At 32.8% G+C, this 52,255-nt stretch carries 54 protein-coding genes, 2 tRNA genes, 1 rRNA gene and 1 pseudogene (1 of these 58 cut by a window edge); 31 read left to right on the plus strand and 27 right to left on the minus strand.

Annotation, left to right across the window (positions count from 1 at the left end):
* A protein-coding gene (gene hmd / locus IJE64_RS04530) for a 5,10-methenyltetrahydromethanopterin hydrogenase (protein WP_292782804.1) crosses the window boundary here: on the minus strand, window positions 1-611 show its 5' portion. The gene continues 403 nt to the left of window position 1, outside the view; the window shows 611 of its 1,014 coding nt (coding positions 1-611); the start codon lies at window positions 609-611; its stop codon lies off the left edge, out of view.
* Window positions 612-1,048: 437 nt separating this feature from the next.
* Between hmd and hmdC the strand changes: the two genes are divergently transcribed.
* From hmdC to IJE64_RS04555, 5 genes are all read left to right on the plus strand, one after another.
* A complete protein-coding gene (gene hmdC / locus IJE64_RS04535) occupies window positions 1,049-2,545 on the plus strand; it encodes a 5,10-methenyltetrahydromethanopterin hydrogenase cofactor biosynthesis protein HmdC (protein ID WP_292782650.1) in 1,497 nt (498 codons plus the stop codon).
* Window positions 2,546-3,006: 461 nt separating this feature from the next.
* Complete coding sequence (locus tag IJE64_RS04540) at window positions 3,007-3,357, plus strand: pilus assembly protein (protein ID WP_292782653.1); 351 nt, start codon at window positions 3,007-3,009, stop codon at window positions 3,355-3,357.
* Window positions 3,358-3,374: 17 nt separating this feature from the next.
* Window positions 3,375-4,385, plus strand: a complete 1,011-nt coding sequence (locus IJE64_RS04545) for a molybdopterin-dependent oxidoreductase (RefSeq protein ID WP_292782656.1) — start codon at window positions 3,375-3,377, stop codon at window positions 4,383-4,385.
* Between the two features lie 4 nt (window positions 4,386-4,389).
* Window positions 4,390-5,529 (plus strand): Coenzyme F420 hydrogenase/dehydrogenase, beta subunit C-terminal domain, encoded by a 1,140-nt coding sequence (locus IJE64_RS04550; RefSeq protein ID WP_292782659.1) that lies wholly within the window; start codon window positions 4,390-4,392, stop codon window positions 5,527-5,529.
* Between the two features lie 9 nt (window positions 5,530-5,538).
* On the plus strand, window positions 5,539-5,943 hold the full coding sequence (locus tag IJE64_RS04555; protein ID WP_292782662.1) for a hydrogenase iron-sulfur subunit: 405 nt from the start codon (window positions 5,539-5,541) through the stop codon (window positions 5,941-5,943).
* A 1,206-nt stretch (window positions 5,944-7,149) separates the two neighbouring features.
* On the opposite strand, the gene IJE64_RS04560 is transcribed toward IJE64_RS04555, so the two are convergent.
* The gene (locus tag IJE64_RS04560; protein ID WP_292782665.1) at window positions 7,150-8,928 is read right to left on the minus strand and encodes a ribosome biogenesis/translation initiation ATPase RLI; all 1,779 of its coding nucleotides are present in this window, start codon (window positions 8,926-8,928) and stop codon (window positions 7,150-7,152) included.
* A gap of 109 nt (window positions 8,929-9,037) precedes the next feature.
* On the opposite strand from IJE64_RS04560, the gene pth2 reads away from it, so the two are divergent.
* From pth2 to IJE64_RS04585, 5 genes are all read left to right on the plus strand, one after another.
* Window positions 9,038-9,376 carry an aminoacyl-tRNA hydrolase gene (pth2, locus tag IJE64_RS04565; protein ID WP_292782668.1) on the plus strand — a complete coding sequence of 113 codons (339 nt, stop codon included), beginning with the start codon at window positions 9,038-9,040 and terminating at the stop codon, window positions 9,374-9,376.
* A gap of 45 nt (window positions 9,377-9,421) precedes the next feature.
* The gene (locus IJE64_RS04570; protein ID WP_342764991.1) at window positions 9,422-10,090 is read left to right on the plus strand and encodes a delta 1-pyrroline-5-carboxylate synthetase; all 669 of its coding nucleotides are present in this window, start codon (window positions 9,422-9,424) and stop codon (window positions 10,088-10,090) included.
* A 2-nt stretch (window positions 10,091-10,092) separates the two neighbouring features.
* Window positions 10,093-10,254 carry a zinc finger domain-containing protein gene (locus tag IJE64_RS04575; RefSeq protein ID WP_292782670.1) on the plus strand — a complete coding sequence of 54 codons (162 nt, stop codon included), beginning with the start codon at window positions 10,093-10,095 and terminating at the stop codon, window positions 10,252-10,254.
* 21 nt (window positions 10,255-10,275) lie between these two features.
* On the plus strand, window positions 10,276-10,548 hold the full coding sequence (locus IJE64_RS04580) for an elongation factor 1-beta (RefSeq protein ID WP_292782672.1): 273 nt from the start codon (window positions 10,276-10,278) through the stop codon (window positions 10,546-10,548).
* 602 nt (window positions 10,549-11,150) lie between these two features.
* Window positions 11,151-11,870, plus strand: a complete 720-nt coding sequence (locus tag IJE64_RS04585) for a DUF4012 domain-containing protein (RefSeq protein ID WP_292782675.1) — start codon at window positions 11,151-11,153, stop codon at window positions 11,868-11,870.
* Between the two features lie 18 nt (window positions 11,871-11,888).
* Here IJE64_RS04585 and IJE64_RS04590 read toward each other — a convergent pair whose 3' ends face one another.
* Window positions 11,889-12,809, minus strand: a complete 921-nt coding sequence (locus IJE64_RS04590; RefSeq protein WP_292782678.1) for a type II secretion system F family protein — start codon at window positions 12,807-12,809, stop codon at window positions 11,889-11,891.
* Window positions 12,806-13,867: pseudogene (locus IJE64_RS04595) on the minus strand (CpaF family protein); the annotation flags it as partial. The gene IJE64_RS04590 and the pseudogene IJE64_RS04595, both read right to left, overlap by 4 nt.
* Before the next feature lie 71 nt (window positions 13,868-13,938).
* On the opposite strand from IJE64_RS04595, the gene IJE64_RS04600 reads away from it, so the two are divergent.
* On the plus strand, window positions 13,939-15,705 hold the full coding sequence (locus IJE64_RS04600) for a hypothetical protein (RefSeq protein ID WP_292782681.1): 1,767 nt from the start codon (window positions 13,939-13,941) through the stop codon (window positions 15,703-15,705).
* 516 nt (window positions 15,706-16,221) lie between these two features.
* On the opposite strand, the gene IJE64_RS04605 is transcribed toward IJE64_RS04600, so the two are convergent.
* The 4 genes from IJE64_RS04605 to IJE64_RS04620 form a co-directional block, all read right to left on the minus strand.
* Window positions 16,222-18,135: a hypothetical protein gene (locus IJE64_RS04605; protein WP_292782683.1), complete on the minus strand. Its 1,914-nt coding sequence runs from the start codon at window positions 18,133-18,135 to the stop codon at window positions 16,222-16,224.
* Window positions 18,136-18,337: 202 nt separating this feature from the next.
* A complete protein-coding gene (locus IJE64_RS04610) occupies window positions 18,338-18,730 on the minus strand; it encodes a hypothetical protein (RefSeq protein ID WP_292782686.1) in 393 nt (130 codons plus the stop codon).
* Window positions 18,727-18,900, minus strand: coding sequence for a hypothetical protein (locus tag IJE64_RS04615; protein ID WP_292782688.1), 174 nt, complete (start codon window positions 18,898-18,900; stop codon window positions 18,727-18,729). Before IJE64_RS04615 ends, IJE64_RS04610 begins: the two co-directional genes overlap by 4 nt.
* Window positions 18,901-19,911: 1,011 nt before the next feature.
* The gene (locus IJE64_RS04620) at window positions 19,912-20,043 is read right to left on the minus strand and encodes a hypothetical protein (RefSeq protein ID WP_292782690.1); all 132 of its coding nucleotides are present in this window, start codon (window positions 20,041-20,043) and stop codon (window positions 19,912-19,914) included.
* Between the two features lie 63 nt (window positions 20,044-20,106).
* On the opposite strand from IJE64_RS04620, the gene IJE64_RS04625 reads away from it, so the two are divergent.
* The 3 genes from IJE64_RS04625 to IJE64_RS04635 all read left to right on the plus strand — a co-directional run bounded on the left by IJE64_RS04625 (window position 20,107) and on the right by IJE64_RS04635 (window position 23,535).
* On the plus strand, window positions 20,107-20,256 hold the full coding sequence (locus tag IJE64_RS04625) for a hypothetical protein (protein ID WP_292782692.1): 150 nt from the start codon (window positions 20,107-20,109) through the stop codon (window positions 20,254-20,256).
* A gap of 36 nt (window positions 20,257-20,292) precedes the next feature.
* Entirely contained in the window at window positions 20,293-23,244 is a 2,952-nt protein-coding gene (locus tag IJE64_RS04630) for an Eco57I restriction-modification methylase domain-containing protein (protein WP_292782695.1), read from the plus strand.
* A gap of 141 nt (window positions 23,245-23,385) precedes the next feature.
* On the plus strand, window positions 23,386-23,535 hold the full coding sequence (locus IJE64_RS04635) for a hypothetical protein (protein ID WP_292782697.1): 150 nt from the start codon (window positions 23,386-23,388) through the stop codon (window positions 23,533-23,535).
* Window positions 23,536-23,677: 142 nt separating this feature from the next.
* On the opposite strand, the gene IJE64_RS04640 is transcribed toward IJE64_RS04635, so the two are convergent.
* A complete protein-coding gene (locus IJE64_RS04640) occupies window positions 23,678-24,085 on the minus strand; it encodes a hypothetical protein (protein ID WP_292782699.1) in 408 nt (135 codons plus the stop codon).
* Window positions 24,086-24,222: 137 nt separating this feature from the next.
* Here IJE64_RS04640 and IJE64_RS04645 point away from each other — a divergent pair, with 137 nt between their 5' ends.
* On the plus strand, window positions 24,223-25,116 hold the full coding sequence (locus IJE64_RS04645; RefSeq protein ID WP_292782702.1) for a 50S ribosomal protein L11 methyltransferase: 894 nt from the start codon (window positions 24,223-24,225) through the stop codon (window positions 25,114-25,116).
* Window positions 25,117-25,151: 35 nt separating this feature from the next.
* Here the strand turns inward: IJE64_RS04645 and IJE64_RS04650 are convergent, their stop codons facing one another.
* Complete coding sequence (locus IJE64_RS04650) at window positions 25,152-26,405, minus strand: tripartite tricarboxylate transporter permease (protein WP_292782705.1); 1,254 nt, start codon at window positions 26,403-26,405, stop codon at window positions 25,152-25,154.
* Window positions 26,406-26,574: 169 nt separating this feature from the next.
* Here IJE64_RS04650 and IJE64_RS04655 point away from each other — a divergent pair, with 169 nt between their 5' ends.
* The 4 genes from IJE64_RS04655 (at window position 26,575) to IJE64_RS04670 (ending at window position 30,235) form a co-directional block, all read left to right on the plus strand.
* Window positions 26,575-27,069 (plus strand): hypothetical protein, encoded by a 495-nt coding sequence (locus IJE64_RS04655; protein ID WP_292782708.1) that lies wholly within the window; start codon window positions 26,575-26,577, stop codon window positions 27,067-27,069.
* 477 nt (window positions 27,070-27,546) lie between these two features.
* Complete coding sequence (gene feoB, locus IJE64_RS04660; RefSeq protein WP_292782711.1) at window positions 27,547-29,565, plus strand: ferrous iron transport protein B; 2,019 nt, start codon at window positions 27,547-27,549, stop codon at window positions 29,563-29,565.
* A gap of 188 nt (window positions 29,566-29,753) precedes the next feature.
* The gene (locus tag IJE64_RS04665) at window positions 29,754-29,984 is read left to right on the plus strand and encodes a FeoA family protein (protein WP_342764992.1); all 231 of its coding nucleotides are present in this window, start codon (window positions 29,754-29,756) and stop codon (window positions 29,982-29,984) included.
* 50 nt (window positions 29,985-30,034) lie between these two features.
* Entirely contained in the window at window positions 30,035-30,235 is a 201-nt protein-coding gene (locus IJE64_RS04670; protein WP_292782716.1) for a hypothetical protein, read from the plus strand.
* Here the strand turns inward: IJE64_RS04670 and IJE64_RS04675 are convergent.
* The 5 genes from IJE64_RS04675 to IJE64_RS04695 all read right to left on the minus strand — a co-directional run bounded on the left by IJE64_RS04675 (window position 30,232) and on the right by IJE64_RS04695 (window position 33,646).
* The gene (locus tag IJE64_RS04675) at window positions 30,232-31,071 is read right to left on the minus strand and encodes an ATP-binding cassette domain-containing protein (protein WP_292782718.1); all 840 of its coding nucleotides are present in this window, start codon (window positions 31,069-31,071) and stop codon (window positions 30,232-30,234) included. The two genes, IJE64_RS04670 and IJE64_RS04675, sit on opposite strands and share 4 nt — an antisense overlap.
* A gap of 8 nt (window positions 31,072-31,079) precedes the next feature.
* Complete coding sequence (gene cbiQ, locus IJE64_RS04680) at window positions 31,080-31,910, minus strand: cobalt ECF transporter T component CbiQ (RefSeq protein ID WP_292782721.1); 831 nt, start codon at window positions 31,908-31,910, stop codon at window positions 31,080-31,082.
* Between the two features lie 98 nt (window positions 31,911-32,008).
* Window positions 32,009-32,314 (minus strand): PDGLE domain-containing protein, encoded by a 306-nt coding sequence (locus tag IJE64_RS04685; protein WP_292782724.1) that lies wholly within the window; start codon window positions 32,312-32,314, stop codon window positions 32,009-32,011.
* 1 nt (window position 32,315) lies between these two features.
* Complete coding sequence (gene cbiM / locus IJE64_RS04690; protein WP_292782727.1) at window positions 32,316-32,954, minus strand: cobalt transporter CbiM; 639 nt, start codon at window positions 32,952-32,954, stop codon at window positions 32,316-32,318.
* A gap of 524 nt (window positions 32,955-33,478) precedes the next feature.
* On the minus strand, window positions 33,479-33,646 hold the full coding sequence (locus tag IJE64_RS04695; protein WP_292782730.1) for a 4Fe-4S binding protein: 168 nt from the start codon (window positions 33,644-33,646) through the stop codon (window positions 33,479-33,481).
* A 161-nt stretch (window positions 33,647-33,807) separates the two neighbouring features.
* Here IJE64_RS04695 and IJE64_RS04700 point away from each other — a divergent pair.
* From IJE64_RS04700 to IJE64_RS04715, 4 genes are all read left to right on the plus strand, one after another.
* Window positions 33,808-33,890 (plus strand) — tRNA-Leu (locus tag IJE64_RS04700).
* Between the two features lie 39 nt (window positions 33,891-33,929).
* Window positions 33,930-34,002: transfer RNA gene (locus IJE64_RS04705), tRNA-Thr, on the plus strand.
* Window positions 34,003-34,109: 107 nt separating this feature from the next.
* Entirely contained in the window at window positions 34,110-35,012 is a 903-nt protein-coding gene (locus IJE64_RS04710; protein ID WP_292782733.1) for a hypothetical protein, read from the plus strand.
* Window positions 35,013-35,020: 8 nt separating this feature from the next.
* Window positions 35,021-35,905: a phosphate uptake regulator PhoU gene (locus IJE64_RS04715; RefSeq protein WP_292782736.1), complete on the plus strand. Its 885-nt coding sequence runs from the start codon at window positions 35,021-35,023 to the stop codon at window positions 35,903-35,905.
* Here the strand turns inward: IJE64_RS04715 and IJE64_RS04720 are convergent, their stop codons facing one another.
* From IJE64_RS04720 to IJE64_RS04750, 7 genes are read right to left on the minus strand one after another with little or no spacing between them, the layout of a single operon-like run.
* The gene (locus IJE64_RS04720) at window positions 35,906-36,748 is read right to left on the minus strand and encodes a fumarate hydratase (RefSeq protein WP_292782739.1); all 843 of its coding nucleotides are present in this window, start codon (window positions 36,746-36,748) and stop codon (window positions 35,906-35,908) included. It abuts the gene before it with no gap.
* A 49-nt stretch (window positions 36,749-36,797) separates the two neighbouring features.
* Window positions 36,798-37,037 (minus strand): 4Fe-4S binding protein, encoded by a 240-nt coding sequence (locus IJE64_RS04725; RefSeq protein ID WP_292782742.1) that lies wholly within the window; start codon window positions 37,035-37,037, stop codon window positions 36,798-36,800.
* Window positions 37,038-37,046: 9 nt separating this feature from the next.
* Window positions 37,047-37,547 (minus strand): 4Fe-4S dicluster domain-containing protein, encoded by a 501-nt coding sequence (locus IJE64_RS04730; protein ID WP_292782745.1) that lies wholly within the window; start codon window positions 37,545-37,547, stop codon window positions 37,047-37,049.
* Window positions 37,548-37,557: 10 nt separating this feature from the next.
* Window positions 37,558-38,427 carry a pyruvate synthase subunit PorB gene (porB, locus tag IJE64_RS04735; RefSeq protein WP_292782748.1) on the minus strand — a complete coding sequence of 290 codons (870 nt, stop codon included), beginning with the start codon at window positions 38,425-38,427 and terminating at the stop codon, window positions 37,558-37,560.
* A gap of 2 nt (window positions 38,428-38,429) precedes the next feature.
* Window positions 38,430-39,575, minus strand: coding sequence for a pyruvate synthase subunit PorA (gene porA / locus IJE64_RS04740; RefSeq protein ID WP_292782750.1), 1,146 nt, complete (start codon window positions 39,573-39,575; stop codon window positions 38,430-38,432).
* Between the two features lie 13 nt (window positions 39,576-39,588).
* On the minus strand, window positions 39,589-39,831 hold the full coding sequence (porD, locus tag IJE64_RS04745; RefSeq protein ID WP_292782810.1) for a pyruvate synthase subunit PorD: 243 nt from the start codon (window positions 39,829-39,831) through the stop codon (window positions 39,589-39,591).
* Between the two features lie 12 nt (window positions 39,832-39,843).
* Window positions 39,844-40,365 carry a pyruvate ferredoxin oxidoreductase subunit gamma gene (locus tag IJE64_RS04750; protein WP_292782753.1) on the minus strand — a complete coding sequence of 174 codons (522 nt, stop codon included), beginning with the start codon at window positions 40,363-40,365 and terminating at the stop codon, window positions 39,844-39,846.
* 270 nt (window positions 40,366-40,635) lie between these two features.
* Here IJE64_RS04750 and IJE64_RS04755 point away from each other — a divergent pair, with 270 nt between their 5' ends.
* Window positions 40,636-42,237 carry a dihydropteroate synthase-like protein gene (locus IJE64_RS04755; RefSeq protein WP_292782756.1) on the plus strand — a complete coding sequence of 534 codons (1,602 nt, stop codon included), beginning with the start codon at window positions 40,636-40,638 and terminating at the stop codon, window positions 42,235-42,237.
* Between the two features lie 2 nt (window positions 42,238-42,239).
* Here the strand turns inward: IJE64_RS04755 and IJE64_RS04760 are convergent, their stop codons facing one another.
* Window positions 42,240-42,596: a hypothetical protein gene (locus IJE64_RS04760; protein ID WP_292782759.1), complete on the minus strand. Its 357-nt coding sequence runs from the start codon at window positions 42,594-42,596 to the stop codon at window positions 42,240-42,242.
* Between the two features lie 132 nt (window positions 42,597-42,728).
* Between IJE64_RS04760 and IJE64_RS04765 the strand changes: the two genes are divergently transcribed.
* The 6 genes from IJE64_RS04765 to IJE64_RS04790 are packed head-to-tail and all read left to right on the plus strand — an operon-like array spanning window position 42,729 to window position 47,482.
* The gene (locus tag IJE64_RS04765; RefSeq protein ID WP_292782763.1) at window positions 42,729-43,583 is read left to right on the plus strand and encodes a MoxR family ATPase; all 855 of its coding nucleotides are present in this window, start codon (window positions 42,729-42,731) and stop codon (window positions 43,581-43,583) included.
* Window position 43,584: 1 nt separating this feature from the next.
* A complete protein-coding gene (locus tag IJE64_RS04770) occupies window positions 43,585-44,739 on the plus strand; it encodes a VWA domain-containing protein (RefSeq protein WP_292782767.1) in 1,155 nt (384 codons plus the stop codon).
* 9 nt (window positions 44,740-44,748) lie between these two features.
* Complete coding sequence (locus IJE64_RS04775) at window positions 44,749-45,666, plus strand: TIGR00269 family protein (RefSeq protein WP_292782770.1); 918 nt, start codon at window positions 44,749-44,751, stop codon at window positions 45,664-45,666.
* Between the two features lie 4 nt (window positions 45,667-45,670).
* Window positions 45,671-45,874, plus strand: a complete 204-nt coding sequence (locus IJE64_RS04780; RefSeq protein WP_342764993.1) for a MoaD/ThiS family protein — start codon at window positions 45,671-45,673, stop codon at window positions 45,872-45,874.
* Entirely contained in the window at window positions 45,875-46,735 is an 861-nt protein-coding gene (locus IJE64_RS04785; RefSeq protein ID WP_292782776.1) for a DUF89 domain-containing protein, read from the plus strand. It abuts the gene before it with no gap.
* Between the two features lie 12 nt (window positions 46,736-46,747).
* Window positions 46,748-47,482, plus strand: a complete 735-nt coding sequence (locus IJE64_RS04790) for an NAD(P)-binding domain-containing protein (protein WP_292782780.1) — start codon at window positions 46,748-46,750, stop codon at window positions 47,480-47,482.
* Here IJE64_RS04790 and IJE64_RS04795 read toward each other — a convergent pair.
* From IJE64_RS04795 to mer, 4 genes are all read right to left on the minus strand, one after another.
* Complete coding sequence (locus IJE64_RS04795) at window positions 47,472-48,749, minus strand: adenylyltransferase/cytidyltransferase family protein (RefSeq protein ID WP_342764994.1); 1,278 nt, start codon at window positions 48,747-48,749, stop codon at window positions 47,472-47,474. The genes IJE64_RS04790 and IJE64_RS04795 overlap by 11 nt on opposite strands.
* Window positions 48,750-48,771: 22 nt before the next feature.
* The gene (locus IJE64_RS04800; protein WP_292782786.1) at window positions 48,772-49,254 is read right to left on the minus strand and encodes a DUF308 domain-containing protein; all 483 of its coding nucleotides are present in this window, start codon (window positions 49,252-49,254) and stop codon (window positions 48,772-48,774) included.
* A 37-nt stretch (window positions 49,255-49,291) separates the two neighbouring features.
* Window positions 49,292-50,374, minus strand: coding sequence for an archaeosine biosynthesis radical SAM protein RaSEA (locus IJE64_RS04805; RefSeq protein WP_292782789.1), 1,083 nt, complete (start codon window positions 50,372-50,374; stop codon window positions 49,292-49,294).
* A 137-nt stretch (window positions 50,375-50,511) separates the two neighbouring features.
* On the minus strand, window positions 50,512-51,468 hold the full coding sequence (mer, locus tag IJE64_RS04810) for a 5,10-methylenetetrahydromethanopterin reductase (RefSeq protein ID WP_292782792.1): 957 nt from the start codon (window positions 51,466-51,468) through the stop codon (window positions 50,512-50,514).
* A 647-nt stretch (window positions 51,469-52,115) separates the two neighbouring features.
* Between mer and IJE64_RS04815 the strand changes: the two genes are divergently transcribed.
* A 16S ribosomal RNA gene (locus tag IJE64_RS04815) occupies window positions 52,116-52,255 on the plus strand; the annotation flags it as partial.

Consider the following 52,255-nt stretch of genomic DNA (forward strand, 5'->3'; position numbering starts at 1 on the left):
ATTTCAGGTACAGCACCTGGGTGGTAGGAAGCTACGTTTACGTCTTTACCTAAATCTTCGAAGATTTTGTTTAATCCAGGAGTTGGAATAGTACATGCGTGGGTTACGATTGCACCGTCTTTAATGTCATCAGCGAAGTTTTTGATGATGTCAGGTTGCATTCCACCTTCAGGTAACCAGGTCATTACCCAGTCAGCGTCAGCTACAGCTTCAGAATCATCGGTAGTACATTTCATACCTAAGTCTTCTGGGTGAGTAAAGTGAATAGCACCTTTTGCTGGTTTTGGTACGGTTTCAGCTAATTCGTTAACTTTTGCTCTGATTGCAGGCATTACTTCTTCTGGGTTTCCTGCTTTGTGTGCTGCAATTACTTCTGCGTAATCGAAGTCATCTACTACAGTGAATTCTCCGTCAAATATTGGGTCGGATACAACAACTTCATCTACACCAGCTAATTCTAATAATTCTGCACCCATTTCAATAGTTGAGTGGGTCATAGAAATGTTTTCTTTTCCGGTTGCTTCTGCAACTTCACATGCTCTTGCGAAGTTGGTAATTCCACTTGCAGCGTGTGTTCTGTAACATCCTGCACCTAAAATTGCTACTTTCATTTTTTTGTCTCCTTTACTTTCCTGTTTTGCGAATCTTTCTTTTAATTTAGAAAGAACCATTTTTTGTCTCCTTAGTTTTATGAACTTTTTTTAAATTAGTGCATTTAAAAAAGTTTTACTACATGGTTTTTAAAGTATGTATTGCCTTTTTATTAAATAATTATGGTAGTTTATGCCATGTAGTAATATATTTTATTTAAAAAGTCGTACTATTTAAATCTTTACATTAAGCTTTGTTTAGTATTATTTTTCCTTTTATTTTCTTATTTTTAGTAATACTGGTATTACTATTTGTTTATTATATTTAAGTTAAGTAATACTTTTCGTTATATGATATATAATGTTTAAACTTGATTTAGGTTTGCCTAAATCGAAACTTATTTATTAAAGATTTCACTGAAAAATATATTAGTTAAGTATTATTTGGAGAATTTTTCATGTATGATTTAATAAAAAGTGCTGTTTATGATGATGAATCTGCAATAGAGATATCAAAAATGGACAAGGATGTAACATCTGTTGTTGATGCAATTTCAGATCTTTCATTAGATGAAACAATGAAATTGGGAATGCAATTTAAAAGATTTCCTTTAGGATGTGATTTAACAGAAGTAGTGGCTGGAACATGCGCTTCTGATTTGGAACTTATGGATTTGCTGGGTAATTGCAGATTGGCAGACATGATTGGAGCGCCGATTCACATCTGCGCATACGCTTTTTCAGATATAGCAGAAAAATTTGGAATGAGAGGTGTTGAAGTGATGAAAAGGGTTCACGAAATTGTGGATGTTCCTTTAGATTTGGATCACTTCGGTGAAAATGGCGCTATGAGACTTCCTAAAAACATTAGTGGATGTGGTGGGGAATGCTATAACAAGGGTCCGGCATTCACTGAATGTCCTAGAGGCAGAATTCATGAAAGATTGATAGACAAGGAACTATCTGAAAAAGATGACAAAGAGGAATGGATTAAACTATCATCTTCTGTTGCAGTTAATGTTACCTGTGAACAAACTGGTGATGGGCATGCTGCACCATTAAAGGAAGCTGAAGACATTGCACAGTTAGCTAAAAAATATGGCAGAGGTTTAGAATCCATCATGTTTGTTGGTGATGGTTATGATGAAGTAATAACTGGCTTTGAAAAATCTATCGAGATTGGCGCTGATGTTATTGTAGTTGAGGGAGGTCCTTTCAATAGGTGTGAAAACACTACAGAGTCATTTGCAAAAACAATTGCTGCCGCAAGAATATTGTCTCCAGGTAAAGTTGTTGCAACTAATGGGGCTTATGAACATGAAGTGAGGGCAGGATTGCGTTCCGGTTTGAACATGGTAATTACAGGTTTTCCAAAAAATCATCATGGATACATGTGTGGATATGAGCCTGGAACGGCTAGAAGAGGAAAATTCGGTCTTCCAAGAGTTATTCAAATTATTAATGAAGAATTCCCAAACAGAGGCCTTCCAGTTCAAAAACATGATTTGTTATCATTGGCAACTGCCGTTAAAATTGCAGGGCCGGATTATGTATATCCTAGGAAAATTGGTTCATATCATGTTGGCGATGCCCATTGGGCAACTTTAGTTAATTCCAGAATGTATCAGAATATCGAATTAAAGCATACCCTGGACGAGATTGTTGCTTTGGCTGATGGAAATACCATATCATTGCATGGGGGAAGATTTATATCATGGGTAATTGCCAATGAGTTGGACAGATATGTTGATGAAATCATAATTTCCGATGTTGATAAATGGGTGCTAAAAAATACTGTAGATAACTTGCAGGATACCTTGAATGCTACAATTATCGCTGAAAGCGATGATAAGGTTGCAGCTAATAATGCTGACTTTTCAATAGCTTCTTCAACAATGATTCCAGTTAAGGAAAATGTCTTGAAAAAAGTGCCTGATGCTTTGACTATAGTATAGTTAATACTTTTTTATAAAATAGTATGTTTTTAAGTAGTATTATTTTTATAAAAAGTATTACTTATTTTATTTTCATATTTTTAATCATTTTTTTCTTATTAATTCTTATTGTTTCTTTTATTTTTAGTTTTAATGTTGATAATTGCGGTAATTTAAGTTAAAACTTTATTATGACCATAATTTTTTGCTTTAAACAGATATGTTTGGTTTTTGCAATTATTATTTTTTTTAAAATATTCAATCTAAGTAATTGTTTTTAGTTTTAATCATCAATTTGTCATTTATTAACTTAAAAAATGAATATATGCTAATAGTTTTTTAATATAATCTTAATTTGAAGAGTAATACTTTAATAACATTTATATGGTTATTACATGTGATTAGTGTATAGGTTATTATAATTAATTTTGTTAATTATTAATAATTTGGAGATTATTTAATAAATAATTGGATTGGGTAGCATGGAACTCACTGTAGATAAAATAGCAATGTTTAGAGACAATTACAATCCTAAAAATACAAATTTAGATTTAAATATTGACTGGTCTGTCGAATTTACACATACCAATCAAAGTGTTATAAAATATGATATTATTTTAAGGTCTGAAGAATATTTGAATTTAAGTCTTAAAGTTGGAGGATTAATCAAATTGGAATATCTTGAAAAATTTGTTCAAGAGGAATATTCTCAAATTGTTTTTAATCATGCATGTGGTATTTTAATGAATATGATTTCGTTAACTAGGCAATCAAATTATGAGCTATTAAATGAGGATATTGATTCTACAGTTAATTTAAGTGCTACTTTTTAAAATATTGGTGATGTATTATGATTGAGATTAAACACACGTTATGCCCATCATGTAGTGTTGGTTGTGGTATTAATGTGATTTTAGATGGTGAAAAAATTGTTGGAACATTTCCATATAAGAGACACCCTATAAACGAGGGGAAAAATTGTTCAAATGGAAGATCTTCAATCGAAAATATTGAAGATGAATTTGCATTTGATTCAAAAGTGTTAGATGATGTTATTGGAAAATTAAAATCTAGTGACAATGAAAAAACCACTGTTGTTTTTTCTGGAAACAATTCTAATGAAGATTTGCAGGCTATTAAAGCTTTATGTGAATCTAATGGTTTTAATATTCTAGCATATGACAATAATTTGAAAAATTTCGAATCAGTGGTTTCATATGATGATGTTGAAAGTGCTTCAAATGTTTTTGTAATTGGAAATATTTTATATGAGAATCCATTAATCGGAAGGCGTATTGTCCATGCCAAAGAAAATGGTGCAAAAATATATGTTAATGATGATTTGGAGAATTCACCTACAGCAAATATAGCTGATGAGTTTACTTCTCTTCCGGTTAATGAATTTTTGGAAAACAATGATTTTGCTGAGGATGATGTGATATTGTTTAATAAAGTCGATTCATTTGAAGATTTGGATTTACTTGAAAGTGTGAATTCTAAATTATTACCTGTTTATAGCAAACCTAACTCAAAAGGAGCTTTAGAATTAGTAGATGCAATATCTAAAGAGGATGCATTAGATTTATTAAATAAAACTGAAGTTTTACTAATTTTCAATGATGATACAGTAAATGAATTTGATTTTGATTTTAAATCAATATCTCAAGTTATTGCAGTTTCCCCATATAAAAATGACACAACTGAAATTGCCGATTTTGTCATTCCAACTAAATCTTGGTTAGAGTGTGATGGTTCATTTACTAATGCTGAAGGATTAACCCAACAATTCAATTCAGTTTCTGAATCTGAGAATATGGGTGTTGTCGAGATTGTTGAAAAAATAAGTGGAGAATTGGAGTGATTTTATGAGTTATATTTTAGCTAGGTCTAGCGATAGTGCAATTCTTGAAGCTGGTGAATGTGGAGGTGCCGTTACAAGCATTTTCAAATATTTATTGGAGGAAAATATTGTTGATGGCGTTTTAGCATTACGTCCGGCAGATGACATATATGATGGAATTCCAACATTCATCACTGATTCTGAAGATTTAATTTCAACCGCCGGCTCTTATCATTGTGCCCCTACAATGGTGGGAGATATCATACAAAAATATTTATTTGATAAAAAAGTCGCTGTTGCCGTTAAACCATGTGATATAAGATCAATTGAAGAGCTGATTAAAAGACACAAAATCAATCCGGATAATATTTATACTGTTGGTCTAAATTGTGGAGGAACTGTTTCTCCAATCACTGGACGTAAAATGATTGAATTGTTTTATGACATCGACCCCGATGATGTTGTAAGTGAAGAAATTGATAAGGGACAATTCATTGTTGAACTTGCAGATGGTTCTGAGAAGGGTGTTAAAATCCATGATTTAGAACAACAAGGATATGGAAGACGTAATAACTGTCAAAGATGTGATGTAAAAATCCCTAGAAAAGCAAATATTGCTTGTGGTAACTGGGGATCAGAAGATGGATGGACATTCATCGAGATAAATGACGAAAAAGGCCAAGAGTTAATCGGTGGTGCAAAAAGCTTTGGAATTCTTGAAACCAAAAATGCATCTGAGAAATCCATAGAAGCAAGATCCAAAGTGGAGGGCATCATGATAAAAATGTCTAAGAAAGTTCAAAATGCTAAATTTGATGAGGCAGAGGATATGGATGCATGGAAAAGATGCATTGGATGTTATGCCTGTAGGGATATTTGTCCAATATGCTGGTGCTATGAAAACTGCGAGTTAAATAAACCATACTTTAAAGATGAACTTAACATTCCGCCTAGCCCAATTGCATTCCAGGGAGTCAGACTCTCACACATGAGTTTCAGTTGTTGTGACTGCGGTCAATGTGATGATGTTTGTCCGATGGATATTCCTGTTTCATTGATTTTTGATAAATTGCAGAAAAAATATTGTGATAGAACTGGTTATGTAGCTGGAGTTTCAGATGATATAAAGCCTCCATTATATAGTCCAGATAAAGTTGAATTATGAGGTGGTTTAATGTCTGATGATATAAAGATTGTAGGATTATTATGTAACTGGTGTTGTTATGGGGGCGCTGATACTGCAGGAACTGCACGTATGCAATACCCTCCCAATGTTAGAATCATTCGTGTGATGTGTTCTGGAAGAATTAATCCTTCCATGATTTTTAAAGCATTTGAAGATGGGGCTGATGGAGTATTTGTAGGAGGTTGCCATATTGGTGATTGTCATTATGATGCTGGAAACTACAAATGGTCTAGAAGGGCTAAAATTGTTCAGGACATCATTGAAGAATTTGGAATTGAAAAAGAAAGGTTCCGTTTTGAATGGATTTCCGCATCCGAAGGTGAAAAATTTCAAAGAACAATGGATGAGTTTCATAATACTCTCTCAAAATTAGGTCCATTAGAATTAGAATAGAGTTAAAGAATAGTCAAGCCATATGACATTGTAAATAGCTATTGATTTAGCTATTTACAATCACTTGTCGATTGTTTTTCTAATATTAGTGAGATGATCACTAATGTTAGAAAAATAGTTGAAATAGCGAATATTTTGATTATTTTTCAATTAATTATCTTTATGTTGATAATTCATCATTAGCCGAGCAGTATTGATTGTTGGCATAACCAGTTGATATTGCTTTTTTTCTCCATCAATGTAGGATAATTAATAAAATAAAAAGAGATTTGTATATTTATATATGGTTTCTTTCACTGTCTACAATAGCTATTAAAGCAATCTCCACTCCTCTCTTTAATAGCTATTAATTTTTATAATGTAATACTATTTAATAAAAAATTATTATATTAAGTAGTATTATTTTTATAAAAAGTATTACATTTTTAATTATTATTTTTTTAGAGTTTTTTTAATTAAATAAGGTATTTTAATTAATTTTTTTTAAAACACATAAAATTTAAGTTCTTGTCATGTTGTCTGATTAGTTTTATTCAATATTTGTTGATTTTACTTATTTTCAGCGGTTTTGCAAATTATTATCTTTTTTTAATTAAGAGCATACAAGTTTTATTTTAAAGTATAATTGGTTAATAATTATTTTTTTAATAATATTGGTTATATTGGATAGTTTATTTGGATTTTAACGTTCAATTCAAAGAGTAATACTTTAATAAGATTTATATGGTTATTACTATTTACTATTGTATAGATTATCATAATTAATTTGGTTGTGCTTACAAATGTTGTGATAATTAAAATATGTCAAGGCTCAATAGTAATTAGCCGTATAACTCAAGTAAATAGCTATTTAGCTATTTACTCTCTATCTTTCAGGTATCTTTCTAAGATTAGTAAGATGGTTGCTAATGTTAGAAAGATATTTAAAGATTTATATCTTTCATTGGTCATTTCGTATTTTGAATAGTAATTTAAATACATATCTATGAAGTTGTAAAATAAACACCTACAATTATTCATTGGTATGGTAAGGGATAATTAAATCTCTCTTTGATAGTTATTAAAGTTGCTCCTCTACTTTAATAACTATTTTTTTCGATTCACTTCTTTTAATATAACTTAAACTAGACAAGCCTAAGCTATTTTCCAATAAGAGGGTATTTTTGATTATTCTGGAATTTGGTGATGGATAGGTAAAGAGAATATTTAGTCGGATAAGTAATAATATTCTCCTTTTTCCTTTTGTTCACGGTCCTTGTAACTGTCGAGTTTGTTGACCCTTGGCCTTTTTGTTTCCTTATCTCTTCTGAATGTAATATTTAGATTTCCTAAAAATTCATTCATTGCATTTCTCAAATCGGTAGGTTTTGATGCATGGCCGTTCAAACCAGGGGTGCCGTCAAACACCATTGCCCTGTCGGAAATGTAATCGATGAAGACAATGTCGTGATCAACGATGAGTGAAGCGGCATTCCTGCTTTCAACTAGTTTTCGAATGACTCTTGCGGCAATCAGTCTCTGCTCAACATCTAAAAATGCAGTAGGCTCATCAAAAAGATAAATTTCAGCGTCTTTTGCAAGTGTTGCTGCAATGGCCAATCTTTGAAGTTCCCCTCCACTCAAACCTTTGACAGGTTTGTCCAGCATTTCGTTCAATGTTAGCGGATTCATTATTTCGCTTTCGAATATCTTGCTTCCGAAGCTTGGAGCATTCATATATAAAAAGTCGCTCACTGTTCCTTCAAAATTTGTCACGATGTACTGTGGCTTGTAGGCTATTTCAACTTCCTCGTCGACTTCGCCGGTTGTTGGCTCTTCTGCTCCTGCAAGCATTTTTGCAAATGTGGTCTTACCGATACCGTTTGAGCCGAATGCGGTCACGATTTCATCATAAAATATTTCGCCTTCATCTGCGCTCAGCTTGAATCCGTCGTAATCCTTGCTTAAATCGGAATAGCTTGCAAGCGAATCTCCTTCATCCTCTGGTGTTGGTGGTCTGATTGTAAATTCAATAGGATTTCTTCTAATTCTCACATTTTCTTCAGCTAAAAATCCTTTGATATAGGCATTAATACCTAATCTAACTCCTTTTCTACCGGACACTACACCATATCCTCCAGGGGTACCGTATAAAATGTGGATATTATCGGAGAGAGCATCCAAAGTGGCAAGGTCGTGTTCAATAACAAGCACGCTTTTTCCTTCTTCAGCAAGAGAACGGATTACCTTAACAGCATTCAATCTTTGTGAAACGTCTAACCAGGAGGTAGGTTCGTCAAAGTAGTAAAAGTCACCTTCCCTTAGAACAGTAGCGGCTATTGCAACCCGTTGTAGCTCACCACCACTTAGGTTTTCCATTTTCCTGTCCAATACATTTTCAAGTTGCAGCTCTTTTGTAACGTAATCGAGCTTGTCCCTTTCATTTACATTTGTTAGCAAATCTTTTACTTTGCCCTTTACAACTTTTGGAAGCTTGTCCACCATCTGTGGCTTTAGAATAGTTTTGATATTGCCTTCGGATAAGTCCTGGAAGTATTTTTGAAGAGCAGATCCTTTGTAATATTCAATTACATTGTCCCAATTTTCGGGAGCATTCTCAAAGTCTCCAAAATTAGGTATCAGATTGCCGGATAAGATGTTCATTATTGTGGATTTACCAATACCGTTCTGCCCCAGCAGACCTAAAACGGTCCCTTCCTCTAAGGATGGAAGTCCAAACAGTTCAAATTGGTTTTGTCCGAATCTATGGATTGGCTCACCTGCGGCTTCAGGCAAGTTAATAATTGTAATTGCATCAAATGGGCAGCGATTAGTACAGATTCCGCACCCTTCACATAATTCCTCTGATATCAACGGCTTTTTTGTATCTTCATCAATCACTATGGTGTCCTCATCCATTCTGACGCCCGGACAGTAATTGATGCAAAGATAATCACATTTTTTTGGTTGACATCTGTCCTTGTCTAAAATTGAAATACGAGTCATTATAATCTCCTTAAAAATATAATCATACATAATTCTGTCATTTCTATTTAATTAAATTATGTTTTCAAAAAACTTTTAAATTCCGAATTAGATATTAAATAATGATATTATGAAACAAGCAATGATTGTCAGAACAGATTTAAAAATGCGCAAGGGAAAAATTGCCGCTCAATGTTGCCATGGTTCAATTGGTTCATATAAGAAATCACCGGCTGATAAGATTAGAAAATGGGAAAATGAGGCTTATGCTAAAGTAGTTCTAAAAGTTCAAACCAAAGAGGAATTGATTGAGCTTAAAAAATTAGCCGATGAAAAGGGCATAGTCAATTATTTGGTAGTTGACGCTGGAAGGACCCAGATACCTACATCAAGCATTACAGTTTTGGCACTCGGTCCAGATGAAGATGAAATAATCGATGAAGTGACTGGGGATTTGAAACTTTTATAGTTGAAGTATTAATTTAATCATAGTTATTTTTAATTAAACAAGGTCGTGATTGTTATCATAAAACAGGTTGTTAAAATCGGAGGAAGTCTGTTTCCAGATCATGCAATAAAATTGGCAAATAATCTAAAGGGCACTGATTCATGCATAATTCTGGGAGGTGGCGAGTTTGCAAATCTTATCCGTAAATACGATGATGAGCAGGACTTTTCTGAAGAGGCTAATCACTGGACAGCCATCGATTGCATGGATATAATGGCTAAACTTGTCAATGATAAAGTTGATTCTGCAAGATTGGTCTATTCGATTGATGATGCCAATGAGATATCTGATGAGGGGTTAACTCCAATATTTATAGTTTCTAATTTTTTAAAGATTGAAGACCCATTTGAATGTTCTTGGGAGGTTACTTCAGATTCGATTGCAGCGTATGTTGCACACCTTCTTAATGCAAACCTTTTAATAGTAACAGATGTAAATGGTATATATACCCAAGAACCGAAAGAGCCTGGTTCAACATTCATAAGTAAAATCGATGCAACAAAATTACTAACTTTTCAAGAGTCATCGGTTGATGTAATGTTACCTCGCCTTTTATTAAAGTTCGGGGCTAATTGTTATGTTGTAAACGGAAAACATCCCGAAAGGGTTTTATCTCTTATAGATGATAATGTAAATGATTATGATTTCGATTACACACAAATAATAGGTGATTGAAAATGAAAACTGTAGAATGTATTTCATGCAAACAAGAAATTCCATTGACTGGACCTTTTGTCGAATTCGAATGTCCAGAATGTGGAGCAAAAATAGCAAGATGTGAAAAATGTCGTACCTTTGGTCACGCTTACAAATGCGAATGCGGATTTGAAGGACCATAAGTTTAAAATGGAGGAATCAGAATGGGTGAAGTATTAACAACTATGAAAATCATGCCGGACAGTCCGGATGTAGATTTGGAAGCTATCAAATCAACTATTGAAAGTTCAATGCCTGAAGGAGCAACCCTTCATGACATGCAAGAGGAACCAATCGCTTTTGGTTTAGTTGCAATCATCATTAATTTCATCACTGATGATGGTGAAGGCGGTTCTGAACCTGTTGAAGAAATGGTTTCAGCTATTGAAGGCGTAGCCAGCATTGAAATTACTGGTGTTGGAAGATTAATGGATTAAGTCCGAATCTTCTTTTTTAAATTTTAGAGTTATTCTATAACTCTTTTAACTATTTTTTTTATTGCATTCTGTATAATTAATTTTTTCATCGATATGCATATAATATTATTATAAATTTAGGTAAACCTAAAAAATTAGAAACATTTATATACTACCTTTGACTACTTAATAATAGTGATAAAAAATTAGGTTTACCTAAATATCTAATTTTAATTACTAAAGTTGTTTGGTTTAACCAAATTACTTAACTCCGATGTTTGCTGAATTAGATGAGATTTCATCTCTAGTTTAGTATGGCATATAACTACTCTCATGAAATTAAATATGAAATCCATATTTAATTTCACCTATCTTGAATTCATTTTTTTTTTTAAAATAATGGTGATTTGATGGCAAATGATGTTAAGAAATCAAAATGTTGTGAGGTCAAAGACCAGTCCAAGGAGAAAAAAAGCATTTTAAAAAAATTATGGTGTTTCTTTTTTGGATGTAATTGCCACTAGTTTTTTCTTTTTTCAGATGTAGTTCTATTTTAACAATATTTAAGTATTATTAATTAAAGATAAATATATACTTTAAATAAACTAAAGTGGGTAGGAATTATGAATAGGACAAGAAAGTTAATTATTATTGTCATAATTGTTGTTCTTATTGGGCTTGTAGCAATGATTGCTGGAGCACTGTTCCTCGGAAGCGATACTGAGCTTACTGAGGGCGGTAAAAATATTTTGGTATGTGCTATTGATGAAAGTGAAACAAGGCCTGGAATGGGTGCTTGTGATATGGCTTTCATAGTTCATTTGGAAAACGGCACTCTTAAGAATTACACAGCTATTTACCCTGGAGGAATGACTCATCCGAATGCTTCTGAGCCTTCTGAAGCACAATCTCAAGGTGCAGGGTCTAATTTATTGCTTCACGATGCATTCTGGGAAGCGGATAACTCCCATTCAATGCAACTTGCAAAGGAAATTGTAGAATATAACACCAACACCAGCATAGATTCTGTTGTGGCCATTAACACTGAGGCGTTAGATGATGTGCTTGCGGCTGCAGGACCATTGGAAGTGAATGGCTCTACTATGCAGGCTAGCGGTATTGATTTCATACGTGAGGAGGATTGGAGTAATGGTGTTTCCAGAGGTGATGCAGTGCTTGAAATAGTTAAAGCTGCAGCCAATGCTGCAAAAGACCCTGAAAAAAAATCAGCAATGATTAATGCTGCAATTAATCAATACTCTAAAGGAAATATTGTTATGGATGAGCAAGGCGCCTTCGTTAAATTGTTGGCATCAAAAGGAATTGAAACCTTTTTCGGTTAATTCCTTTCTTTTTTTATTTTAAATTGAGGGTTCCAATTTTTTTATAAATATTCCCATGAACATGACAATCATTGGGAAAAACAATGAATAGATTACCAATAATAAATTAGATGATATCACATCTCCCATCACTGTCGATCCGGCCATTAACATTATCAGACTAATGACTGGTGCCAAAATAGCTATGAATGTGTATATTAATATAAAAGAATTTAGTCTTTGAGAATATTCCTTCAGCTTAATCTGCATCTCGAAAGACATGTCCTTTGCAATTATTTCCAGACTGTTTGCCAGGCTTCCTCCAACTCTTAGAGTTCCTACAATCTGTTGTATTGCTCGTGTAAGTCCTTCCGATTTTATTCTTTTTGACATTTCAAGCAGTGAATCTTCAGTCGATTTTCCGAATTTCACTTCTTCTAAAACCCGTGTTATCTCATTCGAAAAGCTCCCATAGTTCGCATCCCTGATTGTGATTAGCGCATCATGAAGTCCTTTTCCGGATTTTAGCTCGATTCCCATATGTCTTAAAGCATAGGGCAGTTCTTGATTTAAATCGGAATAGCTTTTTTGTTGTTTGATTTTTGGATAATAAATTAATAGTGTGTAAATCAAAGTAAGGATGGTTAAAAATATTCCAACTAATTCTAAGGGCAATATAAACAGCATTATGATTGATAATGCAATCAGGATTTTAATAAAAGATTCTTTTAGCATGACAGGCATCAGTTTATCTCTAATCTTATCTATAAAATCATCATTTTTCGATGTCTTTTTTGCTGTTTCAAAATTTAATTTATTAAATATTTTTGATAAACTTTCATTGTCATCATTCTCCTTTCTTTTAAAAATGTTTTCAAAGGATACATTTTTTAAAAATGAGACTGCAGAAATCGCAATTCCTCCAACCAATATAAAAAAATTATTTAAAATACGATTCACCTCCCTAACAATATTCTATTTAAAACTTTTTCGCTATCTTTGTAATACAAGTCCAGAATATTTTTTACATCATCAACTGAACGAATATTCTGCTGCACCATATGATTTAATACGATTTCTCTGTTTTCGATTTCTTTATGAATCTCATTTAGTGAGTTTCCACTTAAATTTGCAATCTGTGATAATGTTTTACTTGATACGCTAACATTTTCTATTCTGTCGGTTTCGGGATTCCATTCAAATATCTTATTTAATTGCACTACGCCCTCTTCAATTCCAACAACTTCTGCAATCTCACTGATTCTCCTGTAGGAAACTCCTGAGGAGGTGTATATTCTATTTTGCATTATTATAAAATCAATGGCTTGAATCATTATTTTTGGAACGGACATGGGTTCATTTGTTAGCCTTGTAATAGTTTCCCTTGCATCATTTGAGTGCAGAGTTCCAAATCCCGAATGACCAGTATTCAATGCAGTAAAAAGCGTGATTGCTTCTTTGGCTCTCACTTCTCCGACAATTATTCTGTCAGGTCTTTGCCTTAGGGAGTTTTTAACAAGGTCATTCATTGTCAGCTCTCCCTTGTTTTCAACATTGGCCGGTTTTGTTTCCATACGAATGACATGTTCATGAGGAATTTGCAGTTCTAATGTGTCTTCAATGGTGATTATTCTCTCTTTTGGATTTATAAAGGCACATAATGCATTCAATGTTGTTGTTTTTCCGGAACTGGTTCCTCCGGAAATTATTGCATTTGCGGATTTTACTCCCAATCCGTCGAAACATAACCATAAAAATGCAGCTAGCTCAACGGAAATTGTCTTGGATTTTATTAAGTCAATGATTGTCAAGGGATCTTTTTTGAATTTTCTGATTGTGAGGGAAGGCCCATCTGCAGATGCAGGGGGTATTGTGGCGTTTATTCTTGATCCGTCATGCAGTCTTCCATCCAATATTGGTGTTTCTTGGTCGATTCTCCGGTTAATCTGTCTTGCTATTGAATCTATCAAATCCATTAGCTCCTTTTCATCACTGAATTGGATGTTTGTTTTCAATATATTTTTTTAAAATTGGATATTGTAATATTTATATACTGAAGGGGATAAACTAGTAGTAGTAGGTGGTATTAATGGATAGTTCGTATGATGTTTGGAATGATAAGTATTTTAAAAATTACATAACTAAAAAGGGTGTTACTGAAGGTACTGCTAATAAATATGCATTTGAGTTAAAAAAACTATGTATAGCTAATGATATTGAATTTACTGAATTTATTAAGGAATGTAAAATTAAACAATCATATGTTAAGGAAACACCAATTAATATTGATGACAGTAGTGGGGTAATTGAATATTTCAGAGAAGAGTATGATGTAGATGAACCTAATAGTTTTATAAAAAAGGGATTAGATAATTATGTGGATTACTGCAAAGAGAAAAAAAATCATAATAGTAACATCAATAATAGTATGTCTTGTATAAGGGGGATTTTATCTCATTATAATCTTAAATTGCCTAAATGGACACCTCTTGAAGATGATGCTGAAGAGTGGTATTTATTGGAAAAAGAAGATTTTATTTTTATTTTAAATGATTGTAGTTTAAATCATAAATCTTTAATAACTTTCATGTTATCTTCCGGTATTCGTCTTGGGGATTGTTTAAAATTTACTATTGGTGATTTTATGAAGGCTACATCAGATTTTCATGAATTTGTAGATGTTGATGATTTTATTGATAATGCTCCTCAAGATATGATGGGTTTTTGGGATTTTAAACCTAATAAAACTAAAAGACATGGTATTTTATGTAAAACATTTAATTCTCCAGAATCAAGTAATTATATTCTTCAAAATTTAAGGAGAGTGAAAAATGAGTATCTTCCTAAAAAAAATATGACTATTGTTGGGGAAAAATTAAAAATGTCAAAAAATAATGCTTTATTTGGGTCTCATCATGGGTTTTATCAAGAACCACTTTCAGTAAAAGGTATTTCTGAACAATTTAGATTAAAGAATAAGAAATTACATGAATGGCATGTTAATAAACTTAAATGGGATATTGAGAATGGAAAATTAAGTGAGGATGATTTTGACGATAAAATTAGGGAAATACCTAAATTTCATGCACATGGTTGTAGGAAATATTTTCAAACTATGGTCAGTAGGCATTGTGGTGATATTAGGTTATGTGCTATAATGGAAGGGCATGCTTCTCCAATTAAAACAGACCCATCATATATTAAACATGCAAAAGAATTTATTAAAGAAGTATATGGTGGTAAATTATTAGAATCATTAACTTTGGAAAATGTTGATGTTAAAGTAATCAATAATGAAGAATTTGATAAACTTAATAATCAAATTGATAGGTTAAGGGAAGAATTAGCTGAAGCTCGTAATAGTATTCCTTCTATTAATAATCAATATGAGAAAAGTATTTGGAATATTCTTAACAAACATTATCGTTCTACTAACTTTGCATATCTTGATTATAAAGACGAAGCTGATGTATTATGTCAGTATGCATTAGAATTTGCAATTAAAGATATTATTAATTTCAATAAAGATGATGAAAATTATCTTGAAAGATTATTTGATAAAGCTAAAGCTGTTAATGAACTATTTCCTAACAAGTTTGATGAAACTTTACAAAAAGCAAAATCACATTACAGTAAAAATTCATCTGAATATAATTCTGAGTTAAAATCAAAAGTAAGAAAAATTTTAGTAGCTTCTTCTAAGTATGGTTTTGTTGAAAATATTGTTAAAAATAATTATAAATTGGCTGAAAGTAATGTTGCAAAATATGTGGAGGAAAATAAAATCTCATTGGAAGATTTAGAGGATTCAGAGCTAATTAAAGAGATATTATTTGAAGTAGTTGTTGAATCTTGATTGAATTAAAATAATAGCTCGTAAAAGTACCATTTTGACAAAGAGAGTAATATGTACCTTGTTACTCTATCTTTATCTCTTTTTAAGCCATTTCTAATGTTTTAGTTATTACCTCACCACATTACAAAATTACTGCAAATTTCAGTAGGATTGACCGAAAAATAGCTACCTTCCGAACACTTTTATTTTTCCATTAATCGACTATAATCGCTTATTTAATCAATTAATTGCTTAATTGCTTATTTTCATATTTTCTTGTGTGGTGCATGATAGAAATGTAAGGGCAATATTTTTTTTCATCAGCTGTTAAAAATGTTGTTTTATATATAATATTATTAATTTATTTAATTACTACTCTACTAGCTTATTTACTTAATTAAAGACATTATAGTTGATTTTGGTTGTGGAAAATAGCTGAAGTTTTGTTGTGTTGTGGGTTGCTTTTGTGGTAATATGTTCCTGAAGTGTAGTAATGGTTGGTTTTTCAGAGGTTATTCAAAGTAAAGTAGAAGTTGTCTATTCGACAACTCCGACTTCTTTTAGAAATTCTTCGGCTTCTTCTTTATCTTCTTTGGTCAATTCAAATGGAATAGCTATATCCTTGCATTGTTCGGTCAGATAATAGATGTTCTGTTTTCCATCTTGGTATTCAATCGAATCGATGTATCCTTTTTTTACTAATCTGTGGATTAAGCTTTGGACATCATCTATGTTCTTGTATGCCTTATATTTGGAGTAGTGTCTTCGTATATCACTTATTCTAAAAAATACATTCTCTTCATGGTCGGAAGATGTTCCACCAAGTTTGTATAGCTTTAACAATCGTTTTACTACTGAATCAATTTCTGTGTAATTCAAATCAGAGAATGAGTTTACATTACTGTTATTTAAGTAATCTATTGAATCTAATACTTCAGCATAATAATCTTCTAATGGGCTGGAGTTATTTTCATCGGATTCATCAATGATTGTTAGTTCATATTTTTTGCCTTCAGCCATCAACATCTGTAGAAAGTCTGATTCATAGGGGATTAGTGCATTTTCCAAGCATATGTCTTTCATGAATTCATTGATTTGTTCTTCAGAAGCTACAAGATATCCATTAATGTTGTTGCAATTGTAATGTGTAAGTTTACAGTATGAATCAAATAACTCCAATACTTGCTTTAATTCTCTTTTTGGCACATCGCTGTGAATTGCATGTCTTTTGAATACATTTCCATACGGATTGATAATTGTTATGTCCATAGTTAAGCAATTAAGTAAATATAGCTGAAATTTCTTTAGTTCTTTTTCTGCTTCTTTCTTTTCTTTGACTTGTTTGGAAATTGGACAATTTATATAAATCATATAATCCATTACATCTTCATCTTTACTCCCATGTGGTGTGCCACTAATGGTTCTACTTTCAAGCTGTGAATCTCCTTCTGTGAATTGGTTTTTTGTACTTGAATATGCTCCTCCTATGCTATCACATTTTAATTTTAGTTGTTTATTTGTATATTTGCCTTCATCTGATTTGTCTGATAAATCTCTCACATACTCTCCTTCAGTAATCAAAACTTTTAAGATATTCAATAAGTCTTCCATTTCCTTAAATGCACTTTTTTTACCTAAATCACCAAAATTTAATATCATACGGTCAAAATAATATTCATTTAGTTCAGCATATCTTGTAAAACTTGATTTTGTTATATTATTGATATTGTAAATGTATTGCTTCGGCACGATAATACCCAACAATATTTCATCTGCAAGGGATTTTCCTTCTCCAGATTTTGCTATTGTTTCAAGTATGACACTCCATTCTCCTTTCATTATTTTAAAAACTGCTAATAGCTTTCTTATTGTATCGGTATGTTTTCCAACATATAATTTATCCAGTTCATTATCTAAGTATTTTACAAATCCCTTCTCTTGTAGTTTCTTTTCTACCTTTTTGGCTCTTTCTCGCCCAAAGTCAGTTATTTTTGGGTTTCTTCGTTTTTCTATTTCTTCTTCTATTGCATATTCATGCGCATTAGATTGTTTCTTTTGCTCTTCTTCATATACACTAAAAGTCTTATTTACTTGTGAGAAATTGTCTTCGTTCATTAAGTCTACTGCGATGGCTGATAATAATGGTTCAATATCGGTTGTGTTACCTATCTTGCTCCAGTATTCTTCAAGCTTTTTAGTTCTACTGTCTTTCTCTTCAGTAATTGATTCTTTACATGTGTATGCTGAAGATAAGTAATTGAATGTGTAATTATCGTATCTGCCTAATGAATAGCTGTATTTTTTATCAGTCCTACCTATTTTAAGAGAGGTATCTTTCTCCAATGGACATATTAGTCCATCTGTTGTGTATTTGTATCCTTTTTCTGCTAACTTTTGAGAGCATTTGTATATACTGTCTATTTGCTCATTATCTGCTTTGTTTGTGGTCATGATATGTTCTCCTTTTGATTATTACTTAATTTATTAAGTAATTCAATAAATTGCTAATTTAATAGCTTACTGATTCATCAACGGGGTGCTAAAAAAAAGAGTATTGTAAGTGCAGAGAATATTTAAATAATTCAGAAAGAATACAATTAATTATCATTCTAATTGTTGTTTTCTGTGTGTGTCTCTGCATGGATTACAACACTTATATGTTGTTCTTTTTTTTGGATAACTCTTCGATTCGCTCATCAATATCTCTACAAATCTTATTTGCTGTTTCTCTTGTTTTTTCAGTTACATAAACTGTATCGTACTCATTTTGATGGATATTTGCATCAAAAAAACCTTTATCGAGTATAAAATCATATTTTTGATATATTTCATTTACTTTATGGTAGTAAGGGCTTGAAAATTTTAATGATTGTAATGTGTACATTTTTATGTTTGATTGTAAACAATCGTATTTATAATTCAAACCATCAATTGTTGGAATTACGACATATACATTATCAGTCTTTTTTAGTTTTTCCCATGCTTCTTTTTTCTCGCATTCTTCCATCATATCTATTCTTTCATCAATATGTGCTGGTATATTCATTCAAAATCACCTTCGTTTTCAAAATGTTGTTCGTATAAAGTTGCTAATGCCAATCTCATAACACTTGTTGTGTTTAATAGAAGCTTCTCTTCTAATTCTTCAAGCATATCTTCCATTCTTTCATCAGTCCTGATACTTATTGATTTTTTATAGATAGTTTCAGTTACCATATTTGTTACCTTTTTTAATAGTATTGCAGTATTACATGGGTCATTTTAAAGATTCTCTGATGAGTTTCATTATCACCATGTGCCACTACAATCTACATAATACATACTTTTCTAATATATATAAAGACAGAAATGGTTGTTGTATTACACTTTAAAACCTTTTTAATCTGTAAGACATCTAAAGAGAGTTATTTCTATCAAAAATAGCTGGTCAAAGGGTTTGGAATTGTTTTTTTCTGAGTGCTTATTTTGGGCTTTTTCTTTTGGCTTTCTGTTGTAGGTGGTCTTGAATTTTCATTTAGTCTGTGCCAATAGTTGTTGATGTGGTGCTTCAGCAATTAATTAATTACTTAATCAATTACTTGTGCAGTTGCTGTGGTAGTGTGGTGTTGATAGCTTTGTCAGTTGTGGTTGTAGTGTTGGTGCTGATGAAACTAGCTATGATTTTTACACTTGAACTGTAACTAACCACCATTTTAAACTTTATTGTAATTGCTCAGTTTTATCTAAACTCATTAGATAGCAAGTAATTTGGTTATTGGATAAAAAGTAAATACACTTCAAGTGTAAAAATTTAACTCGTTGCATATGGGAGTGTGTGGTTAATACTATGTTGTATGGTCTTCTATGGTTGAATAAACTGATTATTTTAAGTTAAATTTTACACTTGAAATAACACTTCTAAGGGCTTTTTGAGGGGGTAAAAGTAAATTTTTGGTTGGACATTTATATGTGCTGTGAAAGATACCTAAGTTTAGTAACACTATATGAAATGATAAAAGAAGTGATTAATTATTTACCTAGTTGGGCAATTAACTATTAAAATAATTAGTTGTATGTTGTATATGGTGGGGGTAAAAATAGCTATGATTTTTGGTCGGTTGCTCCGATTAAGAAATAAAGCTCAAATTCGGCTCTGTTTCGTTCCGAAAAAAACTCCAAATAGAGCTTCTTTTCCACCCAAAAAATTAGATATTTGCAAGTGTAAAATATGTTTACTAACATGTTTTTTTATAGCAATAAAGTCAGTTCAATAGTTATGGAAATAATGATGATTTTTATGTTAATGTTTTTAGTTGTGATAGTAGCAGTACCAAGTGGTGCAGGCAATGGATCGTGTGCAACTTCGTTGCACACGACCATTGCCATTAGGTGAATATGAACTTAATTTATGGTGGGGATTTTAACAGTTTCTAAAAATAGCTGATGATTGCAATAATAGTATGTGTGATTGTTATTTTCAATACCATCAACACTAACTATGGTCTATTTGAGTATAAGTTTAATATTATTGCATCACCTACAAACCACCAACAATTCTTCATGCTGAATGTAGATGCATCAGTAAATAATTAAGTAAGTAATTATATAATTATTTAACAAGTCATGTGAATGAGTTTTGGTAGTATGGTGAATGCTGTTTTAAATCAAGAGAATATAGAGAAAAGTAGAGCGATAATCTCTGAGTTGGTTGCTAAGTTTGAAAGCAATAAAGACATATATCTATCTAAAGATTACAAAGAAGAAGATATAAAAGTTGAATTTATAAGTCCGATGTTTAAAGCTTTAGGTTGGGATATTGATAATGTAAGTGGCAATGCACCACAATTTAAAGAAGTGATATTTGAAGAATCAATAGCTGTAGGTAATAAAACAAAAAATCCTGATTATACTTTTCAAATAGGTGGTCAAAAAATTTTCTTTTTAGAAGCAAAAGCTCCTCACAGGGATTTAGACCATGACAGAAGTCCAGCTTATCAAGTAAGAAGGTATGGTTGGTCTGCAAAACTTGATTTATGTGTATTAACTGATTTTGAAGAATTTGCAATATATGAAACCAATACAAAACCAAATAAAAATCAATCTGCAAGTATAGGTCGAGTAAAATACTATAAATACTCAGAGTATGCTGATAACTGGGAAGAAATTTACAGTATATTTAGTAAAGAAGCTGTATTAAAAGGTTTATTCGATAAATTTGTTGATGGTACTGAAGGTGTTAAAAAAGGAACATCGGAAGTCGACCATGAATTTTTAAAAGAAATCAATCGTTGGAGAGAATTATTAGCCAGAAATATAGCTTTAAGAAACGAAAATATATCTATTGAAGGTTTAAATTATGCAGTACAATTAACTATTGACCGTATATTATTTTTTAGAATGGCAGAAGATAGAGGTATTGAAAAATACAAAACTCTATATAATTTAGCTGATGAAGATAATATTTACGAAAAGTTAATGTCTGTTTTTAAAATAGCTGATGCAAAATATAATAGTGGATTATTTTGCTTAACAGCTGACCCATCTAAACATTTAAACAGAGATACAGTAACAGAAGATTTAATAATTGATGATAAGGTCTTTAAAGAAATATTTAAAAATTTATACTATCCTGAAAGTCCTTATGAGTTTAGTGTAATTTCCCCCGAAATATTGGGTATTGTTTATGAACAGTTTTTAGGAAGTACAATAACATTAACTGATGGACATCGTGCAAGAATTGAACAAAAACCTGCTGTAAGAAAAGCTGGAGGTGTATTCTATACACCACAGCATATTGTTAAGGATATTGTTGAAAATACAGTTGGTAAAGTAATTAAAAATAAATCTCTAAAGCAAATAGAGAATATAAAAATCATAGACATCGCTTGTGGTTCAGGAAGCTTTATTCTCGGTGCTTATAAATTCTTATTAGACCATTACTTAAATGAATACTTAAATATGAAGAGACCACCTGCAAATACTATATATCAAGGTAAAGATGGACAATGGAGACTAACAATATCTGAAAAAAAGAGAATACTAAAAAATAATATTTATGGTGTCGATATCGATTTTTTAGCTGTAGAAGTATCTAAATTAACATTATTATTACAAGTCTTAGAAGACCAAAATAAAGATGTTGTAGAACAGCAACAAAAGTTATTCCATGAAAGAGTATTGCCTGACTTAAGTGAAAATGTTAAAAATGGGAATACTATCATAGAAACTGATTATATTACTTCAAATATGGATATTGGAGAGTTAAATAGGATTAAACCTTTTAATTATGCAGATGAATTTCCAAAAGTATTTGAAAACAATGGTTTTGATGTAATTGTAACCAACCCGCCATATGTTCGCCAAGAACTGTTGTCCGACAATGAAAAGAACTATTTTGAAACTCATTATCAAGTTTATGAAAGAAGTGCTGATTATTATGTTTATTTTTATGAACGAGCTTTTGATATTCTAAAAGATAATGGATATTTTGGTTTAATATGTAGTAATAAATTTACTAAAGCAAAATATGGTAAAAAGCTACGAAAATTAATTTTAGACTATAAACTAAATTATTATATAGATTATGAGGGAGTATCTATTTTTAGAGATGTTGCAATTGTGCCATCAGTTATGGTAATGCAAAAGAGTAAACCTAATAATAATAGAATATTTGTCAATAAAGACTTTTATTTACCTCAATCAAGTTTTACAGATGATATATGGAGTTTTGAGTCACCTGATGAATTTGATTTAAAAGAAAAGCTATTTTCTACTGGAAATCCTCTTGGAAAATTAGATGTTGCAATTAATAGTGGTATTAAAACTGGATATAATACTGCTTTTGTTATTAAAGAAGATGTTAAAAATGAGTTATTGGCTAAAGACATAAATAATGGAGAAATAATCAAACCTTTATTAAGGGGAAGAGATATAAAAAAATGGCAAATGTCTGATAATCATTATATAATTTTTACTCCTATTGGAGTTAATATTAAAGATTATCCTTATATTAAAGAGCATTTAGATAACTATAGGAAAAGATTAAAATCTCGTTCTGATATGGGTAATCATTATTGGGAGTTTAGGCAATGTGCATATTATGACAATATCTTCTCTGAAAAACTTGTTTGGGCTGAAATATCTCCTGAACCTGCATTTTGTGTTGATTTAGATAATCATGTAGTTTTAAACTCTGCTTATTTATTAAACTCCTATGATGATAATTATCCGTTATATTATTTAGCAGGCTTATTAAATTCAAATGTTACAAAATGGATATTTAAAAGAATTAGTCCTCACATATTAGCTGAAAGATTAAGGTTTACAAAGCAATATGTATCTAAAATACCTATCGTCGATGCTGATATGAAGGATAAAAATAGGATTATTCAATTATCTAAAGATATTATTAGTTATTATAATTCTTTTAACTCTTTAGACTCTACTCCTGCTCAAAAGAAGATATTGGACACACAAATTAAAGTTACTGAAGAAGAATTAAATAATATCATTTATCGTATCTATGGATTATCTGATGAAGAAATAGCTATTATTGATGGCAGTTATCATGAGGGGTTATAGGTTTAAGTAACATGGGTCATGTTGCTTCCAATATTGTTTAAAACTTGTAATTTTACAAACTGACATCAATAATTACCTAGATTCATATGTAAAGACTTAAATAATTAGTTAATCAATTAATTAAATAACTAGGTGTTTATTATGGCAATTTTAACTATTGAAGTATTAAAGAAATTAATCGAAAACATACCAAATGACTATACTGTGGAATATGATAAGGAGGTTACCATTGTTCCGATAGAAGATAAGGTTGAGATTGATATTGGTGGGAAAAGGATTATTTTTAAATAGCTAATTTTTATTATTTTTACTTATTTATCATGTCATTAACTTAATTTTTTTTATAATTTATTTATTATTCTTATTCTTATTAAAATAATAATTTTATTGCGTGTTTTTTTATATAATTTGATTTAATGCCGTATTATTTTTATTACATCATTCCATTTAAAAAATATATATTTGTTTTCATCATTCCATATTTTCGGTGATAGACAAAAATCGGTTTGTTTGTTCCATTAATCATGATTTCTTCAAGCTCATCGTCCTGAATTAATGGGTCTATTTTGCCATATCCGATTATGTCCTGGAGCAGCTTGTGTGATAGGTTATCAAGATATTCATTGGTAATACCATTATTTTGGTTGTCCTGAGTTAATCTTACAAATAAAAAGTTTTTAATGTCATTTAATAGTTTAGTTTCATTTGGCTGGAAATTTTCACCGGATGATATTGCCAAATCAACTAAATTTTCACGAAGCTCTCTTAACAGAACTTTTTCTTTTTGACTGTAATTTTGTTTAATGATGTCATATTGCGGTATAATCTCATTATTGCTCATATTTTTCACCTTTAAGGATTTTTATCCTATTTCTAAATTAGTAATACTAATTTATATATTTTTTATTACTTTAGAAATCATAATAACTGTCATAAATCAATATTAAACCATCAAAGCAATTGTGGTGTGGTTCTATCATGGATATTGATGAAAAGATTAATTCTCTAAATGAATGTGAAAACTGCAAAGACATTCAAATCAAAAAGTTTTCCCCTCTAAAGGATTTAATAAATTTCGATGATTATGATGCAGATTATATGAGGTGCAGTTGCGGAAAAAGACCATTGGATGTGGTAATGAGTCATATTTTAAAGATAATGATTGAATGCGATATCGTTCCGGAAAATGCAACTCTCAGACGCAATTCGCCAGTGCCTTTGTGCGATTTTTATTTCAGCAGTCTAAACCCTCAATTTATTCAAGAAAATACATTAATTTTACTTCATCCCGATTTTACAAAAGAGGTGGCCTTAAAATTAACTGATGAAGTTCCAGAAGTAAAATGCGTTTTGAAGGGAAGTCCAAGAAGTGTAGTGGGGCAGCTAAATAAGGATTCCCAAATCAGTCATTTTGAAATTCTTGTTGGCGATGATACGCAGATTAATGTAATGAGGACATTGCTGAATGAAAAGCTAGTTCTAGTTAAAAATCAATCAAAACACCACATTGAAGTTGCCATGACCACGGAAGATAAGTTAGTAAGGCTCCATAATTATTTAAACAACAATAACATTAAAAATGGAATAGCAATTGATGGGATGTGCGGTTTGGGTGCACTTGGAATCTATTTATTGAAATTCGGGTTTGAAAAAGTAATCTTTAATGATATAAACCCTGAGATGATTGAAGCGCTAAAATATAATCTTGAGATAAATGGCATTCATGACGGATTTGAAGTTCACAATGAATCTTTTGAAAATTTGGATGTGGGTCATGTGGATTTATGTGTCATCGATGCATTTCCAGGGGAGGATGTTTCTCAAATCAATGAAAAGGCAGAAAAAATTGCTGATAATGTAGTAATTATCTAGCTATTTTAATCAGCTTCTTTCAAAGTCTTTTCCATTCAAATAAACATCTGCATATAGATGACAATAGCGGGAATAATTAAAATTCCCATCAGATGAGATTTTCCAACGCCAATATAGTGGGGCAGCATTCCCATTGCAGTGGAGGTAATCAAAGCTAGAGTCATATAGCCGATAGGTGCATTGTAATAAAGAATGAAAATGTACAAAATCAATATCTGAAGCAATATCACTCCAATCGATAATTTCTTATAGTTAACGCCACTCATTAATCTGGAAAAAGAATCGCCTAATTTTAAAGATAATACTAAGGAAACGGAAACAGCCACTAAAGATGCAAATATGAAAATGGCCAAGTGGTTGATGCTCATTTCAGAGATTAAATAGGACATGTATACTGCTATTCCACTTCTGGGATTTCCGATAATGTAAATCGCAATCAATGAAAAAAGGCAATCCGAGACATTCAGTCCGGATGTTGCCAGAAGAAAATTAACTGTATCGTCATCGTCATTGTCATTTGTACCGCTTGCGGCCTGCGCTATCACTGTTCCCTGCGCCGGTCCAAAACCTGGAAGAAATCCTAAAATGGCGCCTGTGATTCCTCCTGCAAAGATGCTTTTGAACTTGCTAAAATCGATGTCAAGTTCATAAAAGGGATTTTGATGAGGTATTGTCGATGAATCGTTTAGACTGAATAATATTGTACTTATTCCAAAAAGGCCTGAAAATGTGCACATCAACGTTACGCCTGACGAGATGGGGGTTTGAAAAATTATCCATCCTAGGATTCCGGATAGTGCAAACAATAGAAGCGACCATAAGAAATCTCTAAAGCTCCTTGTTAGGTTGTAAGTTAGATAAACGGATGCAACAAGGAGTATAATCCATGTGAATGGTTTTGTAATGTCATGAAGCATTGGTAAAATCAGCGCAAAAGCCGGAAGCATTAGTATTGTAACAATTATCGCTCCAAAACCCCCAACTGAAACGATTCTTATAACTTCTTTTGATCTTCCTTGTAAAACCATTCTGTGCCCTGGAAGTATTGATGTTGCGGTGCCTTCCTGCGGAACTCCCAAAAGCATTGATGGCACAAATTCGATTAAGGCATGGGCTATTGACATTGAAACCATTAAAACGCAAAGGAATTCTGGAGATAGGAATGTTAAAAGAAAAGTTGATGATGCAAATAATATTGCTCCTGCCGTGTTGACATGTATTCCAGGTATCATTCCTGTCATGGTGCCGATTAATATGCCTATGAAACAAGCAATAACTAACTCTATCATAGCTATTAATTATTTAAACTATAATTTAAACTTTGTTGAAGCTAAAATAAAGTATTTACTTGATTAAATAAAATTGCACTAATGCTATAAGATTATTATAGTTGAGTAAATTTAAAAATTTAAATAGGGGTTGTAACAAATTATACACATCAAACATTAGGTGGTTTATATGGACAAAAAAATAATTATCCTATTTCTCATTGTGGGGACTTGTTTTGTATTAGCAGGTCCTGCTTTTGCAAAGGAAACTGTTAAAATTGACATAACCGCTGAAGATTATGGCATTGCAAATAATGGATATATTGTAATTAAACTTGTTGATAGCGATGGAAATCCTATTAATACTAATGGAAAAATCAATTACACCATTACTGATGAGTATGGTAATTACAAATGGACTTATAAATCCTATAATGGTGAAATTAGATTAAAATATCCTGATGGAAAATATAAAGTTGAAGTAAAATTCGATGGAACTAGCAAATATAAAAGTGCTAGAATAACCCAATTCATTAATGTCAAAAGCAGTGTCTTCGATCCTTATACATATTATGAAGATCATAATTGGGGTTTGGACCAGGAAATGGATGATTATTTTGATTATAACTATTGGGATGAAGAAATCTATGATGATGCTTCAAACTATGACGGAGAATGGTACTAATTTTTTTTTTAAAAAAAAGAGATAATGGTGTTTATGATTGGAGAGTTATAAACACCGACTTGTATTTTGGAAAATATTGGCAGATAATTTTCCGATATTAAATTAGAAAATTGTGAAAAGCTAATTTAATATTTATATGTTTTTTGGAGATTGTATTATTATTGACTAATAATATGTTTTGTTAAGTGATTTTTTTAGGCATGCCTAAATATATGTCACTTGTATTAAAGTTGGTTGTCATAGTATATAAATGTTTCTAAATTTTTAGGTGCACCTAAATTTTTAAAAACATTCCATCGAAAAAATAACTATTGTTATATAACAGTTAGTATATTTTACTATTTAAATGTTATTATTTAGGTAGGATTAAATATTTAAATAATATAAAATTAATAATATAGTCTGTTTAGGTAAACCTAATTTTTTAGCAATTTTAATCGTGCTTCAATAGGTTAAATTAAAATCGGAGAATAGTTAATGAGGGAATTAATAGTCGGATTGGCAGGAAACCCTAATGTGGGTAAAACTACTGTATTCAATCGATTAACTGGGATGCGCCAGCATGTAGGCAACTGGCCTGGAAAAACTGTCGAGAGAGCCGAAGGCCATTTCAAACATGGGGATTATAATTATGATATTATCGATTTGCCGGGCAATTATGCATTGAGCGCACATTCCATAGAAGAAATCGTATCAAGAGATTTCATTGTCGATGACGATTCTGATGTAATTATTAATGTAGTTGATGCAGCTAATCTGGAACGTAATTTGTATTTAACAGTTCAGATGATGGAATTGGGCGCCAATTTAGTATTGGCCATTAACATGAATGACTTTGCAAGGAAAAAAGATCACATCATTGATATGGATTTGATGAGTGAACTTTTAGGATTCCCTGTCATTGAAATAAATGCTAAAAATGGTGATGGATTCGATGAATTATTGACTACCGTTGAAAAATTAGCTGCAAATCCGAAAGATACAAGCGAAAAATTAGCCTATGGTAACGACATTAAGGGTCATTTAATGGATTTGCAATCATTGATTGAACAGGACGACGGTTTATTGGATGTTCCTTCAGTTTGGACTGCAATAAAATTATTGGAAAAAGACACAATTGTAATTGAAAAAGTGCAGAAATCTTCAAAAAGCTCAAAAATATTTGCCGAAGTAGATAAGGTAAGCACACATCTTCGTGATGTATATAAGGAAGGTCCAGAAGAAGTCATCGCAAATGCAAGATATGCATTTATCGGTGGTTTAATGGCCGAAGCGGTAAAAAGGCCCGCTGTTGAAAAGGAAACAACTACTGATAAGATTGATAAAATTGTAACTAACAGGATTCTAGCCCCTTTCATATTTATTATTATCATGTGGGCAATGTTTCAATTAACATTTACAATTGGAGCGCCCTTCCAGAGTATGATTAAACAGGCATTCGCAGCATTGTCTGCATGGGTAGGCACATTCCTTGGCGGAGGTTTGTTGTCATCATTGATTTGTAACGGTATTATTGGAGGGGTAGGTGGTGTTCTTACTTTCTTGCCAATAATTATTCTAATGTTCTTGTTTTTAAGTATTTTGGAAGATTGCGGTTACTTGGCAAGGGCCGCATTTACATTGGATATTGTTATGCACAAAATTGTAGGACTTCACGGTAAAGCATTCATTCCAATGATTTTAGGTTTTGGTTGTGGTGTACCGGCTATTATGGCAACAAGAACCATGGAAAACGAAGGAGACCGTATGCTCGCCATGATGCTTGTTCCGTTTATGTCATGCACTGCCAGATTGCCGATTTATGCTATTTTCATTGGCGCATTTTTTACAGAAAATCAGGGGCTAATGCTGGTTTTAATTTATGTGTTGGGAATTGTTGTTGCGCTCATTGTAGCAGCTATCCTTAAGAGAACAATGTTTAAAGGATTGTCCACACCATTTGTTATGGAACTCCCAACTTATAAGGTGCCGTCCCTAAAGGGCATATTATTGCATACCTGGGAGAAAGTGAAAGGATTTCTGAAAAAAGCAGGTACTATTATTCTTGTTTGCTCAATTGTATTATGGCTTTTGCAGCATATATTTCCGTGGGGAGGAACTGATCCTCAGATGAGTCTTTTAGGCACCATTGGTAATGTTCTTGCTCCGATATTCGCACCTTTAGGATTTGGAACTTGGCAGGCTGCTGTGGCCATTATTGCAGGATTGAGTGCTAAGGAAGTTGTTGTTTCAACATTCGGAACCCTTGCAGGCATGGAAGGTAATGATAAGGAAGGCATTACACGTTTAATACAGGATACATTCACGCCATTATCTGCATTTTCTTTCATGGCCTTTACTTTACTATACACTCCTTGTATAGCAGCTATTGGTGCAATCAAACAGGAAACTAACAGTTATAAATGGGCATTGACTATGTGTGGGATTACTTTGGTAACCGCTTATGTTGTTTCATTCTTAATTTACAATGTTGGTTTATTGGCAGGATTCGGATAGTTAGAATTGCAGTAAAAGTGGAGTCCTCCTATTTAAATTCCAAGGGATGATGGAAATCAGATTTATCCATTTTTCATTTTTTTTTAAATTTTTAGTCATAACTAAATATTTATATACTTAGTATTACATAGTATAATCAAGGAATTTTTAGCAATGCCTAAAAATTGATTTTTTATATTAAAGGTGATATTATGAAAACCTTAAAGGATACTAAGCCAGGCGAAACCGTAACTTTGGTGAAATACCATGATTCCGGTGATGTTGATTTAAGAAGGCACTTGTTAGGTATGGGTTTTGTTAAAGGAGCTAAAATTACTGTTAAAAAAGTGGCCACTTTAGGTGACCCTATTGAAATGAGTGTTAAAGGATATGATGTTTGTCTTCGCAAAGAAGAAGCTGAAAACATTGAAGTGGAATAACTTCAATTTTTCATTTATTTTTTTTAAAGTAATTTTATTCACGGTATAATATGAAATGTCGTATGTGCGGTTTTGAATTTGATGAAACTACCTTGGAAAATCGGGGATGTTCCAGTTGCGGAAAACACGGTTGTAACAGTATTCATTGTCCTAACTGTGGTTTTGCAAACTCTCCAGAGCTAGAAGATGAATTTGAGTTTATTGTAAAACTCAAAAATAAAATCAAAAATAGAAAAAAATCTACAAATTAATTCTTTGCCGCTTTTAATATCTCTTCAACGGCTTCGTCAATACTTAGCTTTTCAGGATCGACATCCAACCCTTTTTCTTTTAATTTATAAAGTACTTCAGTTGTTACTGGCGCTTTTAGATGAGCTTTTTTCAATAATTCCTTATCGGAAAATATTTGATGTTTATCTCCCTGTGCAATTATTTCACCATGGTATAAAACAAATATCTTATCTGCAAATCCGTTCACCATCTCTATATCATGTGAAGAGATAACGATGCTCATTCCTTCATCGTTTAAATCGTTAAGGATATTCAATACTTTATCAACACCTTCAGGGTCGAGTCCTGCAGTAGGCTCATCAAGTATCATTATTTCTGGGCGCATTGCAATGATTCCAGCAATCGCCACTCTTTTCTGTTGGCCTCCGCTTAAATGGTGAGGAGTTTTTTCTTCAAAGCCACTCATTCCAACCATTTCCAGAGATTCCTTGATTCTTTTTTCAACTTCATCATACTCAAGACCTAAGTTCATAGGTCCAAATGCAACATCCTCCTTAACGGTTGGCGCAAACAGTTGGTCATTTGGATCTTGGAATACTATTCCTACTTTTTGCCTTACTTCAAGCAGTTCGTCACGTTCAAATACGATTTTTTTGCCGTCTATTTCAACATGTCCGGATGTGGGTTCTGTTAAGCCGTTAAAGTGAGAAAACAATGTTGATTTACCGGCACCATTAGGTCCCATAATGGCTATTTTTTCTCCTTTCTTAATTTTAATGTTAACATTTTTCAATGCTTGAGTACCATCAGGATATGTAAAAGTTAAATTCTTAGTTTCGAGATGTATATGTTCCATTATTTCACCTAATTAATTCCTAAATTTTTTCCAAAGTAACCTAATTGTCCGCTAAACTTATATATGATAATTTCAAGGACAATTACAATAATAATTATTGTTAATAAATATAAATAATCGCTTTTTTCAGGGGATTTTTTTTCATCAAACATTTCAGAGGCATCTGAAAAACCACGGCTCACCATACTTCTGTGAACACGCTCTCCCTGTTCATAAGCTTTTAAAAACATCATGCCTATTGTATATCCCACTTGTTTGACTCTCCATTTATAGGGGGTGGTTGTACCGTGAATGCTGAAATTTCTTGCTTTTTGACTTTTACGAATTGCTGCAAGTTCATCAACAAATAAAAATAAAAATCTAACCATAATTGATAAAATCATTGCCAAGTCTCTAGGCATTTTTAATTTTCTAAAGGAGCTGGCCATTTCCTGTAAGGGGGTTGTTGATGAATATATTATGATTGCAGTTAAACAAACAATCAGGCGAACAAATAATAAAATTCCCCAATTCAAACCGCCGTCAGTAATAGTTAACCAGGAATATCTCCAAATAACGTTTCCAGGTTGAATAAACGGTTGGAATATGATGACTGCTCCACCAAAAGGAAGCAACATTAATAATCTTTTAAAAGAATCAACATATGATAAATCAGCTAGTTTAAGAATGATTAATAAAAGTATTTCTAATATTATCGGTGTAAAAAGTTCCTGTGAAATAACACATACTACAATTATAAAAATAGTGGAAATTAGTTTAATTCGCCCTTCCAAATTATGTATCGGACTATCTTTTGATGCCAAATCATCAAATCTCATTATTTGTGTTATATCTACCATGGTTATCTACTAATATAATATTAAAATTAGTTATATATTATTATTTTCATTATTTCATTTATTTCTAAAAAAAGGAAAAAAATAGAAATTAAATTAATTTAATTTCTACTTCTAACGATTGCTGCAACGCCATACCCTGCTACTAATGTAACTATTGTACCCAGCACTAAGGCTACAATTTGCAATACTTGGTTTTCAGGGTCATTTGCAAATGCATAATCTGGGAAGATTGCACCTGGTATTCCCTTGATCTCTTCAATTGAGAAATCTTCTGGAAGTCCAGAGTCTTCTGCAGATTTTTCAAGACCATCTGGATCTGGGGATGCAATAAACGGTGAAAGACAGCAAATTACAATACAAATGACAACTGCTACAACAATTAAATATGTATCTTTTTTATCCATGTTATGCATCTCCTTCGCTTTTATTCCAGGCAAGTAAGTCTGGTCTGAATTTATCTAAGGCTACAAGAACAATGACAGTTAATACTGCTTCAATTATTCCAATGAAGAAGTGGTATAATACCATTGATGGAATACCAACATTTGCTGGGAATGTTCCTGCGATAGCCATTTCGATAGCACATGCTAAAGCAGCAAGCACAGTAGCTAACCATGCTCCAACACCTGCTGCGGCGTATTTTCCAATTATTCCTTTAAGTCCTTTAAAGGTGTATAATCCAACGCATCCTCCTACAATCGCCATGTTTAACACGTTTGCTCCAAGAGCAGTAATTCCTCCGTCTCCGAAGATTAATGCTTGGATTAATAATACTACTGTAAATACTAAAACAGCAGCTTCCGGCGCGAGGAATACAATAGCTACAAGAGCTCCTCCAACCATGTGTCCACTTGTACCGAATGGAATTGGCATGTTCATGGACATGATTGCAAAGATACCTGCAGCGAGAACAGCTAAAAGAGGTATACGTTTTTCATCTAAGTTAGATCTAGCCCATTTCACAGAGAAGTATAATGCAACTATTAATATTACATAGTAGATTAAACATTGTGCAATAGGTATAAATCCGTCAGGTATATGCAATTAAATTCCTCCATTTCTCTTAAAGTAATACTTTTTTAAAATTTGCTTATAAAGAAGTATTACTTTTTTTCATTATTTTTTCTTATTTCTATTAGTATCAAGTTATCTAAGAGTTTTATTAAGTTTTATGGTTAATAAATCCTATATTGTCCTTGACATTTAATATTTTAAAAGAATAACTATATATAAATGTTATTAAAGTAATACAAATTAGTATTATTTATATATATTAGTATTACTCGATTTTGAAAATTGAGTTTAATTTCTTTATTTTAGTGTTATAAAAAATTGGTTAGGATGACTATTTAATAGCATAATTGTATTTTAATATTTCAAATCTAATTTTCTGCTTTTTGAATGGTGTATCTTAAATTTAATGGCGAAATTGTAATAAAAAATCTAAAACATTGCTTGTGGATGATAATCATTCAGGATTCAATCGAAAAAGGGGAAAATGAGATTCATTAAAGTAAATGTTGCAGTGCGGATTACTGAAATAATTAATTAATGGAATTTAACTTGGATTAATCTTCGTAAATGGCGCCTACTGGACATACATCAACGCATTCTCCGCAGGAATCGCATTTATCATTGTCAATAACAATTGTAAAGGCTTTTTTCACAATCGCTTCTTCCATACAAACATCAATACAATCTTCACAGACTCCGCATTCTTCCATATCTACCTGCAATTAATTCACCTTTTAATTTTTTATAGATTATATCTATTTATGGTCTTAAATGTTTATATAGTTTGTTAAATAATATAATATAGTATATTTCATAGTTTTGCTTAAAATTCTTTAATAAGGGTAACCTTTATATATTATGTTAGCAAATATTAATAGTGTATGCAAGGGTGCCCGAGCGGCCAAAGGGGGAGGACTTAAGATCCTCTGGTATAGGCCTTCGAGGGTTCGAATCCCTTCCCTTGCACTTTTTATACTTTTTGATTAATTTATAATTCCTGATTGTGCTTTAGTGGCTCAGCTGGTAGAGCGCCACCTTGGTAAGGTGGAAGTCGGGGGTTCGAATCCCCCCTAAAGCTTTCAACTATTTTTTTATAATTTATCTAAAAGGGCAACTTATTATTTTAAATACTTGAAATTATAATATTAATTAGAAATATATGAATTATTTTTGAAGGTGAAAAGAATGAATTATAAAAAGTTAATGCTCGTTGGTGCGGTATCAGCATTTGTTGCTATTTTAACTTCCGTTTTAGGAGTGGCAGGTACAATTATAGGTTCAGTTATTTCATCTGTTCTTTATAATATGCTTTCTGAAGCTTTAGAAAAACCTGTATCAGAAGCCGAATTCAAACATGATTTTGAATGGGATCTTGCCTATGTGTTCCCATTGGCAGTAGTGGCTTTAATTCAATTGCTATTGATTTTCGCTTTATTATCCGAATCCGGATTTTTACCTTACACATTTGTCAATGTTTACCTTTCAATTCAGGATTTGGCAAATAATAATTTATATAGGATTTTAGGATTTGCAATGCTTATTATTAGTGCATATCCTTTAGTATTAAAACCGGAATTTGTTAAAAAAGAACATGGCATCCTGTTAGTTTTTGTTGGTTTGATCTTTTTGGCAAGGGGTTTTGTGGATATGGGAAATCCAATTACAGATATGTATGGTGGAATTTTTTCCCGTTTTGATTTGCCGATAGCTATATTGGCATTTCTAATAATTGTATTTGTCATTTTAAGAATTTTAAATTCTGCAAAAAGTTCTGAAAAAGAATTTAAAGTAACTAAGAAACATTTTACTGAAGAAGATTCCAAACCAAAACAAGTTTATAATGCTATTCATTCAAATAAAGACAAGGCCCTTAATAATAGGTATGTACGAAATATTAGAGTAAAAAATCCAATAAAGTCAAGTCCAGATACTCATCATGGGAGTTCAAAACCTCTCAACAATCAAAGAAGGTCAAATGTGGAATTTAAAAAGAAGGTTGTCGGAGGGAATGATTCTCCGGGATTCAATAAATCTTCAAATAACATTCATTTCGAATCTAATGATTTGTTGGATGACTTTAAAAAATAGATGGTAAAATGAGTAAAAAAGATAAAACATTAAAAGACATATTGGATTTTATTTTATATGAAAATCCTTCCACTCAAGATGAAATTGCAGAGAAATTAGGAATTTCTAGAAGGTATGTCACTCAGCTATTGCAACCTTTAGTTAAAGACGGCACAGTAAAGAGAGCTTATATGATTGATTTGAAGAGCTATGAAAAATTCACGGAATCTTTAGATGATTATTCCATCTCAAAAAATAGCACAGGCAATGTTTTATTGAATGACATGCTGGCAAACATGGCCAAACATGTTCACTCCCAGCTTGAATCTTCATTCAATGCTGTTCTTGATTATGATGAAGATTTGGCAAACAAGGCATTAGAGATGGATTTCACCACCAATAACATGGTTGAAAAAATCAGAACTTCTGTTGAAACCATTTTAAACATTAATAAACATTCTGAATTCTCAAAATATTTGCTTTATAATGAGATTGCATATGATTTGGAACGTATTGGGGATTACTGCGGCCATATTGCGAAATTTGTAATTAATGATATTTATGAAATTGACGATAATGTCTTGAAAAAATTAAAAAAGATGTATAAGACTTCTCAAAGCATGATTCGTTTGGCAATGAAAGCGTTCATTGAAAACAGGACAGAGCTTAAAGAGGATTTAATGGAATTGGAAGATTCAATTCATATTTTACAAGCAAAATCCATTAATCTGATAGCAACTCAAATGGCTGAAAGTTCATTCGATGAAAAGGAGCGTTCAAACTATTTCATATACCTGTTTAGAGTAATCAAGGCATTTGAAAGAATCGGAGACATTTCTGTTGAGATGATGGATGTTGCCATTGAATTTCATGAGAATATCCCGAGGCCCACCACTCCAAGGACTTTCAGATAATCATTCATCAAATATTCTGGTTGTGGCATGCCTGTCTGCCCAGCATTGTATGCAAACACCAATAGGAAGTCCTGCAGTATGGGTATGTGCTTTTAAGATTTTCACATCTAATGCAGTAGTTTTGCCGCCCAGTCCCATAGGGCCGATTCCGGAGGCATTAATTTCTTTTAATATTTCTTCTTCCAATTTCGCTATTTCCGGATCAGGATTTCTTTCGCCTATCTTTCCAAGCAATGCTTTTTTACCAAGTTTTAGACATAGGTCTGATGTTCCACCTATTCCAACACCAATAACTGTTGGAGGACATGGTTTTCCTTTAGCTTTAAGGACGGATTCAACAACAAATTCCCTTATTCCTTCAATTCCTTCAGCTGGAAGGGCCATTTTTAAGGCATTATTGTTTTCTGATCCGAATCCTTTAGGCAAAATGGTAATTTCCAGATAGTCTTCATCAATCAGTTCAATATCGATTGGAGGGATGTAATCCCCAACGTTAATGTTGGTGTTTTCACGGGTTAGGGGGTCCACAATGTTCGGCCTGATTGGAATCTCTTTTGTAGCCTTCTTTATTCCTTCTTCAATTCCTTCACGCAAATCTTCAACTTCAACATTACCCATCTTCACAAAAACAACCGGCAAACCTGTATCTTGACACATCGGAATGCCTTTTTCTTCCGCAAGTTCAATATTTTTTAAAATAGCTTCAATATTTAGTTTGGCAAGGTCGTGTTCTTCTATTTTAAGAGCATCTTCAAGTGATTTTTTCACATCATCACCTAAAACAATGACGGCTTGCTTGTAAAGTTCATAAACAGTATCTTTAATAATATCTTTGGAAATCAAAATAAAACCCTATAACATTTAATTAATCTTATTTTTGATTTTAAAATATTTAAATTTTAATTATATGGATGGGACAAACATCTACACATTCCATACATTGTCTACATTTGTCTTTGTTTAAGGTAATGGCTCCGCCCAATACTTCAAAGGCATTTTCGTTACATATTAAAATACATGGCGCTTCTGATGGTTGGCAATGCATACAAAATAAAATAGGAGCGTCAACATTTGGTGTTTGTTGACAGCTTCCACAGGTTGTACATTCTGTACAATTTCCTATATTATACATAATTCTTTATTATTCATCTAAAACAAGTCTAGCTCTAGCTTGACTTGTAATAACATGGACAAATCCACCTTTGCCGCTGTTAGGTTCATATAATCCGGCCATTTTGGCAAGATATTTTTCTTGATTTTTAGCTCGGATTTTCTCAGGATCAGCAACACTGATGGCTCTTTTAGTACATGCTTTTATGCATGCAGGTCCTTCTTCTCTGTCAGCACAGAGGTCACATTTTTCAGCAACTTTGGCTTGGAAAGTCATTGCACCAAATGGGCAAACCATTACGCATAATCCGCAGCCAATACATTTTTCGGTATCGACACCGTCATCGGTTATTGCATCGGTCGGACAGATTTTAATACATGGTGCACTTTCACAATGTTGACATACAATGGAATAAAAGGAAGAATCATGTTCTATTATTTTTATCCTACTCGCTTTATGGACTGATGCGCACATGTTTTCACAATTAAGGCATCCGTCACATAAATTGTTGTTTACAACAATACTTTCCATTGTTTTCCTCCTATAAACCTAGTTCTTTACACTCTGCATCGACATATTTTTGTATTTTTTCAATGTGTTCTTCATCTAAGTGTTTGAATCTTTTTTGTGGTGCTAAATATTCTTTAACAGGTTTTCTTTCTTCTGGTCTGTATGTAATTTCAAATTCACCATTTTCGATTTCATATAAAATCCAAGATCCAGTTTCAACAGCTAATCTACCCATTTCGATAGTCTTTTCAGATGGATATCCCCAACCTGTAGTACATGGTTGTTGTAAGTGGATGTATGCAGGACCATCAATTGAAGCTGCTTTTTTCACTTTGTTGACATAATCTTCAGGATATGCGATTGATGCGGTTGCTACATATGGAATTCCATGAGCGGCCATAATCATTGGCATATTCTTTTTAGGTCTGTCTTCTCCAAAGCTGGCAACACCTTTTGGGGAAGTAGTGGTACTTGCACCGTATGGTGTAGCTCCACTTCTTTGAATACCGGTATTCATGTACGCTTCATTATCATAACATATGTAGAGCATGTTGTGTCCTCTTTCCATAGCTCCGGACAATGATTGTAAACCAATATCTACAGTACCTCCGTCACCACCAAAAGCAACAACATTTACATCATCTTTTCCTTGAATTCTCAATGCACTTTCTACACCGGATGCCACTGCCCCGGAGTTTTCAAATGCAACATGTATAAATGGGACTTCCCATGAGGATTCTGGGTATGGGGTGGTCATAACTTCAAGACAACCAGTAGCAGAAATAGCTACAGTGTTTTCTCCTAAAGCATTAAGAGCTAATTTTACAGCAATGGATGCTCCACAACCAGCACAGCCTCTGTGTCCCGGTGCTAATAAATCTTTATCAGGTATATCTACCATATCTATTCCTCCTTAAGTCCAATCCATGTGACATCTTTTTCAGGTACTTTGGTTTTTTCATAAGCTTCTATGATTGAATCTGGGGTAATGTCTCTTCCACCCAAACCTGCGATAAATCCATAAATTTCCTTATCGATTTTTACTTTCATGTCAGCATATAATGCTCCACCAATTCCAAATGAGAAGTTTTTATCAATAACAGCTATTTTTTCACAATTTGCCACTGCTTCGTTAATTGCTTCAACAGGGAATGGTCTGTAAGCTCTAATTTTAAGTAAACCTACTTTTTCACCTTTTTCTCTTAATTGGTCTACTATTACTCTAATAGTACTGCAAAGTGATCCCATTGCAACAAATATTATTTCCGCATCTTCAGTTTTGTATGCATCCACAAGACCATATTTTCTTCCGAATATTTCCGCGAATTCATCACAAGTTTCTTGGATTACGTCAAGTGAGTTGTCCATAGCAACTTGCATTGCGTATCTTGCTTCAGTATAATAATCTGGGTCTGCAAAGTTACCGATTGACATTGGCTCTTTTGGATCAAGGAATGCATGTTCCGGAACATATGGAGGTAAGAACTTGTCTACACTTTCTTGATCTGGAATTTCTACAGGTTCAACAGTGTGTGTTAAAATAAATCCATCTAAACATACCATTGACGGAAGTAAAACATTAGGATTTTCTGAAATTTTGTAAGCCATTAAAGTTGTGTCCAATGCTTCTTGAGCATTTTCGACATAAATTTGCAACCAACCTGCATCTCTTTGCGCAATTGAGTCTTGTTGGTCATTCCAAATATTTAATGGTGCAGAAATTGCCCTATTTGCATCCGCTAAAACGAATGGGGTTCTCATACCTGCTGCAGCATATAAAATTTCATGCATTAACATTAATCCTTGTGAAGATGTTGCTGTAAATACTCTTACTCCAGCACCACTAGCTCCAACAGCAGCACTTATTGCACTGTGTTCTGATTCTACTTTAACATATTTAGCATCAATTTTTTCATCAGCAACATATTGTGCTAAGTATTCTGAAATTGTAGTTTGCGGAGTAATTGGATAAACAGGAATAACTTGTGGTTTTGCTAATCTAACAGCTTCTGCAACTGCTTTATTTGAGGTCATTACTTCTTTTACCATTTCATCACTCTCTCTATTCTTTTACCATTTCGATTGCATCTGAAGGGCATTCGTGTGCACAAATTCCGCATCCTTTACAGTAATCGTAATCGATATCATGTTGTTTGTTTACACTGGCATCTGGACAGAATAAAATGCAGTTGTCACAATCAATACATTTTTCCTTATCTAATACAGGTTTAAATGTTCTCCAGCTTCCAGTTTTATTATTTCTACTATTACCTGGGTTTTTAATTACACATCCTATAGTTACCATCATAACCACCATTTATCCCATATCATAAGCTTTTTTAGTAGCTTCTACATTTAGCTCTCCAACTTTTCCAGGGAATGTTTCTTTAATCACTTCAAGAAGTGAATCAATTGTCACTGCTTGGGTTTTCTTAGCAAAATATCCTAAAATAATAGTATTCACGATGTTACGGCCTAACATGTCTAATGCAATTCCTGTTGCGTCAATACTGTAGACTTCATGTTCTCCACTGCCTTCAAATTCAGTAGTGTTTATGGTTACTTCAGTATTGTCTTTAATTCCAGAAAATACATCTACCACATTTAATAATCCATCGTCTAAAACAAGTACATAATCTGGATTATATACTTGGTATCTTAAATCAATTGGCTTATCATCAATTCTTGTGAAAGCCATAACTGGAGCTCCTCTACGTTCAACTCCAAAGAATGGAAAAGCTTGGGAGTAGTTACCATCTTTAAATGCTGCTTTAGCTAAAATTTCAGCAGCTGTTACGGCTCCTTGTCCGCCTCTTCCATGAAAACGAATTTCAATCATTAATTTTCCTCCATATATTTATCATGTATAATCATTATAAATTCCAAAATATATAAATCTTATGTTTATTTCTAATTATTTAAGAAATTTGTTTAAATTATTTTATTTAAGTGGATTGTTTTTTGTTAATTTTTTCAATAAAGCCTTATTGTTACTTCATATTAATTAATATGGCTTGTAATAAGTTTTTTTAAACAAATTTTTTCTAAAAGATTTAATATAACTTAATTCATATAATAATTTAATAGTGACTTTAATTGAATGGTTATTATGAACGTTTTGATTATTACTGGCAACTTAGCATATCCTTTAATTAAGGAAGTAGTTTCTGATTCGAAAGATAACATTATTGTACATGTGGCTGAAACTCAAGTAGCGGCATTTTTAACTCCTAGACAAATTATTAAAGAAGTTAAAACTCATTTTAATGATAAATTGGATGAAATAGATTTGATTTTGGTCCCAGGATTAATTAAAAAAGGCACTAGGGAAATTACTAAGGAGTTGGGAATTCCAACATTTAAAGGATCAACGGACGGCGCTGATCTCGCAATGGTTCTAAATTTAATAGGCAACATTACTTTATCTGAGGATAAACCTGCTGATAAATTAATTGAAGAGGAAAAGAGAAAAGAAGCAATCAAATTCATTGAAGAGTTTGAAAACGATGAGGAAAATATTGAAGAACTTCTCAAAAAACCAAATAATATCTTAATAAGAAACCTCCCTGTCGGTGAGGATTTCCCGATGAGGGTGCTTTCTGAAATTGCAAACGCCCCATTCTTATCAAAAGAAGCTTTAATTAACAAATGCCAGTATTTTGTTGATTCTGGAGCAGACATGATAGATATCGGTATGGCTGCAGGTGAAGATTTTTCAGACAAAATCCCAGAATTAATTGAAACTTTAAGGCCAATCGTTGGGGATAGGCCATTAAGCATAGATACTTTAAATGCAAATGAGATTAAAGTTGCTGCAGAGAATGGAATCGATTTTGTTTTAAGTCTTGATTTGGGAAATAACGGTGAAGTTCAAGACATTCTAAAGGAGAAAAACATCCCTGCCGTGTTGCTTCCAACTAATTTTTCTGAAGGTATCTCACCAAAAACCCCTTCTGAACGAGTGGAATCGATGCATCAATTGATTAAGGATACTGAGGGTCTAAAGTATGTTGCGGATTTGATTTTAGATCCGGTTAACAGTTCAAGTATTGTTGAATCAATCATTGCATGCCATGATTTTCATAAGGTAAATCCTGCTCCGATGTTTTTTGGCGTTGGAAATGTAACTGAATTAATGGATGCTGATTCTGGTGGTGTTAATGTACTTTTGGCAGGAATTGGTATGGAACTGGGCGTTAGCATATTGTTCACTCCTGAAGAAAGTGGAAAAACAAGGGGTAGTGTTTATGAGTTGTCCACTGCATCTAAAATGATGTTTTTAGCAAAACACAGAAAATCAATACCAAAAGATTTGGGAATTAATTTAGTTGCTTTTAAAGACAAACATAAAAGAAACGATGTTATTTTAAATGAAAGGGATGGAATTGAAGAAACAAGACTTCAGGAACCTCTAAAATTTGTAAGGGATAAAGCGGGTAGTTTTAAAATTAGCGTTGATTATGGAACTACTGTAAAAGATAGTAAGATTATAGCAACTCATTTTATTAAAAATAAGCCTGATTTAGTAATAATAGGTCAGACAGCTAAAGAAGTATATGAAGAAATCATAACAAAAAAATTAGTTTCAAGAATGGAACACGCAGCTTATTTGGGATCAGAACTTCAAAAAGCAGAAATAGCCATGATTACTGGAAAAGAATATGTTCAGGATTTTGATTTATTCAAAAATCCTGATGAGTTTAAAAATTAGTTTTAATCAAAATCGGCTGAATTAGGTGTGTCTTCGGATTGTCCTGCGTTAGGTTGGTTTCCTCCGCTGGATTGTCCTCCTCCTGAAGAACTTGAGGAACCTTGTCCACCGCTTCCACTGCCAGTGTTACTGCTACCACTTCCAGTTGAACCTGATGAACTGGATCCAGAATCACTATTTGGACTTGTTGATGCCGTATCATTATTTAAGTCAGTATCATCTGTGGTTGTTGTATTGTTCACGACTGTGGTATTGTCATTTGCCAATTTAAATCCAGTTCCAGTAATTATTAGACAGACAAGTGCTGCTAATACAATAAGAATTAATAATACTAGGATAATTGCATTATCTTTTTCCATATTACTTAACCTCCTTGAATAATTAATAATAATATATTAATTGTATAACAATATATACTTAATTAGATAAAATTTATATAAATTTATAATCAATCATATTTTAATAATCAAATTTTTATGGAAGGTTGTATTTTGCAAACAGAAAATATTACTATTAAAGATATTGATAAGTTACTTTTAAATGCAGAATATGTTTCAAATAATGAAATATCCACCACTGTATATTTATCTTTGCTTCTTGGAAGGCCAATGCTTATAGAAGGTCCTCCTGGCGTTGGAAAAACAGAACTTGCAAAAGTGATTGCCGAATCGTTTGAAAGGGATTTCTTTAGGATTCAATGTTATGAGGGAATTACATTCGAACAAATCGTTGGAGAATGGAATTATCAAAAGCAATTGCTGCATCTTGAAGCTGCCAGAAATGACCTAAACACTGAAGAAAAAATATTTGATGAGCAATACTTTATTCAAAGACCTTTGCTTAAAGCGTTTTTAAATGAGAATGATTCCGTATTGTTGATAGATGAGATTGATAAGGCGGATGAGGAAGTGGAAAGTTTTTTACTTCAGGCATTGGGAGAAAAAGAAATCACCATTAATGATTTGGGGACTTTCTATCTTCAAAATGATTTAATTGTTATTTTGACTTCAAATTCACAAAGGTCACTTCTTGATGAAACCAAAGACAGATGTTTGTTTTTATATATTCCTTACCCAAGTGTTGAAAGGGAAATCGAAATTGTCAAATCAAAAATCCCTGAAGCCGATGATGAGATCGTGTCCAAAGTTGTTAAATTGGTTCACAACATACGTAATCTTAACTTAATGAAAAAGCCTTCTGTAAGAGGTACTGTTGACTGGGTCAAATCAGTTTCTAATTTGGGAACTAAAAACATCGATGAATCTTTAGAAAGCAGCATTGGTGTTGCTATCAAAACTGAAAGCGATAAAAAAAGAGTTATTAAAGATATTTTGAATAAACGATAAGATGATTAAAAAGATCGCAAATTTGTCAGCTCAGCTTAGAGAAAAAGGTTTGCCCGTAAGTGTAAGAAGCACGCAAGCGGCTGTTAAAATTTATATGGATTTGGGCGAAGATGATAGGCAACTTTTAAAAACGGCTTTAATGGCAGTTTATGTTAAGGATAGGTATGATATTCCCAAATTCCTCAAGGTTTTCGAAGAAGTTTTTAAAACGGAAGTCGAAAAGGAAGTTGCTAAAGAGCTTGAAAAAGGAACTGCCTATAGAGGTAAGGGACCTAAATCTAATAAATACATCATTAAAAAACAGAATAATGCCTTCCAAAAAGTAAATAAGGAAAAGATCAACAATGAAAAGTTGAAAATGCTTTCTGGCCAACCTCTTCTGGAAGAAGTTAAACAGCTTGAACGTGACGGGGAATTGATGAATAAAGATTTGACCAAATTAAACAGGTTCGACCCTAGAATGCTTGAAATCTGCCAAAGATTAGGTAAAAAGATTGCAAACAAACGTTCAAGAAGAAAAGTCAAATCCACTTCCCATAAGATTGACATGAGAAGAACAATCAGAACAAATCTGAAATATGGCGGGGTGCCGGTTGATTTAGTAAAAGCAAAACCAAGGCCTCACAAAAATGAGCATTTGTTCTTAAATGATATTAGCGGATCATGCGAGTGGATTAGCAGCTGGTTTTTCATGTTAATGTTTTCAGCACAAACTGCATTTAAACGATCCAGAATGTTTGAATTTGACAATAAAGTAATTGAAACAACCAAAGCTTTAAAGGAAGAATATCTCATAGATTCTTTTGTAAAAGTTAAAGATATGAGAGTCAAAAACATGATGGTTCATGGTACATCAGACATGTATTCCGCATTCGGAAAGTTCCAGGAAATGGCAAATATAAATAACAAATCATACATAATTATTTTATCCGATTGCAGGGATTGGGCTGGTCCGAAAGTTCATGGAGTTCCTGCAAGTGTAGGTTTGGTTGAGGAAATGGTGAGGGATTCAAAAAAGCTCATCATTTTAAATCCTGAAGATAGAAATAAGTGGGACGTGGTGGACAGTTGTGTGTCTTTATATGAAGAGGCGGGCGCAAAGGTATTTGAAGTTAATACATTAAACCAGTTGGCACAATTTGTAGAACAGATATAAGGTAATAATATGCAATGCAGTAAATGTGGTAATCCTAAGGTAATTATCAAAAAAGAGCAATCCGGTCAGATATTATGCAAGGATTGTTTCATTGAATCAATAGAAAAAAAGGTTATCAAAACCATAAAAAAAGAAAAATTACTTGATAAGGGAGACAAGGTCCTAGTTGCACTTTCCGGAGGCAAGGACAGTGTTACTACTTTAGAGATATTGGACAGTTTTCGCCAGATGAATATCATAGACATATGTGCCGTAACGGTTGATGAGGGTATAGATAACTACCGCCAGGACGGTGTTGACATTGCCATACGTCATGCTGAAAGATTAGGGATTGAACATAAGGTTGTTTCACTTAAAGAAGAGTATGGCATTACTTTAGATGAGATAATGCAAAGGGAAAATCATAAGGGGTCCTGCACTTACTGTGGCGTATTCAGAAGAACAATTATAAACAAGGTGGCTCGCGAAATGGGTGCCACTAAGATTGCAACAGGACATAATCTGGATGATGAGGTTCAAGCTATAATGATGAATTATTTGGAGGGCAACACCGATAACCTGACAAAGCTAGGTGCAAAAACCGTATCGAATGCAAAAGAATTCACAGTTAAAATTAAACCGTTAAGGGAAATTCCTGAACGGGAAATAGGATTGTATGTTGTTGCAAAGGAATTGGAAGTTCATTTCGACAGTTGCCCTTATGCAATGCAATCATTTAGGGGTGAAGTTTCAGAGGTAATTAATCAACTTTCAGAAAAGCATCCTACAATAAAATATTCGACACTTAGAGGATATGATAAGATAAAGAATGTTTTGAAAGATGAGCTTAAAAAAGATTATTCCCATGGGCGATGTGCTAGATGCGGAGAACCTTCAGCAAATGAATTATGCAAGGCATGTTCATTTTTAGAAGAATTAGGAGTGTGATATGGTGTCATTTATTTTGAAATATAAAAATTTAAACGAAGAAAGAGAAATTCCAAATGAAAATTATTCCATTAAGGACCTGCTTGATGAATTAGAATTATCAGCTCAAACTATCGTTTCTAAACAAAATGGGGAGCTTGTAATTGAAGACACGATTATAGAGGATGGCGATGAGATACAATTAGTCCAAATTATTTATGGTGGTTAAGTGAAGATAAGTTATGAATGCGGGCCTTGCTTTTTAAGACAAGCTAGAGAAGCTTTGGATTTGTCAACTGATGATGAAAATCTTAAAATGGAAATTATGGGGGAGATTTTCGAATATCTCAGCCAAAATTTCAAATCCGGCACAAATTCAAATAGCACAGGATCCACCATGCACGCTTTAATCAAACAGAGAACCGGTTGTGCAGATCCATATCACAAGGAAAAAATTGAAAGCAATAATTTGGCTTTAAAATATCTTCCGGATGTGAAAAAAATATTAGAAGAGGATGATAGCTTAGAAAATCATGTTAAGATTGCCATTATTGGAAATATCCTCGATTTTGGAGCATTCACATTAGATGATGATATTGAAAGCGTCATTAAAAATTCTTTAAAAAAGGATTTGACCATTAAGGACATTGTGGAGTTTGAAAATTCCCTAAAAGCTAATGATAAGGTTTTATATTTAGTGGACAATACTGGTGAAATAGTTTTTGATAAGTTATTGCTTTCAAAAATAAAGGAATATGGCTTGGACATCACCATTGCCGTTAAATCGGAACCTATATTGAATGATGCTTGCATGGCCGAAGCACTGGATGCGGGTCTTGATGAGTTTGGAAGCATTGTTGAGATAGGTGCCGGAACTGTAGGGTATGTCGACAGCAAAATCTCGGATGAATTTAGGGAAATCTTCAACAGTCACAAGTTTGTCATTTCAAAAGGCATGGGAAATTATGAAGGTTTAACGGAAATTGATTTGTCAACAAAAGAGATTTACTTTTTATTATGTGCAAAATGCAATACAATTTCAAGAGATATTGGCGTAAATTTACAGGACATGCTTTTATTTAAGAAATGATTTAGGGATATTATGATTATAGGTTTTATAGGTTTTGGAAAAGTCTCTAAAAATCTTTTTAAATTAGTCGATTCGGATGAGGTGCAATTCATCACATCCTTTGAGAATCGTTCCATTAAGACAGTTGAAAACATTAAGAAAGCAGGTATTGATGTTTTGGATTCATTTAAAGAAGTCGCTATTGAATCTGATATTCTAATTTCTGCAAATTCTCCTAATTCTGCTTTGGATGTTGCAAAATCATATGGAAAATATGCAAAAGGAATTTTCCTTGATTTAAATAACATCTCTCCTGACACCACTTTGGAGATCAACAGTCATGTTGAAAATCTGGTGGATGGGGCAATAATTGGCAAAATCGACTCTGAAAATCCGATTTTATATTTGGCTGGTGAAAAGGCGGATGAGCTATTGTTTTTAAACGATTTTATCAAAACAGAAAAGATAAGCGATAATGTTGGGGATGTGGCCATTTTGAAATTGCTTAGGAGCAGTTACACCAAAACGATATCTGCAGCTTTAATCGAATCATATCATATAGCAAAAAGCCATGATTTGGAAGATGAATTTTTTGATATCTTAAAATTGACTGAAGGTGATGATTTTAGAGAAAAGTCACTTTCAAGAATAAATAACACTTTATATAATTCTAAAAGAAAAAGTGAAGAATTATGCGAAATAATAGATTATTTTAAAGATGAAGATTTAACGATGGCAAAATCGGCATTAAAAAAAATCAGCCAATGATTACCTTAACCTTAAATCCTCTTTTAGCTTTTTTTATACTTCCGCTGACCGGAATGAAATGGGAATCCATAATGTATCTTAGATAAGTTACCTCTAGAGCAGGAAGCCTTAGATTTGTTTTGATTTTTTTGCCTTCGCTTTTGAATTGAACGGAAATTTTGCCGTTTTTGTCAACATACAAATCTGTTGGAATGCCTTCTTTTGTAATCTTTGTCTCGAACTTTGTTAAATTGAGTCCGGCTTCTATTTCAAGGGGTGCATTAACCTCAATGTTTTCTTTTCTAAATTTATCATTTGCTTCACGAGCACGGATGCCTTCATCTCCTTTGCTTGCAACGTACCATGCTCTGTCAATTACCTTTTGAACTTTCTGATTGTCTGGAATTACGCCTTGCGCTTCATAGCTTTTCATCAAATCCATTACTTCTTTTTTTGTAACTTCCATCTCGATTGCACTTATTGCAAGTCTTGTCATGACGGGACCATAATCTGACCTTCTAAATGCAGCCCATATTGATTCAGGGTCTCTATAAACTCTTCTTTTAATTATCTCATTAATCGTATTTCCGTTAAGATAGGCTATTTTTTCAAGATTTCCCCTGGAGTAGGTGTTCATTCGCTTATAGATGTCTTTCCAATTTCTCTTGCCGGGAACTCTTCCAGCATCAATTTCCGATTGCAGGATATCAACAGTAGTCTTTGGAAGCAATCTTTCAACGTCTTTTGTAATTGTCATGTCATTATCGATAATGGATTGCCTTATTAGGCGTCCTGAGTACTTCTCTTTGTTGAACTCTTTAGTAACATGATATTTCAGTTTGGATCCAAGAAACTCATTTATGGCGTACCATCTGATTTCGTTCCTGTTTTTGTATGTTTTTGGCATTCCTACAAAGTTCCCCTCATCGATAAACTTTTGCGCTTTTGATTTGATTTCTGAAAGGGGAATGCTTGCAGAGGTAATGTAGTCAGTCACTCCATCGTCAATCATCTGCTTCAGCCTGATTGGAACGCTATAGGACAGCACCAATCTGTGATGAAGGCCTTCAAAGGATTTTACTTCATCAGCTCCCAGAGCCAAAGCCATTTCACGACGGGCTTCGAAATCAACAAAAAAGGGAGCATGATTTGCACTGAAACCCTTATTGAGATAAACGACCACCTTCTTATTTTCCTCATCAGCCAATTTGCGGGCTTCACTGATTAATTTTTCATGACCTTTATGCACCGGGTCAAAATCTGCACTAATTCCAATCAACATTAACACCAAAAAAGAGAATTGGGATAGATTACCTATCCATTAATTTTAAAATACCGCTTATTACTAACCATATTCCGATTAATATGCCGAGAATAATCGGATTTGAAAGATAAGTTCCGATAATGATATATAATACGCCGAGTATGATTCCAACAATCCCAATATAGAAACCGTATCTTGATGCACGATTATTAATCAATGATGCGACAGCAACGATTATTAACATTATTCCTGCAATATATAATGTGATTTGAGTTAAAAATCCGAGCAGTGCAGGATTAAAGATTAAACCAATACTCAACATCAAAAGCAGGATTCCTAAAATTAAATCCAGTATCGCTCCACTTGTATTGTAGTCAATTATGCTTACTCCAACAACAAGCAGATAAATAGACATTAACAATACTGATAGGCCGATTAAGGAACTTGCCCCAATAAGCCCAAATAATGGGAATGTAATAATTATTAATCCAAGAAGTATAGCCAGTAAACTAACAAATTTAGTTTTCATATTTTCCTCCTATTATTAATTAATAGTTTTAATTATATTAATATAATGGGATATGCTTTATCTCAACAGTGGAACTGTTCATGTCCGAATTATTTTTTTCAGCTAACCACTCGTTTTTGCACTCGCATTCATACTCAATTGGCTTTTGTGTTAAGTTGTTAGCTATTATCATATGTTTTAAATCTTTATTGCATTTTTTACAATTATAGGGACCACGCCTTGAACCGAATCCTGATGTGTCGAGAAGTGCAGGCACATCTAATTCATCTCTAACTGTATTTATGATTTCAATGCATGACCAAATCCATGGCGGTTGATATGCTCCTTTTCTCCACAGTCTTTCGATAACAGTTCCTCCATGGATTGTTGCAGGACAAAATGAAAGCCTGTTTACTCCAATCGAATCACAGAATCTTGCGGTTTCTATTGATTCTGTGATTGCTTGAGCTTCAGACACTAGAATGGGCTTTACAAAGATATATGCCTTTGATTTCAAATTGTACTCTTTGGTTTCATTAAGGTTTTGCATCAATTTCACGGCATCTTCAAAATCTTGGCATGTGAAACCTTTATTGATCTTTTTAAGGCGGGTATAATCATTGGATGTTTCAAGTCCAATGCTAACTTCAAATAGAGTATCTCCGATTATTTCAAAGATTTCATCTAAAACATCCTCTTTGACATATTCCGGTCTTGACTCCACGATAATTTCTGTGACATTGCCCAAGTCGACTAGTGTTTTTAAAATTTCATCGCGAGCTTCTTTTGGAAGTTCATATGGATTCAGGAAACTTCCGGATGCAAATAGTTTTACAGAAATCTTATCCTCTTCAGCTGTTGGGTGTCTTTGGAGATGTTCATTAAATATTCTTAGTATGGTTTCTGTATCGATTGGTTCTAGAGTGCAGTCTGATACATAACTGCACATTGTACATCCGCCGCTATCTCCAAGTGCCCAAGCACAACCTGGGGTGGGCAATATTATAAATAATGTTTTTGAAACGCCATCGTAGGTTAAATCATCATTATACCAGCTGGCTCCAACTTGATCTGGAGTTTTCGGATCTTTTCGCTCAAAAGCCCTTTGTCTGATTTCTTTACATAAATTTTCAATTTCCATTATAATACCTGCAATAATATAATTATAATATTATATAGTTAGGATTTTTTGATAATTAAAAATTGTTGTTAAAAATAGTCTGGTAATAAGTTGTGTATAATGGTTTAAAAAAATAAAAAAAGAAAGAGTAAGCAAGTTTAGAAACTTGCAATTACGTCTCCTAATAATTTAATGGATTCTTCTACGTTTTTACCAACAGGGGAACCTGCTACGTATTGAGTTACGCCCATTTCAGCTAAGCCTTCAATTTTAGGGATGAACTCATCAGGTGTACCACATACGGAAAATGCGTCGAGAGCTTCGTCAGTTACAGCACCGATAGCTCCACCGAAGTCACCTTTAGCTAAGAATGCACCCATTTGTTCGTTGAATCCTTCAGGTAATCCGTGTCTTTCGATTACTGGAGGTGGGGATCCTGCTGCAATAAATGCAACTACGATTTTTGCTGCGTTTTTAGCTGCGTCAGAGTCAGGTCCGATTGAAGTTGCAGTGTATGCACCTACATCGAATTCTTTGGTTTGGTCACCAATTCCTTTTTTAATCATAGGCATTGCTGCTTCATAATCTTTAGGGTTTGAAGCGTTAATTAATACACCATCAGCGATTTCTCCAGCGGTTTCTAACATTTTAGGACCTTGTGCACCCATGTAAATAGGGATGTGGTCTTGTACTTTTTTAACTCCGCCTAAAGCTGCTCCGCCTTCGGTTTTTTCTCCAGCTAATAAAGTGTTAATGTCAGCGATTGCTGCTTTAATAGTTGTTACAGGTTTAGTCCATTCAATTCCTAAAGCATCGAAAGTTGCTTTGTCACCAGGACCAATACCGAAGGTAGCTCTTCCTTCTGAAATTTCGTCAATAGTTGCGATTGCGGAAGCAGAAATTGCAGGACTTCTTACGTATGGGTTGGTTACACCAGGACCCATTTTAATGGTTTCAGTGTTTGCTGCAAGTAATGCTAAGGTTTCATATACGTTTTTATTGTTGTAGTGGTCTGTGATCCATGCGTATTCAAAACCGACATCTTCTGCTAATTTTACTAATTTTACAATTTCATCTAATGGTATTTGAGGTACGAATTCTATACCGAACTTCATATTTTATCACCAATAATATTTTTAGTTAAGCAATATATAAAGTAATTATTATTTGAATTGGATAGAAAGTTTTAAATATAATTTATGTTGTTGGGGCATCGGCTATATAATAAAATCAATAGTATTATTTTATTTATTTTTTGTAATACTTAGTTTGTTTGTCTATTGCCAAATAAAATCCAAAAAAATATTCGTTGAATTAGGAATTTTAATTATTTTTATATCAATTAAAATCATTAAATTTATTTATTTTTATATTTTAATAATTATTTTTTATTTAAATTAATATTTAATATTATTTGCAATATTTTTTAATTGACTTTGTTAATAAAATTCATCTGTTTAATAGATGTGCTATGTGTTTTTATGGCGTTGGTTTAAGTCTTATTGTATTGACAATCATGACTATGATGACTGCTTTTCCGCATGTAGCTATATTTTATCATGTTTATTATATTAATTAAATTATTAATATCATGAATGTGCTTTTGTGAGTACTTGAGTTTTTCGAGTATGATGTAAGTTTTGTAGATGTGGTGAAATTTGATTATAGAAGCTTTTAAATCAAATTTTTATAGTGTATTACACTCGTCTATATTTTTTAGCGTACTTCATAATACTCTTTTATTATGTCTGTTATGTGTTCAATTCTGTTTGATCCTGGCAGATGTTACTGCTATTGGGATTCGATTAAGCCATGCAAGTCGAACGAGTTTAGGCTCGTGGCGTACGGCTCAGTAACACGTGGATAACCTACCCTTAGGACCGGGATAACCCTGGGAAACTG

The sequence above is a fragment of the Methanobrevibacter sp. genome, from assembly GCF_017409525.1.
Classification (GTDB): domain Archaea; phylum Methanobacteriota; class Methanobacteria; order Methanobacteriales; family Methanobacteriaceae; genus Methanocatella.

Excerpts from the sequence above, each read along its gene's own strand:
- hmdC (WP_292782650.1), top strand. The coding sequence starts at position 1,049 with ATGTATGATTTAATAAAAAGTGCTGTTTATGATGATGAATCTGCAATA.
- IJE64_RS04540 (WP_292782653.1), top strand. The coding sequence starts at position 3,007 with ATGGAACTCACTGTAGATAAAATAGCAATGTTTAGAGACAATTACAAT.
- IJE64_RS04545 (WP_292782656.1), top strand. The coding sequence starts at position 3,375 with ATGATTGAGATTAAACACACGTTATGCCCATCATGTAGTGTTGGTTGT.
- IJE64_RS04550 (WP_292782659.1), top strand. The coding sequence starts at position 4,390 with ATGAGTTATATTTTAGCTAGGTCTAGCGATAGTGCAATTCTTGAAGCT.
- IJE64_RS04555 (WP_292782662.1), top strand. The coding sequence starts at position 5,539 with ATGTCTGATGATATAAAGATTGTAGGATTATTATGTAACTGGTGTTGT.
- IJE64_RS04560 (WP_292782665.1), bottom strand. The coding sequence starts at position 8,928 with ATGACTCGTATTTCAATTTTAGACAAGGACAGATGTCAACCAAAAAAA.
- pth2 (WP_292782668.1), top strand. The coding sequence starts at position 9,038 with ATGAAACAAGCAATGATTGTCAGAACAGATTTAAAAATGCGCAAGGGA.
- IJE64_RS04575 (WP_292782670.1), top strand. The coding sequence starts at position 10,093 with ATGAAAACTGTAGAATGTATTTCATGCAAACAAGAAATTCCATTGACT.
- IJE64_RS04580 (WP_292782672.1), top strand. The coding sequence starts at position 10,276 with ATGGGTGAAGTATTAACAACTATGAAAATCATGCCGGACAGTCCGGAT.
- IJE64_RS04585 (WP_292782675.1), top strand. The coding sequence starts at position 11,151 with ATGAATAGGACAAGAAAGTTAATTATTATTGTCATAATTGTTGTTCTT.
- IJE64_RS04600 (WP_292782681.1), top strand. The coding sequence starts at position 13,939 with ATGGATAGTTCGTATGATGTTTGGAATGATAAGTATTTTAAAAATTAC.
- IJE64_RS04605 (WP_292782683.1), bottom strand. The coding sequence starts at position 18,135 with ATGACCACAAACAAAGCAGATAATGAGCAAATAGACAGTATATACAAA.
- IJE64_RS04610 (WP_292782686.1), bottom strand. The coding sequence starts at position 18,730 with ATGAATATACCAGCACATATTGATGAAAGAATAGATATGATGGAAGAA.
- IJE64_RS04615 (WP_292782688.1), bottom strand. The coding sequence starts at position 18,900 with ATGGTAACTGAAACTATCTATAAAAAATCAATAAGTATCAGGACTGAT.
- IJE64_RS04620 (WP_292782690.1), bottom strand. The coding sequence starts at position 20,043 with ATGGTCGTGTGCAACGAAGTTGCACACGATCCATTGCCTGCACCACTT.
- IJE64_RS04625 (WP_292782692.1), top strand. The coding sequence starts at position 20,107 with ATGATTGCAATAATAGTATGTGTGATTGTTATTTTCAATACCATCAAC.
- IJE64_RS04630 (WP_292782695.1), top strand. The coding sequence starts at position 20,293 with ATGAGTTTTGGTAGTATGGTGAATGCTGTTTTAAATCAAGAGAATATA.
- IJE64_RS04635 (WP_292782697.1), top strand. The coding sequence starts at position 23,386 with ATGGCAATTTTAACTATTGAAGTATTAAAGAAATTAATCGAAAACATA.
- IJE64_RS04640 (WP_292782699.1), bottom strand. The coding sequence starts at position 24,085 with ATGAGCAATAATGAGATTATACCGCAATATGACATCATTAAACAAAAT.
- IJE64_RS04645 (WP_292782702.1), top strand. The coding sequence starts at position 24,223 with ATGGATATTGATGAAAAGATTAATTCTCTAAATGAATGTGAAAACTGC.
- IJE64_RS04650 (WP_292782705.1), bottom strand. The coding sequence starts at position 26,405 with ATGATAGAGTTAGTTATTGCTTGTTTCATAGGCATATTAATCGGCACC.
- IJE64_RS04655 (WP_292782708.1), top strand. The coding sequence starts at position 26,575 with ATGGACAAAAAAATAATTATCCTATTTCTCATTGTGGGGACTTGTTTT.
- feoB (WP_292782711.1), top strand. The coding sequence starts at position 27,547 with ATGAGGGAATTAATAGTCGGATTGGCAGGAAACCCTAATGTGGGTAAA.
- IJE64_RS04670 (WP_292782716.1), top strand. The coding sequence starts at position 30,035 with ATGAAATGTCGTATGTGCGGTTTTGAATTTGATGAAACTACCTTGGAA.
- IJE64_RS04675 (WP_292782718.1), bottom strand. The coding sequence starts at position 31,071 with ATGGAACATATACATCTCGAAACTAAGAATTTAACTTTTACATATCCT.
- cbiQ (WP_292782721.1), bottom strand. The coding sequence starts at position 31,910 with ATGGTAGATATAACACAAATAATGAGATTTGATGATTTGGCATCAAAA.
- IJE64_RS04685 (WP_292782724.1), bottom strand. The coding sequence starts at position 32,314 with ATGGATAAAAAAGATACATATTTAATTGTTGTAGCAGTTGTCATTTGT.
- IJE64_RS04710 (WP_292782733.1), top strand. The coding sequence starts at position 34,110 with ATGAATTATAAAAAGTTAATGCTCGTTGGTGCGGTATCAGCATTTGTT.
- IJE64_RS04715 (WP_292782736.1), top strand. The coding sequence starts at position 35,021 with ATGAGTAAAAAAGATAAAACATTAAAAGACATATTGGATTTTATTTTA.
- IJE64_RS04725 (WP_292782742.1), bottom strand. The coding sequence starts at position 37,037 with ATGTATAATATAGGAAATTGTACAGAATGTACAACCTGTGGAAGCTGT.
- IJE64_RS04730 (WP_292782745.1), bottom strand. The coding sequence starts at position 37,547 with ATGGAAAGTATTGTTGTAAACAACAATTTATGTGACGGATGCCTTAAT.
- porB (WP_292782748.1), bottom strand. The coding sequence starts at position 38,427 with ATGGTAGATATACCTGATAAAGATTTATTAGCACCGGGACACAGAGGC.
- porA (WP_292782750.1), bottom strand. The coding sequence starts at position 39,575 with ATGGTAAAAGAAGTAATGACCTCAAATAAAGCAGTTGCAGAAGCTGTT.
- porD (WP_292782810.1), bottom strand. The coding sequence starts at position 39,831 with ATGGTAACTATAGGATGTGTAATTAAAAACCCAGGTAATAGTAGAAAT.
- IJE64_RS04750 (WP_292782753.1), bottom strand. The coding sequence starts at position 40,365 with ATGATTGAAATTCGTTTTCATGGAAGAGGCGGACAAGGAGCCGTAACA.
- IJE64_RS04755 (WP_292782756.1), top strand. The coding sequence starts at position 40,636 with ATGAACGTTTTGATTATTACTGGCAACTTAGCATATCCTTTAATTAAG.
- IJE64_RS04760 (WP_292782759.1), bottom strand. The coding sequence starts at position 42,596 with ATGGAAAAAGATAATGCAATTATCCTAGTATTATTAATTCTTATTGTA.
- IJE64_RS04770 (WP_292782767.1), top strand. The coding sequence starts at position 43,585 with ATGATTAAAAAGATCGCAAATTTGTCAGCTCAGCTTAGAGAAAAAGGT.
- IJE64_RS04775 (WP_292782770.1), top strand. The coding sequence starts at position 44,749 with ATGCAATGCAGTAAATGTGGTAATCCTAAGGTAATTATCAAAAAAGAG.
- IJE64_RS04790 (WP_292782780.1), top strand. The coding sequence starts at position 46,748 with ATGATTATAGGTTTTATAGGTTTTGGAAAAGTCTCTAAAAATCTTTTT.
- IJE64_RS04800 (WP_292782786.1), bottom strand. The coding sequence starts at position 49,254 with ATGAAAACTAAATTTGTTAGTTTACTGGCTATACTTCTTGGATTAATA.
- IJE64_RS04805 (WP_292782789.1), bottom strand. The coding sequence starts at position 50,374 with ATGGAAATTGAAAATTTATGTAAAGAAATCAGACAAAGGGCTTTTGAG.
- mer (WP_292782792.1), bottom strand. The coding sequence starts at position 51,468 with ATGAAGTTCGGTATAGAATTCGTACCTCAAATACCATTAGATGAAATT.